Raw genomic sequence first — 57,671 nt, forward strand, 5'->3', positions numbered from 1 at the left:
AAACTGATCCCAGCGGGTGGCTGATCTTAATTTTTGCCCAGAGTGGTGCAGTTTAGCCAGACGTTCAAAATCTTGTCTTAGAATGGGTTTGAGTAATTGATGAAATACGGTATTCTGATGTGACAAAACCTGAGTCCTTTATAGTTAAAGTGTTTGTTTGCACTCATATTTTAACTATTTAGACTCAGGTTTTTTTATTTAAAGCAAACTATGGGACAGTAGTGGCTTAAATAGCTCTCTTTTTGTAATCTACAAAACCAATTAAATTAACTTCAAGTCATCTTGTAGATGGCAAGCTTGGATGATCTTTAACATCTTTTCAGAAACATTTTTAAAATGTAATCCTTTACTCTCTGGAGTTTGACGTAACCATTGCACCAAAACAGCCAAAGATAAAGTATTACCATTTTCAAGCTGAGCAAGGTCAACAACTAAAGGAAAACTTTGATGTTGCTGAATATATGCTAAACCTGATTGATAAACTTGCTCTGCATTTTCAAAATCAATCGTCTTAGGAACGACGAGTTGTTGGTCGATATATTGAATCACCCGTCACCTACTTATTTTTTATTTACAGCTGCATCAGCATCTGGTTTAAAGGTCGCAATCGCTTTATCAATATTTCCACCATTGCGCTGAACTGTAGCAGCAAACTGGTTACGGAATTGTAAGCCTAGATCAATACCAGAAACATTGATATTACGCACTTTCCATTGATCTCCTTTGTCCGTTAATTGGAATGACACAGGGATCTTCTCACCATTATGCATAAAGTCTAAAGTCACCACAGGATTTTTGCTGTTAGTCGACTTAAACGGACGCATTGTATAACTTTCATTAGTATATTTCGCGAAAGCACCACCATAGTTTTCGATAATCACTTCACGGAAGTTTTTCTCAAATTGAGCACGTTGTGCAGCATTCGTGTATTGGTTATTTGCATAAGTACCCAATACGATACGAGTAAATGCTTGCGAATCTACATATGGATCAAGATTTTGACGGATAATCGTTCTGACCAAAGCTGGATTGTTTTGCAACTTCGGTTTATCAGCTTTCAAACGAGTAATTAAACCATCTGCAACACGTTTTACGAAATCAGGTGGGGTCTCTTTTGGCGCTGCAAAAGCGGCACTCGCAAGCATTGTCGATAATACGCTTGCTGTCAGTGTCTGTTTCAATAATGTATTCACTTCAATCTCCTAACCTGAATTACTCAACAAACGAAGGTTCTGCATCATCCGTAGCAGGTTGAGAAGCTGAACTTTCTGTTGATGAGCTTGATGTGGATTTACCCGCACCACCAGTAATAAATTTACTGATTAAATCTTCTAAATCCATTGTGCCTTGAGTGTTTGAAACGACGTCACCACGTTTCAAGTAGTTGACACCACCACCTGGTACGACTTTCAAATATTTTTCACCCAATAAGCCATTGGTTGCTACCATTATATAAGCATCTTCGTCCAGACTCGTGATGGAGGTCATGTTACCGATCAGTTGCTGTTCCATTTCTTTTTGTTTCGCAGCATCAGCTTGTTGATAATCAGAGCTATAGCGTAATTCCTCAAGTGCATTCTTCTGAACTTCTTTTAACTGCTCAGCATTAAAGCTCGTTAACTTACCATCTAATTCGAATTTCACAGTCGCTAAACGTGTGATTGGATCTAATGTAATAGATTCAACACGACCAATCGTTACACCACTCATCGTAACTTTTGCACGTGGTTTTAAACCATTCACATTGTCAAACTGCGCTGTCATGCTGTAGCTATCACGTAAATTTGTGCCAACTAAACCACTGACTTTCATTGCAAGAAAAAATAGAGCGATACCGAAGATAATGACAAAAATACCTACGGCCAGCTCACTAGTACGTGATTTCATTAAATCCCTCCGAACATGACCGCAGTCAACACGAAATCAAAACCTAATACACAAAGTGAAGAATACACGACCGTTCTCGTCATCGACGTCGCAATACCTTCTGGAGTTGGATCGCAGGCATAACCTTGATATACCGCTACCCATGTACAAATCAATGCGAACACTACGCTTTTGATAATGCCATTAACAACATCATGTCCAAATTGCACACTACTTTGCATTCCACCCCAAAATGAACCTTCGTCCACTCCGAGGAAATCAACACCAACTAATTTTCCACCGACAATACCAATTGCAGCAAAAATGACAGTCAGCATCGGTAAACTTACAATACCTGCCCATAAACGTGGTGAAACGATTTGCTTTAACGGATCAACACCAATCATTTCCATACTGGCAAGCTGTTCGCTCTGTTTCATCGAACCGATTTCAGCAGTAAGCGCCGAACCAGCACGTCCTGCAAATAATAATGCAGCGACTACAGGTGCAAGCTCACGAAGTAATGTCAAAGACACCATCGTCCCTAACATTGCTTCACTACCGACATTCACCAAGATCGAATAACCTTGTAAACCCAGTACCAAACCAATGAATAAACCTGAGACAGAGATAATCAATAATGACATCACTCCGACACGGTACATTTGGTAGATAAAACGCTGAAATCCGCCTTTGGATGGCATTGAAAATAAAATCTGAATCAACATTAGTGACGCTGCACCAATGCCTTTCACCCGCTCAATAACGAGTCTACCTAACCAGGCAATCGTATTCATGGACGAACCTCGTTATCTAAATAAGCTTGATGAGTAAATTGATATTCGACAGGTCCTTCAGCTGATCCTGTTAAAAATTGGCGCACAAATGGTGAAGCATGATTTTCTAATTGTTCAGGTGTACCTTCACCCTGAATTTTACCTTCAGCAACAACATAAATATAATCAGCAATCGATAAGGTCTCTGCCACATCGTGCGATACGATAATCGTTGTTAAATCTAATGCTTCACGTAAAGAACGAATTAATCGAGTTAAAACACCTTTCACAATCGGGTCTTGCCCAGCAAAAGGTTCATCATACATAATCAATTCTGGATCAAGTGCAATCGCACGTGCTAAAGCAACACGACGATTCATACCTCCAGAAAGTTCTGATGGCATTAATTGTTCTGCACCGCGTAAACCAACAGATTCAAGCTTTAAGGCAACAAGCTCTGCAATGATATGTTCAGGTAACTTCGTATGAGCTCGTATCGGAAATGCAACATTTTCATATACCGACATATCAGTAAACAGCGCACCACTTTGAAATAACATTCCCATACGCGCACGAGCTGTAAATAGCTCAGGACGAGACATTGCTGCTATATTTTTACCATCGATTAAAACCTCACCCCGATCAGGAGTTAATTGTCCACCAATGAGTCTTAATAATGTTGTCTTACCTGTACCTGACGGCCCCATGATTGCAGTAATCTGACCACGTCGAATTTTGAGACAAACATCATCATAAATGACACGTTCCCCTCGATTAAAGCTCAAGTGTTTAACTTCAATTAAGGCTTCAGTATCGCGAGGAGTTTTATTATTCATAAGGGCATTCATTCCTGCACTTTTTATGCACGCATACTATACACTGAAAGATTAAGCACTTGTTTTTATTTTGATAAGGGATGTATCAAGATTATTTAATTTATGTAGTTATTCTTAGACGCGGATTCACTCGCAACATGCATCGTATTATTGGCATTAAAACTGTCAGAATTGTTTTCATCAAACAATGCATATGCAAAGAATAATCCATTACATAACATGAGAATGACAAATAGACACGGTAGCCCTTCATTGCAAACGAAAGACCATGCTTGAGCAACAAAACTGTTATTTTGCTTAATATTATTCATTTTTTATATAAAATTTGAACTAGAACACATTTTTACCGATTCTACATGAATATCAAGTAATAAAAAAGCCAGTTTTTCAACTGGCTTCTTCATTTTATCGTTTTTTAACGATTAGAAGTCGTTTTTACGACGACGGTCGCCACCGAAAGTTTCTTCACGTGTACCGCGTACTGGACGATCTTCACCAAATTTACGCTTAGGACGGTCTTCACCACCGAATGTACGTTTTGGACGATCTTCACCACCAAAGCTACGCTTTGGACGGTCACCGAAGCCACCTTCACGTTGAGGTGCTGGACGATCACCAAAATCACGTTTTGGACGATCACCGAAGCTACCTTCACGACGTGGTTTATAATCTACACGATTACCACGGTTGTCATCATTCGAGTCAAAACGTGGTTTATCGTTGTAGCCACCTTCACGACGTGGACGATCAGAATTGAATTCACGACGTGGGCGATCTTCACCACCAAATGTACGCTTTGGACGATCATCAAAACCACCTTCGCGGCGTGGACGATCAGAATTGAATTCGCGACGTGGACGATCTTCACCACCAAACGATGGACGTTCACCACGTGGTTTATCATCAAAGTTACGACGTGGACGGTCTTCAAAACCACCTTCACGACGTGGACGATCAGAATTGAATTCGCGACGTGGACGATCTTCACCACCAAATGATGGACGTTCACCACGTGGTTTATCATCGAAGCTACGACGTGGACGATCATCACCACCTTCACGACGTTTGAAATTGCTTTCGCCTTCAAAACGACGACCGCCACCAAAACCACCACGACCACGACCGCCGCCATCACGACCACCGCGACCACGACCGCCGCCATCACGACCTGAACGTGCAGGAGGTGGAGATGGCTCTAAACCTTCAATTTCAGACACATTTAAACGTGCATCTAAATAATCTTCTAAAGCACGGATTTTGCCACGCTCACGATAAGTCGCAAGTGTAATCGCTTGACCTGTACGACCCGCACGACCTGTACGACCAATACGGTGTACATAGTCTTCATTTTTCATCGGTAAACCGAAGTTAATTACGTGAGAAATGGTTGGTACGTCTAAACCACGTGCTGCAACATCAGTTGCAACTAAGATTTTTGCACGACCTTCACGAATACTACGTAAACGACGGTTACGAACTGTTTGTGGCATAGCACCATGCAATGCAACAACTGAGTGGCCTGCTTCAGCCAATTCTTCAGCAAGCATGTCTGTATCTTCTTGCGTGCTTGCAAATACAACAGCTTGATCTACTGACTCGTCAGATAACCAGTGTGTAAGTAATTTTTTCTTATGCTCAAAGCCATCAGTCCAATGTAATGTTTGAGTTACATCAGTATTAGTACTGTGGCCTGTTTCGATTGCGATACGTTGTGGATCATTCATCATACGTTCAGCAAGACGAATAATACGATCAGCAAAAGTAGCAGAGAACATTAATGTTTGATTACGGTTTGCAGCTAACTCACCAATTGCTTCTAGATCTTCAGAGAAACCTAGATCAAGCATACGGTCAGCTTCATCGACGATTAAAGATTCAACTTTATCAAGTTTCAATTGACGACGATTAACCAAGTCAAGTAAACGACCTGGAGTAGCAACAATAACTTGCGCGCCTTTAAGCTGTTGAATTTGCTTACCAAAAGGCATACCACCCATAATTGCAGCAATACGAACACCTTTCATATGACGTACAAATGCAATCGCATCTTGGCTTACTTGTTGAGCCAATTCACGCGTTGGGCATAAAACTAAAATACTTGGTTGGGTAATCGCTTTCATGCGCTCTTTAAATGGCACGAAAGTTTCTTGACCAGTTAAAGCGTTTAATGTTGGGAGTAAAAATGCTGCTGTCTTACCAGAACCAGTCTGGCTAGAAACTAATAGATCTTTTCCTTCTAACGCAGCTGGAATCGCTTGTTCTTGCACAGGAGTTGGACTAGTAAAACCTAAACCTTCTAGGGCTTGTTGTAAGGTTTCGTGCAAAGAAAATTCGGCAAAAGTTTTGCTCATAGAGAGTTTCACCCTAATGGGTGCTCCATTTTAATAAATACAAAAAATAGACATCGGCAAAAAGCGGCAAAGCGACTCAAGCTGAAAATATATGAAATTCAGCGGCAATCCGAATAACGACGATGTGGACTAACGCACGCTTGATTACTGCCTCAACCTGAAGAATCGCTAAGCGATTTGGGCGCAAGATGTGGTCCTCTCTATGGACAGCGTGCGCATAATATGAATAGAACTGAATGTTCAGGTAATGAACTGGAATTTAAGTGCGTGGGCGGATTATAGCAGAATAATTTTAAAAGTCACCCTTTTTAATAGGTTTTTCTACTGGATCACCTTTATTATTTGTATCTGACCGATTAAAGAAGATGAAATTATAAAAATAACTCCTTCATTATTATCAGATCATAATAAAAAACCCTCAAATTATTGAGGGTTTTTTAATCTAAAATTTATTTTGCAGCTTCGCTCCATGCTGGAACTACTGCTTGCATTAGTGGTTTTAACATTTTCATTGAGCAAGCAATGACTTGACCATTTTCCATTGAATCATTACCACCACGAGCATCCACAACCACACCGCCCGCTTCTTTAACAATTAATTCGCCTGCAGCGATATCCCATGGTTTTAAACCTAATTCAAAGAAACCATCAAAACGACCCGCAGCAACATATGCCAAATCTAAAGCTGCTGAACCTGCACGACGAATTTGAGCGCCAGATTTTGTGACTGCCAATAACGAAGCAAAGTGTTGCTCTGCATAAGAAACAATTTCACCATTACGCTTCGCGCGATAAGGATGACCGACTGCTAGGAATGTTTTATCTAAAGTATCTTTGACATTCGCACGAATACGACGTTGATTCATCACTGCGCCACGACCACGACTAGCTGAAAATAACTCATCACGTACTGGATCATAGATCACACCGTGTTGTGTCACGCCTTTGTGTTGTACAGCGATAGAAATACAAAAGTGAGGGAAACCATTGATAAAGTTTTGAGTACCATCTAAAGGATCAATCACCCAACACCAATCAGCGTCGTGACCTTTACCTTCTTGCATACCAAACTCTTCACCTAGGAAACTATGATTTTTATAGCTTTTGCGAAGTGTATCTATTGTAAGTTGTTCCAAATAACGATCAACACGTGTTACTGGACCATCAATGCCTTTTTCTTCAACTTGTAAATCGAGTTTATGACGATTTTGATGTGCCTTTAAAAGCTCTTGACCAACTGTTTGAGCCGCACGCGCAGCCATAACCACCATAGGTTCCATTGAACACCCACTACAAATTTGAAGATTTTGACAAAGAATAATGCATAAAAGCCCTTACATTCTATCAAATATAAGGGCTTTTAGGGGAAAAATGTTTACGAAAAATTATTTCCGTTTTTTATCTAAAACCAAGCACGTTCAATTGAAGCTAAAATCCCATGCGCATCCAAACCACAATCGGCGAGCATTTGTTGATGTGTAGCTTGATGTAAAAACTCATCTGGCAAACCCAAATTCAGGATTGGCTTTACAATTTTTGCTTGTGCGAGGAATTCATTTACTGCACTTCCCGCACCTGCCATCACGGCATGTTCTTCAACAGTTACGAAAAGCTGAGTTCGTTCAGCAAGTGTTCGTATCATTTGTTCATCCAATGGCTTCACAAAACGCATATTTACCACACGCACACCTATTGCATGCTTATTCGCAAATTGTTGCGCTGCTTCGACTGAAGCTGCCACTCGACTCCCGAAAGCCAAAATACTGATCTGCTGATCTGCATCCAAATTAAATTCTGCAACGATTTCAGCTTTACCAATTTCTAAAGCAGCCATTTGTTGTTGAATTTCTACACCTGTTCCAGCACCACGTGGGTAACGAACTGCTGTTGGACCTTTATAATGATATGCAGTGTGTAGCATTTGACGACATTCATTTTCGTCTTTTGGCGCCATAATCACCATATTAGGTACAGTACGCATATAGGCATAATCGTATGCACCTGCATGCGTTGGACCATCTTCGCCAACCAAACCAGCACGATCAATACCAAAGGTGACATCTAAATTTTGCAATGCCACATCATGAATCAACTGATCGTAGCCACGTTGCAAGAAGGTTGAATAAATCGCGACAACAGGCTTTAAACCTTCACACGCCATACCCGCTGCTAAAGTGACTGCATGCTGTTCAGCAATCGCAACATCAAAAAAGCGTTCAGGGTATTGCTGTGCAAACTTCACCATGCCAGAACCTTCACACATTGCAGGTGTGATCGCTAATAAACGTGCATCTTGTGCAGCTTCGTCACATAACCACTGTCCAAATACATCTGAATATTTAGGTGGTGATTTTTTAACTGGTGCCGAAGCAGTAGGTGTAATCTTAGTAATGGCATGATAGGTAATCGGATCTGCTTCTGCTGGAGCGAAACCTTTACCTTTTTTAGTGTAAACGTGAACTAATCGCGGACCTTTGCGTTTTTTTAATGCGTGGAAGACTTGAGCAAGTTGTTCAACATTGTGCCCATCAAAAGGTCCGAAATAGTCAAAACCAATCGCTTTAAATAAGTTATCAGCTGCATCTGTTGCAGATTGATGCAAACGCGAATTGTATGTCCATTTTGGATGTGGCTGAACATAAGCTTCGCCCTGTTCATTTACATTGACCAATTGACCAGTTTCCCAGATCGCAGCGAGATGTTTTGCAAAACCACCCGTGCTGCATGAGATCGACATATCATTATCGTTCAATACCACGATTAGATCAGCATTATGTGCAACAGCATCATTCATGGCTTCAAAAGCCATCCCTGCTGTCATTGCACCATCACCGATAATCGCAACAACTTCGCAAGGCTTTTGCTGATAACGGCGAGCGAGTGCCATCCCTAATCCAGCAGAAATTGCTGTTGAAGAATGTCCTACACCGAAAGTATCAAAATTAGATTCATCACGTGCTGGAAATGCAGCTAAACCACCTTTACTACGAATTGTGGTAATACGTTCTCGACGCCCAGTCAGGACTTTGTGTGGATATGCTTGATGCCCTACATCCCAAACTAAACGATCATCTGGTGTATTGAAACAGTAGTGCAAAGCAACTGTCAGTTCAATCACACCTAAATTTGCGCCAAAGTGACCACCACTTTGTCCTGCTGCATACAAAATATATTGACGCAACTCATCTGCCACTTGAGGGAGTTGGCTTTGCTCGAGCTGACGTAATTGCTCAGGATGATCGATTTCATCCAACAATGGCGTAACAGGGCGTTGAGTTGGAATTTCGGTATACAACATAATGTGGCAAAGCCTTTTTAAGCCTGGCAAATCCGAAGCTGGGTTAAATGGGGGTGATCATACAATTAAACATGATGCACCTTCAATCAGCCACATGTGCGAATGATGTAGTGCTGAACATTCTCTTGCATACATTTACAGTATAGCCATCAGATTATCCTGAATTATGTCACTGTTTATCAACTATTATTATGTGCTTTGTATGAAAAAGAAAAACTTGTGTGAAAAATCAGACATTCTAATTCACGCAATCTTCACACATTAGGCTATACTTTGACAGTTTTTCTGATAATGGTGAATAAATCTGTGCCGATTGAATTTATTGCAACATCAAAGCTACCAACTGCTTTCGGTGACTTCAATATTTCCGTGTTTCAAGACCCAAAGACGGGTGAAGAACATGTGGCGCTTTCTAAAGGTTTAGAAACTCCACCAAATACTCCTGTTTTAGTTCGTATTCACTCAGAGTGTCTTACGGGCGACGCTTTTGCCTCACTGAAATGTGACTGTGGTCCTCAACTGCAAGCAACCCAACATTTGATCAATGAAGCAGGTCAAGGTGTCATCCTTTATTTACGTCAAGAAGGTCGTGGCATTGGATTGACCAATAAAATCCGAGCTTATGCACTTCAAGATCAAGGGCATGATACTGTTGATGCTAATCTTCTGTTGAATCTTCCTGCTGATGCACGTCGTTATGATATGTGCAGTATTATGCTCGATCATCTCCAAGTCAAAGAGGTTAAGTTGATTACTAACAATCCTCTAAAACTTAAAGCACTCACCGATCTTGGTATTAATGTTGTTGAACGTGTACCACTTACTGTTGGAAAAAATCCGTTCAATGAGCAATATTTAAAGACCAAACGTGAGCGTATGGATCATCTCTATCAAAATGATGACTTCTGATTCACGTTCTTAAACGTTTAAAAATAAAGCAATCAAGGGATTTTTAATCAGAATGATTAAAAATCCCTTATTTTTTTTATGGTTTTATGTTTTGATGTTACTAATATATAGATCACCTCAAGAGGATCATCATGCAGCATCCAACTTCAGCTGATATTCAACGTGTTCGTGAATTTTTACTTGATCTACAAGCACGAATTTGCGCAGGTTTAGAACAACAGGAACGTGCAGGCGGTGGAACCGCTGAGTTTATCATTGATGATTGGGAGAGAACCGAAGGCGGTGGTGGTCGCTCTCGAGTTCTACAAAATGGTGAAGTAATCGAAAAAGGTGGGGTGATGTTTTCCCACATTAACATCAGCAAACTACCTGCTTCAGCGACAGAACGCCATCCACAGATTGCTGGTGCAAAAGCACAAGCCTTGGGCGTTTCATTAGTCATTCATCCTAAAAATCCTAATATTCCAACCTCACATGCCAATGTTCGTTTATTTGTAGCCGAACCTGAAGGTCAAGATCCTGTTTGGTGGTTTGGTGGTGGCTTCGATCTGACACCTTTTTACCCAGATGATCAAGATATTCAAAATTGGCATCAAACCGCTTATGACTTATGCAAGCCTTTTGGTGAAAATGTTTATGCAGAACATAAACAATGGTGTGATGATTATTTTTATTTAAAGCATCGAGACGAACAACGTGGCGTAGGTGGGCTGTTCTTTGATGATCTCAATCAGTGGGATTTCGAAACTTGTTTTAAATATATGCAAGCCGTTGGAAATGGGTACTTAGAGGCGATCTTACCTATTTTTGAAAAGCATCGTGAGCAACCCTATACAGAAGCGCAACGTGAGTTCCAACTTTATCGTCGTGGGCGTTATGTAGAATATAATTTGGTTTATGACCGTGGCACTTTGTTCGGCTTACAAACAGGTGGGCGTATTGAGTCAATTCTAGTGAGTTTACCGAATCTAGCAGGTTGGTCGTATCGTCCAGAATGGGACGCTGACTCGTCAGAGAAACGACTTACAGATTATTATTTAAAACCAAGAGATTGGTTAGGTTTAACAAAATAATCCCTACTTTACATCCCTGTTTTTATAAATCAGGGATGTATTTTATTTGTACATTCATTTAAGTTCTAAATATAAAGATCTCAGTGTTCTTGATAGGGTTATGAATTAAATCTGATCTAAAATTTTGCATTAAAGACTTACTCAAACTTTGAGGCTGTTTGATCAAAGTAATCAATAACTGTAAAAACTGTCCGTGTGACAATCACTACGATGATTAATATTTGCAATGCTTTCGGCATGTCTAATAAGAAAGATACTCATAACATAATTTGTATAAATCTCAGCAAAATTCAGTCTTATCTGAACATGTTCTGAAAATTAAATCAGCCTGTCATATGGTGCGAGATGTAAATCAATATTGCGGCACACCATGTATCTTTAATAAACTTTGACCACCGCAATCAAGCTGATGACTCATGACGAAACAATTTGCTGTTATTGGAAATCCAATTGAACAATCCCGCTCACCAGAATTGCATCATGCTTTTGCAGCAAAAACAGGCGTTGATTTAAATTATAAAAAAATTCTTGCTCCGCTAGATGGTTTCGAGTCCGCAGTTAAAGCGTTCTTCGATCAAAACGGTGTTGGCATGAATGTCACTGTTCCATTTAAAGAGCAGGCTTTTGCGTTATGTGACCAACTCACTGAACGTGCCAAGATTGCCAAAGCAGTCAATACTTTATGGATGCAAGACGGTCAACTATATGGTGATAATACCGATGGGCAAGGTTTAGTTGCGGCGATACAAGCTTTGAATTGGAACTTAGCAAATAGCCGTATTTTGATTTTGGGTGCGGGTGGCGCAACACGCGGTGTGATTTATCCTCTGGTTCAAGCTGGTGCAAAACAAATTATGATTGCCAACCGTACATTAGCCCGTGCAGAACAATTAGTTGAAGATTTAAAAACGGCTGTGCCCGATACTGAGCTACATGCAATCAGCCTAGATCAACTGACAGGTGAGTTTGACCTCGTCATTAATGCGACTTCGGCAAGTTTAACGGGTGAAGCTTTGCAATTACCCCAAACACTTATTTTTCATCACGCCTACGAAATGGCATACGGAAAACCATCAAGTTTCCTTGATCAAGCCCTTATGAGACAAGTGCCTTCTAAAGATGGATTCGGCATGCTAGTGGGTCAAGCCATTGAAGCTTTCTCTATTTGGAATGGCGTGAAACCTGAATTAAAAGATTTCTTATAAATCAAACCATAAAAAGAACCTGCATGATGCAGGTTCTTTTTAACTGAATTATTTTGTGCTTATCATTTTCTGATAAACATCTTTGAAGATTTCATAATCAATAAATTCATTATGTTCAATTTTCAATGCCTTCAATGATTTATCAGAAAGCTGATTTTTACGTGCATCTATATATACTTGCCCCAGCACATTCGCTGTTTGCTCCAACAAGCTCTTTTCTTCGCTCGAAATACCATTGGTTTGTTCAAACTGGATTTGATATTGTTTCGCAAACAATTGCTGTGGTTGCTTATATTGAGCTTTTAGCTTTTTCCATTGCTGACGATCTTGGTCACCACGCATTGCATCCGTCACTAAACGATTTACGGCTTGACCCAACTTATCATCAAACTGATCTTCTTGCTCCAAATGGTGTTTTTTCTGTAAGCTTTCGATCTGTTTCAGAGCCTTACCTTCAGGACTATATACCTCTTCATCTGAGAACCAATAAGCATAGACACTTGCGACTTCTTGTAGCTCTTGAGAAGTGTAACGTTTCGCAAGACTTGGATTACTCTCAACCAATTTAGCAATGAACACCGCTTTGTAGGTTTGTTCATATGACTGTGTAGCATCGTAACGCTGCTCAGCAATTACTTTGAGCTGATCATCCAAAGATAATGTATAAGGCTGTGCTGAGCGCTCTTGAATGCCTGTTTGACCTAATTTTTCAGAGAAACTGCCGATCGCTTGTTCAAGGATAGAACCCTTACTCGCTTCCGCCCATGTTTTAGCTTGCTTTAACTGAGCTTGATCAATCGGGGTTGCTTTACCGTAATTTGTCACCAGCATATCTGCTTTGATATTAAAACTCGACTTCAGCTCAGGCAGTGCATAATTCAAGTCATAATCAAGTTTGACTGCACGTCCTTGTGCATCCAAGCCAACATCCATCACGAAAGGATTACGCTTTTCAACGGGTGGTAATGCTTTTTGAATGTCTGCTTGATGCTTCAGCCAAAGTGCTTTAAAGCCCTGATCATCAATAAATTGATTTTGATCGTATTGAACAAACTCTTTTTCAACTGCGACCAATTTTTCAATATAAGACAAGAAACCCGATGGCGTTTTCTGCTCACCCAAAACATCGACATCGTACATGGTTTGACAATACTGAATATCACCAAAATTTGTTTTGGCAGCATTTTGTAATGCTGTACATTGCTCGCCTGTTAGCACATGTTCTGTCGCGGTGGCAGACTCTGCAACGGCATCAGCCTCTTCTGAAATATCTTCAGCTTCTTGAGCCACATCCTCTGCTGCGACTTTGGTTGCATCTGCCTCTTCAGTATATTCATCCTCTGGCTCTTGTACTCCAAAGTGTTGATTCACTAAACGATACAACTCTTGGCTCACCACACTCGCATCATCAGCTGCTGTCTTTGAATTTAATAAAGTGCCACTTTGTTTAGCCTTTGAAGCAGTGTCTGTTTTGTCTTGTTCTGAAATCAATTTTTCAAGATTTTGCTCATCAAATTTCAAAATACTTTGCATTAAGTATTTTTCATTCACTTTGCTATATAGATTCGCTTGCAGAACCAGCTCTTCAATTGTGGTTTTTAAACGAATTTTCTCTACCACACCCGCAGCTTGATCAGCAGAACTCACCGACAAAGCTTGAATACTGTTTGGATCAGCTAAACGATAGTAAATAGCACTCGATGCTTTGATGTATTCTGCAAATTTCTTGTAATCGACTTGTTTAAACAAGCCTTGGTATTTTGAAAAATCTAAATACGCTAAATTGTTCTGATTTTCTTTATTCACCAAGTATGGCATCAATGCAAAATAATTGATGTAGAACTTGTAGTTATTTAAATCCAAAACCATCGGAACTTTTGCTTGAACCAATAAGGTTGGCTTTTCATAACGAGCAGTGAGGTTAAACGAGCCTATCTTTTGGCGATAATGCACAGATCCATCATACTCAAATTGCATATCATTTAAGATATTAGCCATTACTCGAGCAAATTTATCAAACTTGCTATTGCCCAAACCTTTCGGTTGCTCTGCCAAAGCTTTATATAGTGCTTGTTTTTGTTTTGCATCCAAATTGACTTTTTGCTCGCGCAGATATTGATCAACCTTTTGTTTCAAAGCAGCATCTAAAACATCTTTCTGTTGATCTGCTTCAGCTTTATGCTGATCAAGGTCAACATGAATATTAAATTTCCCCCGATAGTCGTAGCTCGGATATTCGTACATCGCATTGATGCTATTTATTGCTTTTTGCTCTAAACTAGAAGAGCTTGAATTGGTTTTAATGACATGCTGAGAACAACCTGAAATACTAAGACCAAACAAACATAATGTTAAATATTTTAAACGCATAGCTTTATCAAACACCTTTATATCGTTATATTTTCAATTACTAAATGGATCATTTTCATATTCAAAACGAGTCTAAAACTTTAGCAGAAAATTGAATTTTCAACTAAGTGTTTTTAGCCTTAATTAGCTTTTCTGACAGTCTTTTCCACAGTGTTTATCAATGTATTTTTATCACCACTGTGAATAATCAAAGTACTGATACAGATAATCCACAACGATTCAAATACAGGATTAAGATTATGCCAGCTTATAAAGCCCCGCTCCGTGATATTCGCTTCTTAATGAATGAAGTGTTCGATTATCCAGCACATTACCAAACTTTGACAAGTGGTCAAAATGCTGATGCTGATACAGTTGACATGATTCTTGAAGGTGCGGCTGATTACTGCGAAAACGTACTTTCTCCAATCAACCAGTCTGGCGACGAAGAAGGTTGTACTTTTAACAACGGCGAAGTAACTACTCCTAAAGGCTTCAAAGAAGCATACGACCAATTTGTAATGGGTGGTTGGCAAGGTCTTTCTTATCCAGAAGAGTTTGGTGGCCAAGGCTTACCAATGTCTTTAAACCTTATCAAATCAGAAATGATGGGTACTGCGAACTGGTCGTTCACGATGTATCCTGGTTTAAGTACAGGTTGTATGAACACCATCATGCAATTCGGTACTGATGAGCAAAAAAATACATATATGCCTAAACTCGTTGAAGGTACTTGGTCTGGCACAATGTGCTTAACTGAGCCTCAATGTGGTACTGACTTAGGTCAAGTAAAAACTAAAGCAGAAGCTGCTGCTGACGGTACTTACAAAATCTCTGGTACAAAAATCTTCATCTCTGCAGGTGAGCATGATTTAACAGAGAATATCATCCACATCGTACTTGCACGTCTTCCAGATTCACCTGCTGGTACTCGTGGTATTTCGTTATTCATCGTACCTAAGTTCATCCCAACTGCTGATGGTGGTGTAGGTGAGCGTAACACGGTTTCTTGTGGTTCGATCGAACACAAAATGGGTATCCGTGCTTCAGCAACTGCTGTATTGAACTTTGATAACGCAACTGGTTACTTAATCGGCGAAATCAACAAAGGTTTACATGCCATGTTTACCTTCATGAACACTGCACGTATTGGTACAGCTGTTCAAGGTATCGCACACGCTGAACTTTCTTTCCAAGGTGCTTTACCTTATGCGAAAGACCGTATGTCTATGCGTGCACTTTCTGGTAAAAAAGAGCCAGAGCGTGTTGCTGATGCGATCATTCACCACGCAGACGTTCGCCGCATGCTTTTAACTCAAAAAGCTGTAGCTGAAGGTGGTCGTGCAATGATTTATCACGCTGCCAAACTTGCAGATAAAATGGCTGATGCGCTGGCAAGTGGTGATCAAGCTGCTTATGAAGCTGCCGATGACAAACTTGGTTTCTATACTCCAATTCTTAAAGGTTTCTTGACTGAATTAGGTTTGGAAGCTGCAAACCATGGTATCCAAGTATATGGCGGTCATGGTTTCATCAAAGAATGGGGCATGGAACAAATCGCACGTGATGCACGTATCTCAACATTGTATGAAGGTACAACGGGTGTCCAAGCACTTGACTTATTAGGTCGTAAAGTGCTTTTAAGCTCAAAAGGTAAAGTTGTTCGTGACTATACTGCTGAAATCTTAAAATTCTGTGCTGCACATGCTCGCAACAAGTATTTACGTCGCTTCGCTTGGGACTTAACTAAGCTTTGCGCTCAATGGAATACATTAACTGTTCGCATCATGCTTGCAGCGCGTAAAGACCGTGACATCGTATCTTCTGCTTCTAATGATTTCTTGATGTTCTCTGGTTATGTAATGATGGCTTACTTCTGGGCTCAACAAGCTGTAATCGCTTCTGAAAAATTAGAAGCTGGTAACGGTGCTGAAACTCCAGAATTCTATAAAGCAAAAATCAAAGTTGCAGATTTCTACTTTGACCGTTTATTGCCACGTGCCCAAGGTCATGCAGAATCAATGGTATCGACTTCTCGTACATTGACTTCTCTTGCACCAGAACACTTCAGCTTCGATTACTAATCGGAACTGCATAAAAAAAGAGCGCTTAAGCGCTCTTTTTTATATTTAAATTCATCATGATTTTACTTTTTCAAAAACATAGGCTTTCTTAGGAAACGGATATTCGTTAAAAAACTTCCGATTTTGTCCGTGATCACCATTCCAAATCTTGTCTAAATTCATTACCAAATCTTGATTCGCATTAATCTGATAGTACAAATTCACATCCGCTGCATCACAACGAATCATGATTTCATTTTGATCTTTATGAACATGCCAATGAACCTGCTTACAGGTCTGTTCAATTTTGGCAATATTCTGTGATGAATCAGTGCCCAAACGTCCAAAGCTGGTATTGGTCCAAAATACAGATCCATCATCTAGTAAATTAATAATATATTCGGCTTCGTTTTCATTGTTCACACATCCAGCAAAAGGATCAGAACATGGAATACGCGCATGATAACGCCCGGCATAGATCAAATCTTGCGGTGATGGTTTTTCTATATGTTTCGATGCAACATGAGGAATGGTTGCCTGACCTGCTACTTTAGTTAAAGCAACACCTTCACTGAAAACTGCTTGATCATCTACAAGCACAGTCGATACAGCCGCCTCAACAGGTTTAGGCTGGGTTTGACTGTGTGATATCGCTGGTTCAGGATGATGACCATCACATGCTGTCAAACCTAAAACCAATAGAGTTCCTACACTGAGGGGCTGTAAGAATAACCGAAACTGCATATTCATCATTCTCTAACATCAACATCGTTCATTTTATTCAAGACCTCTCCACCCCGTGTAAATCATAAAGAACAGGATATACATTTACACATCTACAGAAGGAATAGAAATAAAGTAACGATGAGTCTGAAATCGCAGGTTGCTATCACAAGATGCGTTAAGTCGGTGCATTTTAGGCGATAGTGTCGGTTTTTCCATCAATTCTTTACATACCGTAACTATTCTCTCGCTTACAGAAACTTTAAAAAAATGAATTTGACCCTATCTCTAATATAACAACAGCACATTATCTCAATTTTTTGATTTTTCCCTGTTGTTTCATTTATTTAAGGAGAAAAACTCGATGGCCAATTCTGGTTTATATCGCTCAAACCAACAAAGCATGATCGCTGGTGTAATGGGCGGTATTGCGGAACGTTTTGGTTGGAATGCGAATTTACTACGTTTAATCTTTGTGATTATTTCAATTATGAGCGCCGCTTTCCCAGGTATTTTGGTGTATTTAATCATGTGGTTAGTCATTCCAAAAAGACAGGCGAATCGAGTTGAGCACGTGCAAGGTTACAACCAACCTGTTAAAACAGTGTATGAAGATCAAGGAATCAAACGTTAATCTTATTTTTTAGTTTGGTCGCTACGGTTGGATTTACCCCTATACAACCGTAGCTTTTTTTTGCTCAAAATACTGAAGATTGTTGTTTGATTTGCTGATGCAAGACCGCAATCATATCAGCCCGACTAATAATTCCAATTAAACGCAGCTCTTCGACCACAGGAATATAATTAAAAGATTTTTCAACAAAATAAGGTACAAGATCTTGAATCGGTTGTAATGGATCAACTTTCACAACTCGACGACTCATGATCTGTTTCACATAATGTTGCCAAGAATTTCGCGGATCAGTGGCTCCTTTGAACCACTCAACAACTTCGTACAATGCCAGAGTTCCAACCAATTGCTCTTGATCATTCACAACAGGCAGACTCATTAAATTAACCGATTTAAACTTGTCCAAAGCCTGATGAATATCGTCATTCTCATATAATTTAATTACATCTCGACTCATAATGTCCTGACATACGAACGAATGATTTAATCGCTCATTCGCATGTTCTTGTGCTTCTAAAATGATTTTCTCTAAATCGTATTGGCTGATATCTAATAGTTCAGTGTGTTGCTCTAAGGCATATTCGATATCTTTGGGTTGAATCGATACTTTTTGAGTAGGTGTTGGGTCTTTGGAGCGTTCATTGAGATGAGGCATAGTCGGATAATTTCGCCCAATCAGTCGATTAAAAAACACTGCAAAAACAAGTAATAAAAGTGAGTTGAGCAATACAGGGTAAAGGATAAAATGAAAGCCGAGCTTATGTACAGCTTCTCCACCCAAAACCGCAGTAATAGCTACAGCACCACTTGGTGGATGTAATGAATCTGTGGTCATCATCATAAAGATAGCCAATCCAACAGCAACACTAAATGCTGTGGTTAAATCAGGTAAAAGCTGGGTACATGCCACCCCAATAAATCCCGCTAAAGTATTACCAACCACCACATTCCAAGGCTGTGCTAATGGACTATTTGGAACTGCAAACAATAAAACGGAAGATGCACCCATCGGCGCGATATACCAGGCATTCATCCCGCCCAATACATACCAACTAATCAAAGAAGAAATCGCCAAACCACACAGTGCGCCAAAGCCTGAGAACACACGTTCTTTCACTGGAAGAACTTTATAATTAGGTTTTAGTAAATTTATCCAGTCTAGTTGGGTCAAGTTCACAATGCACCTTGCTGGTTGGATGTTTTGATTTTCGAACGAAGCAAGTATACGCGCAAAGCCAAATAAGGTGTATTCAAGTTACATCTTAAAGATATGAGATAATCTATTATTCAAGCAATTTTTACCAAATATTATAAATTAACCAATACCGATGATTGATCAATTCACTACTGTGCTAGAGAACTGTTTTGTATAAAACTGAGTTTTTAACACTGCTGCTGTGTGCATTAGCAGCATTACTACATGGTCTGAGTGGTTTCGGATTTCCGATGATCAGTACAGCAGCATTGTCTCTGTTTTACCCTCTACAGACTGCCATCGCGATGGTACTTATTCCATGTATTATCATGAATCTAAGTGTGTTAGGGACGCATGAAAAAGCCTCGATCTCCCTATTATATTATGTAAAAAATTACTGGAGTCTTATCGGCAGTAGCCTGATTGGAAGTCTGTTTGGCGTCATGCTACTGCTTTATATTGATGAAAGTTATCTCAAGCTGTTGTTAGGGATGGTCATTTGGCTCTATGTATTAGATCAATTTAGATCGGAACCTTTGCACCTAGATCGCTCAATTAAAAACATGCTCATATTTGGGTTGCTTGCAGGTGTGATTGGAGGCGCAACCAATGCGATGGCTCCATTTTTGATGATGTATTTGTTAAGTACACAGCACAGTAAAAATGACATCGTGATGATTACCAACATTAGCTTTCTTGCCAGCAAATTAATCCAGTTCTCGATACTCTACCCAACGCTTTTGACCTTTGATCAGGCACAGATATATCTATTGTGTGCAATTACGTTTTTTTCATTATTTTTTATTTATCTTGGTTCTAAGATCAGAATTCATATTTCCCAACAAAAATTCAAACGCCTTATTTTAGTCATTTTGACTGTACTCGGTACCAATGCACTGTGGCAGGGAATCAACATGATTTAAAAAGATTTTACATAGATGGCAGAACTTAATATTTACTTCTAGTTCTTTGAGACTTTATGGTTATTCAGTTGTATACGCTATCGCAACTAGAACAACTCAAATAAGGATATTTTATGAATGTTCCTCACCTCGAAACACCCACCAATGCCATGCCCAAAGGCTTAATCCGTGGCTGGGTGATTATTGCAATTGCAGCACTGCTGTCTTTCGGTTTATATGAAATTTTGCCTTATGACCAAAATGCCAATAAAGGTCTAAGTCTGTTGTTATTTATCGGTATTTTGTGGCTGACTGAAGCTATTCACATCACCATCACGGCATTGCTAGTCCCTGTGCTCGCGGTTCTCGTCGGTATGCCGAGTGTGGGAGGAGATGGTGAGATTGAAGCAATTTCTACCACTAAAGCACTGAGTACTTTTGCTGATCCAACGATTTTTCTATTTTTTGGTGGTTTTGCCTTGGCAACTGCATTGCATGTGCAAAAACTTGATCGAAAAATTGCCATGTGGATTATTGCAATGTCTAGAGGGCATCTGGGAGTAGCTGTTTTAGCCATCTGTTTGGTCACAGCCGTTTTGTCGATGTGGATTTCAAATACTGCTACCGCGGCTATGATGCTTCCACTTGCATTGGGTTTGCTTTCACATTTTGATGCGCAAAAAGAACGTAAAACTTTCGTATTCATTCTCTTAGGTATTGCTTATTCAGCAAGTATTGGCGGCTTAGGTACTTTAGTTGGCTCACCACCCAATGCGATTGCAGCGAAAGCATTAGGCTATGATTTTGCAGACTGGATGAAAGTCGGTTTGCCTATGATGCTCATCATTTTCCCTGCGATGTTATTTAGTTTGTATATCGTGCTCAGACCTAAACTTAATCATCGTGTGGAATTCAGAACAGAAACTATCCCTTGGAACCGTGATCGTATTCTAACCATGTTAGTTTTCGCTATCACTGCATTGGCATGGATTTTTGGTAAAAGCGTCAGCGAACAGTTTGGAATTACTCAACCTGATACATGGATTGCAGTACTCGCAGCCTGTATGGTCGTGATCTTAGGAATCGCCACTTGGAAAGATATTGCAGACAATACGGACTGGGGCGTATTAATGCTATTTGGTGGTGGCTTAACTTTAAGTGCCGTTTTAAAAGACTCTGGTTCTTCTTTGGTACTTGGGCAAACTCTGGCAAATGCATTTGGTGATGCCTCACCATTCCTAGTCATCGTGATTGTAGCTGCATTTATTATTTTCTTAACTGAATTTACCAGTAATACAGCCTCAGCTGCTCTGCTGGTTGCAGTATTTGCAGCAATCGCTGATCAAATGGGAATTCCAAAAGAAATTCTTGTGGTTGTCATCGGAATCGGGGCTTCATGTGCGTTTATGCTCCCTGTCGCAACACCACCGAATGCGATTGTATTTGGTACAGGGCATATTCAACAAAGTGAAATGATGCGAATTGGCTTTATCCTCAATATTTTATGTATCGCACTGGTTTCAATATTTGTTTACTGGTTTTTCCTCTAAATATAAAAAAGCGCTTCGGCGCTTTTTTTATCGCTTTAAATAAGAGAGAAGATCAAACGTATTTTTCATTCAAATAACGCCAATAGCGTTTAGGCAAATATTGCACATGCAATTTCACATTCTGACGCTCTTTAATATTGATACTATTGAAATAATCTTTCCAAAGCTGATCATATAATTCTTCTTGTTCATCTAATTCTAATTGAAAGTTTTGACTGGCCCCATTTTCAATATTACGGTCAATCTGATGAGCATCTAAAGACACCTCATGAATCTCGTGTAAGTCATAATACAATCCATATTTGCGTTGTTCGTCATAAATCAACCAACGTTGATCTTGATAACGACGCTTAAAATGCGGCTGTATCAAAGGTAATACATTAAAATCAGGTCGAACTAAACTTAAAAATAAACCATCTGTGGTTTTCTTAAACCGCACAAAAGCTTCCATACGATGCTTTTCTCGCCCGACCTTTTTCGTCCATTGCGATATCGCTAAAACACTAGGATGCGAATAATTCTTCTCAACTGAATGTTGATGTCGAAAGACATAGATACAGTAATTAAATAAATGCTGATAGGCATCCAAAGATTCAGATAAATAGGCAAAATAAAATTGTCTCAAAGATGAATGCGACAATTTCTGCTTTAAGGCTGACCAAACACGTGCTGCATGTTGCTCGTGATTTGGAATTTCAACTACCGTGGCAAATAAACCATGCTGTGCGCCTTGGTTTAAACACAATTGCACGTGGAATTCTTTAAATTGAAAAGCACGAAATACGCAGTTGAGTAAACCGACCATAGAGCCATCAAAATAGTAATAAACCACACCATCACTGAGCATGTTTAGAATCCTAAACTCAACTGAGGTGACAGTTGTTTGACGTACTTGGATGAACCCTGCGTTAATATTTGCTGACGAATATCAGTCGTAGAAAGTTCCTTTTGAAACCTTGGACTGTCTTCACAACGAATAAAAAACTGGGCACGTGAATATGCCACACCGAGTTGTTTCAATAAATCAGTATGTATCTTGCCAAAACGACGCGCTTGCACGATTTTCTTAGCTGACTTCACTCCGATGCCTGGTACACGAAGGATCATGCGATAGTCAGCACGATTTAAATCCACTGGAAACTGCTCAGGATGACGCAACGCCCAACTCAGTTTGGGGTCTACATCTAAATCAAGATGTGGGTATTTTTCATTGACGATTTCATTGACTTCAAAACCATAAAAACGCATCAACCAATCACTTTGATAAAGACGATTTTCACGCAACAAAGGTGGTGCTGAACCGACAGCAGGAAGATAATTATTTTCTGTGTTGATTGGAATATAACCTGAGAAATACACCCGTTTCAGTTTAAACTCCTTGTAATGTCGATCTGCCATTACCAACACATCTTGATCGGTTTCTTGATGCGCACCAACCACCATTTGCGTGGTCTGCCCTGCGGGTACATATTTTGGAACATGCTTAATAATTTGACGTTCATCTTTGAGTTGAATTAGTCGATCACGCACTAAGCCTAAGTCTTTTTGTACTTCTTGATGGGATTTTTCAGGAGCAAACGCTTTTAATCCGATCTCAGTTGGCATTTCTAAATTGATGCTCATACGGTCAGCATAAAGTCCTGCTTCATGAATCAGCTCAGGCGATGCTCCAGGAATAGTTTTGAGATGAATATAGCCATTAAAATTTTCCTCTAGACGTAGTTTTTTCACCACTTGAAGCATCCGCTCCATCGTATAGTCTGCGGATTTAAAAATACCTGAGCTAAGGAATAATCCCTCTATATAATTACGACGATAAAAATTAATGGTCAGATCAACCACTTCTTGTACGGTAAATGCAGCACGTTTGACATCATTAGAACGGCGTGACACACAATAAGCACAATCAAAAATACAGACATTACTGAACAAGATTTTCAGCAATGAAACACAGCGCCCATCTTCGGTATAGCTATGGCAAATCCCTGCCCGACTGGCATCACCTAAACCTTTGTCTTTATTTTTACGGTCACTACCACTAGAGGAACAGGACACATCATATTTAGCTGCGTCCGCAAGAATTTGTAATTTTTCACGAATGCGATCAGACATAGCAAACACCTCAGTGACAACATCATTTCAAAGCTAACATTTCATGATTTGAAAATTAAGATTGGTAAAGATGTTATGCGTCATGAGGTGACGTTTATGTGAATGGTCTTCCATTCAGAACTTTGCCAACTGGGAAAATATGTCGGCTATTGGGTCCGTTTTGAATTAACTCGAAAATTAAACAAAAGCGTTTAAATAATTTATTATCAGAACTTGTCGCTGAAACGCTTGAATCCTTTGCACTGCACCCGAAAATCCTTATACTTAACCACAATTTTTGTTTGATTCCAGTGGATGCACCATGAGTCGTGCTATATCGCATATTGATACATTTCAGGGCTTAATTCTTGCCCTACAAAACTATTGGGCGGAGCAAGGCTGCGTCGTATTACAACCATATGATATGGAAATGGGTGCAGGGACATTCCACACTGCAACTTTCTTACGCGCATTAGGTCCAGAAACTTGGAACGCGGCTTATGTTCAACCTTCACGCCGCCCGAAAGATGGTCGTTATGGTGAGAACCCAAACCGCTTACAACACTATTATCAGTTCCAAGTGGTACTTAAGCCAAACCCAGACAATATCCAACAGCTTTATCTTGATTCGTTAAAAGCGATCGGCATCGATACACTGACCCACGATATTCGCTTCGTAGAAGACAACTGGGAATCTCCAACACTAGGCGCTTGGGGCTTAGGTTGGGAAGTTTGGTTAAATGGTATGGAAGTGACTCAGTTCACTTACTTCCAGCAAGTCGGTGGTGTTGAATGCTACCCTGTTACTGGTGAAATCACATACGGTTTAGAACGTCTTGCAATGTACCTTCAAGGTGTAGACTCAGTTTACGATCTTGTTTGGACCAAAGGTCAATTCGGTACAGTCACTTACGGTGATGTATTCCATCAAAATGAAGTGGAACAATCGACCTATAACTTCGAATATGCGCCAGTCGATAAATTATTTGAATTATTCGATTTCTATGAAGCTGAAGCAGCTCGTTTAATGGATGCTGAACTTCCACTTCCTGCTTATGAGCAAGTGATTAAAGCATCGCATAGCTTTAACTTATTAGATGCGCGTGGTGCGATTTCCGTGACTGAGCGTCAACGTTATATTTTACGTGTTCGTACCTTAGCGCGTTCAATCGCTCAAAGTTATGTGGCTGCGCGCGCGAAACTCGGTTTCCCAATGGCAGAACCACATTTACGTGATGAAGTATTAGCACAGTTAAAAGCACAAGTTGAAGCAGAAGCAGCCCAAGCTGAAAAAGCGAAGGAGAATAAATAATGACAAAGCATACTGTTTTATTCGAACTTGGCTGTGAAGAACTTCCACCAAAAAGCTTAAAAACTTTACGTGATGCCTTAAAAGCTGAAACGGAAAAAGGCTTAAAAGATGCAGGCTTAAATTTTGCTGCGATCGAAGCTTATGCTGCACCACGTCGTTTAGCGCTCAAAATTGTTGATATTGATGCTGCTCAAGCAGACACACAAAAACGTTTTGACGGCCCTGCTGTTCAAGCCGCTTATGATGCAGAAGGCAAACCAACTAAAGCACTTGAAGGCTTTATGCGTGGTCAAGGCATCACGGTTGATCAGCTTTCGACGTTCCAAGCAGGCAAAGTTGAAAAAGTTTGCTTTTTGAAAGATGTGAAAGGTCAAAGCCTTGATGCTTTACTGCCACAAATTTTACAAACTGCATTAGACAACTTACCAATCGCAAAACGTATGCGTTCTGCTGCAAGTCGTACTGAATTCGTGCGTCCAGTAAAATGGGTGGTATTGCTGAAAGATGATCAAGTGGTTGAAGCAACCATTCAAGATCATAAAGCAGGTAATGTGACTTATGGTCACCGTTTCCATGCACCTGAAGCCGTGACTTTGGCGCATGCAAATGACTACCTTGCTGCTTTAGAAAAAGCTTACGTTGTTGCGAACTTTGAAAAGCGTCAAGCAACCATTCAAGATCAAGTGAAAAAGTTAGCTGATGAAGTTAATGCAACTGCGATTGTCCCAGCAGACTTACTTGATGAAGTCACCAGCTTGGTTGAATGGCCTGTTGCATTACGTGCAACTTTTGAAGAGCGTTATTTAGCTGTTCCTCAAGAAGCATTGATTACAACCATGCAGGACAACCAAAAGTATTTCTGTTTGATCAATGCTGAAGGTAAATTACAGCCTTACTTCATTACTATTTCAAATATTGAGTCGAAAGATCCGATTCAAATTATTGAAGGCAATGAAAAAGTTGTACGCCCTCGTTTGTCGGATGCAGAATTCTTCTTCCTACAAGATCAAAAGCAACCGCTTGCATCTCGTAAAGAAAAACTCGCAAATATGGTATTCCAAGCACAATTGGGTACGCTTTGGAATAAATCAGAACGTATTGCTAAATTAGCTGTAGCATTGTCACCAATTACAGGTGCAAATGCAGCCGATGCTGAAAAAGCAGCTTTACTGGCTAAATGTGATTTGACCTCTGAACTTGTGGGCGAATTCCCTGAACTTCAAGGGATTGCAGGAACTTATTATGCTCGCCTTGAGGGTGAGAATCATGAAGTTGCTGAAGCTTTAGGTGAGCAATACTTACCTAAGTTTGCGGGTGACGTATTACCACAAACCAAGACAGGCACAACGATTGCGCTTGCAGATCGTTTAGATACGCTGGTTGGTATTTTTGGTATTGGTCAAGCGCCAACAGGTTCTAAAGACCCATTTGCATTACGTCGTTCTGCAATCGGTATCTTACGTTTGATCATTGAAAATGAACTTGATGTGACGATTGAAGAACTGGTTAATTTTGCGCTTCAAGGTTATGGCGATATAGTTAAAGATCATGACAAGACACGTGCGGATGCCGTTGCATTCCTTGAAGGTCGTTACCGTGCCAAATATGAAGACCAAGGCGTTGCAGTTGATGTGATTCAAGCGGTTCAAGCACTTGCTCCAAAATCTCCTCTTGATTTTGACAAGCGTGTGACTGCGGTGAATCACTTCCGTACATTGCCAGAAGCGGCTGCATTGGCTGCGGCAAATAAACGTGTTGCCAATATTCTTGCAAAAGAAGCAACACCTGAAGGAAGCGTCGTTGAAGCGAACTTGGTTGAAGCTGCTGAGAAAGCACTTTTTGCAGAGTTATCAGCTTTAACACCAGTAGTTCAGCCTTTACTTGCTGCGCGTAATTATACCGAAGCATTGTCTAAGCTTGCTGCGCTTCGTGCGCCAATTGATGCCTTCTTTGAAGGCGTGATGGTCATGGCTGATGATGCAGAGTTGAAAGCAAACCGTTTACGTTTATTGGCTCAGTTACGTAACTTGTTTACTGCTGTGGCTGATGTGAGTGTGTTGCAGGGTTGATTATCTAGCTTCTTTAAATATCTTATTAACCCTGCTTTTAATTAGCAGGGTTTTCTTATATGATCATCAAGCATTTTGGCCATATATCTTTTGATATCATCTGTATGCAAATATAGGTGCTACTGATTTAGAGTAGCTTTTCGCTACTAGGCTTTTGCCTGATCCTTCAAATAAGGATAATACTCTGTTACTTTTTGATGGCCTAAATGCACCATATATAATAAAATCAAGGCAAAATAGCATGCAAATCAACGATAAAATTTGGTGGACAAAAAAATCTAAAATATTTCACGAGAAAAGATTATTAGCTTATAACTTTCATTCACAATTATTACTAATCTGGTATTCATTATTTACAGTAGCAGCATCAACCTTAAATGCAAAATCATTATATCTACTAGGAATAAAACAAAATCAGCTCGACCCCAATATTCTTATAATATTCTCTGTTTTAACTCTTACTATGTCCTGCTTTGTTTCATCATTAAATTTCAAGGCCAGATCTCTTAGCATAAAGCAATGTTATGAAAATTTAGCTTTACTAGAACCTAAAAATGACATAGCAACTAATGAAAAATACCAAAAACTATTAGATAGTTGTGAAAACCATGAAGATATTGATTATATTTCTGCAAAAGTAGAGATATACTATTCAACCCCAGAAGAAGATAGAGTAAATATAAATCCAAAACCAACATATTTTGAAAAATTTAAATATGCTTATAGAAAAATAACTAATATTATAATTTTAGTTATTCTTTATATGCTACCAATTTGCACAATTATATTTACAGAATATAATTGGCAGCAACAGCAACATGTCTAATACTAAAATATTTAAATCAAGAATTTCTATTGAAAATCTGCATGAAACATATAATCAACATGTATATTATAGCTACGCCATTGGCATAGATAATATAAGTCACACCCAATTTAACAAGGATTTAAACAATGAGTTAACTCTCATAAATCGAAAGATATCTAAAAATAAGTATAAATTTAGTCGATATAAATTAAAATTATTAAGTAAAGGAAAGGGAAAGCCACCAAGAGAAATTTACATACCAACTATCAGAGATAGAGTGTTGTTGAAAGTCATTCAAAAATTCCTTAAGGAAGTTTTTAAAAATGAAGTCACACAAGATTTACCTCAAAATATTATTAGAGAGTTAAAACTGGATCTCGCTTCAAAAAGATATGATACATATATAAAGGTTGATATAAAAGATTTTTACCCTTCAATTGACAAAGATATTTTATTAAAAAAAATTAGATTTAGAGTTAGGAGTAGTGAGTTCACCCATCTATTAAGAGACTCATTAAATCCATCAAAAAAGGAAAATATATCTGGCGTTCCTCAAGGGCTATCTATATCCAATATTCTAGCCCACATATATCTTCTTTCATTAGACAAAAAATTAAATAGCCAATCAAACATTAAATACTTTAGGTTTGTTGATGATATTTTTATTTTGCTAGAAGCATCAAACCAAGACAAAATAATCAATTTAATCCAATCCGAGTTTTCAAAACTAAAGTTAAAAATCCACCCTATAACAGAAAAAAATAGCAAATCAAAAATTTCGCTCATAAGAAATGGATTTGATTATTTAGGATATACTTATTACTCTAACCAATTTTCTGTTCGAGAAGGCTCTATAAATAATTTAAGAAACTCTATTGTTGAATGTTTCACCTCATACAGATATGCACCATCGTCCAAAAAAAATGTCAATTTCCTTATTTGGCGTTTAAATTTAAAAATCACGGGATGCATTGATGAAGGAAAAGCAAAGGGATGGTTATTCTTCTTCTCTCAGATCTCTAATCAAAATATTCTGCATGAGCTCGATCATTTTATACAAAAAATAGCAAAACAATTCAAAATACCTTCAACAGATAGACAAAAAATTAAGAAATTCTCTCGCACATATTTCGAAATTACTCATAATCTTTATTCATCAAATTACATTCCCAATTTTGATCAACTTGATATAAATAAGAAAAAAAGTATCTTAACCGATGTATTTAATACTGATTTAAAAGGGCGCTCGGATGAAGAAATAGATGATATATTTAAATTTAAGACTAGGAAGCACATTAACAAGCTTCTCATTGATCTTAGAAATTTTTCTTAGTTATATTAACTATTAATAACGTAACTATATCACTACCACTCTTTTCTTGAACTTGACGATAAGCTATAAAACTTGAATTGCAACGTTATTGCCAAAAGGATAGAAAGATGATGAAAAAAGTACCTGCTCTGTGTTTAACGACTGCACTGATCGCATCGTCTTCTCTCTGGGCAGCCGAAACAAATACAACTACGACGAATACAAACACTGCAACGGCAGAAAAAACACTCCCATATGGTGACAACCCTAGTCTCGGTCGGGTATTGCTGTATAAAACAGGAAAAGGACTACAAAACTTAGGTGATTCAATTCAAGGAGCATCTGAAAACACCTCACAAAAAATGAGTGAGAGATGGAAAAACACCAAAGAATATACCGCTGAACAATCCGTCATTGTTCAGGAACAAACACAAAAAGCCAAACAATACACTGCTAAAAAATGGCAAGACACCAAAGATGCTGTAGTAGGTACAAATAATGGAAATGTGCCAATCGAACGAGCTGAACTTAGTCAACCCTCATCAAATTAATACGATTGAACAAAATTTATAGGAATGAATGAAACAATGACAGTTATGCCTTTTAAAACCATTTTGCTTTTTTTAGTCAGTAGTATTGGCTTTACCGCGTGTTCAACGCTCTCTTCTCAAACCGAGCAGCCTTTACAGCAACTGCAAGTGGTTCAGAACATTGATGCCCTACCCGATACCAAGACCAATGCCGCATCCTTAAATAAATACAAGAATCATTGCATGATCCAGTTTACAGGTTATTTTGATGGTGGGCGGAGTACGGAATCATGGGAATTTAAAGGCAATCAGTTGAGTCGGGCTTTTTCTGAGACCTATCAATATGTGCCGAATCGTTTATTCAATGCGGCCACTGAAAAACCTGTATTAGATCAGAAAACGCGAAAAACCACAGTATTTGACATTCAGAAACCTGAGGTAAAACATAACTTTGACAAGTTAAAAAGCTACTTTAACCAAACCGTTTTGGACCAATGTGGCTAAGTTTGCCATCTCCACAATTTCTATCCAAAGTGTTTTTAAGCTGTAATCTAGTTGTAAAGTTTTGCTGAAATCCATAGCTTTCTCTCATTTGCTCGATATGATTCATTTGCGTTCATGAAGTGCCCCAACATGGCACATCTTTAAAGGAAACCGCAATGAAGAAAATGATCAAAACAGCTATCGTGACAACAACTATTCTCGCTTCTGCTTCTGTTTTTGCACAAAATGTAGGGGTAAATGCGAATGGATCTGCTCAAGTTAATGTTCAATCTGGTGGATTGGTAAAAGGCATTACAGGTGCAGTTGCTAACACAGCACAAGGCGTTGGTCATGCAGCACAACATGTTGGTCATGCGGCCGTCAACACAGGTGTGAATGCATCTCAGAAAACAGTGGGTACTGCTGCAAATATAGGATCAAAAGTGATTCATACCACGGGTACTACCGTGAAAAATACGAAAGATTATGCTGTAGAGAAAGCCGTAGATGGTCGAACATTTGCTGCTGACAAAACGGCGGATGTGAAAAAACGTATTGCGGACAAGCAAGCAGCATCTAAGGCGCTAAGCTTAGAAGCTCAAACCAATGCAAAAGCGCAGCTGAATAATAAAACAGCAGCGGTAGATGCCAAAACAGGCTTAAATGCAGATAAGAAAAATCTGCAAGCAGGCACTAACGTGGGTGTAAAAGTTTTAGGTGTAAATGCCAATGTAAACAGCAATGCTAAAGTCGGTATTAATTAATTACTTAATATCCATCTCATAAATAAAAAGCCCTTAGCAATGTAAGGGCTTTTTTTGTTTAACAGAGTTGTAATCGACTTTGCTCAGCAGAATGACTCTCAATAAAATGCGTCAGACCATCATCTTCACAACTTAAAGTCAGTTGCTTATAACTAAGATTATAAAAATCTGGATATTGTTTAAATATCAGTGGTGATTGATCTAGAGGTAAAGCACCACCAAACTTGATCAGTTTATGAATCCCCCGATCATTCATGGTCAAGAAATAATATTCATCGTTTAAATTTAACTCAACTAGTGCATTCGGCTTTAAGTGCAAAGGCACAAGGTATTGTGAATTTTCCTGAATATGTTCTGCACTATAGCTTTCAAGTTTTAAACTAACCAAGTTAAAAACCAAGAATTGGTTTTGTGGGGTACAGACGTTGGCAGCTGCTGTTTGAATTTGTTGAACAAAATGTGCATGCGCACCTAATTTATGTAAATTCTGCTCAGTTCCCTGTCGCAATTTAAACAACTGTTGAACGAGTTTTTGTTTCATTACAGCATCAAAATATCGTTCATCAAGTGCAAAGTCATTGTTTTCTAAAATCTTTAACAATGCTTGTTGATGCTTCGATAAGGCAGCATCCAAAACATGACGATAGTAGAACTTACTTTGTTTTTTCACTTCACGCACACGGCGATAAAAATACGTCAGCTCAAACGGCTTTTCTACAAAATCATGTAACAGTTGCGAGCTTGCCAATACCGAAAGTGCTTCATGTGCTGTAAAGGGCAAATGAATAACATCCATCTGTGGCAACAAAGGTTTTAATTTTAAGAAATGCTCTTTATCTTCAGCAAAATAGGGATCATAGACAAGAATATACTCCCGAGATGCGTCGACCTCATCCGCCTGAATCTGCATATTTTGATGAATAGATGCATCAAAAAATTCTGCATAACGACGATCTTCAACAACTTCTGGGTCAATCGAAAATTGTGGAACAAATGCCACAATTTTTTGCATATTCAACAAGTTTGAGTATTTTATTGCGGCATAGCCACCCATTGAACCGCCATAGCCCACTCGCTTTTCAAACTGTTCAAGAATTGGCTGAATCTGTTGTTGCATCTGCAACATGCTGGCCTTAGGAAACCATGTTTTTAATTTCGGCATTATACCGATGACATTGTATTCATATTTAATTAATGATTTTTCAGCATTGATGGACATTCCTTTGGCTCGACTAATCAAATCGCCAAAAGAAACCACTAATGTGTCGCTTGAACCTTTCAAAAAAATAACGCGAATATGTTCATCTTCAAATATTATTTGCTTATCCATGCTCACACTGAAAAGTTGATCCTAGGTTGGTATCAAAAAGTCACCAAATCATGACTTTGCCAAACCCAAATTGCGGAGTATCTTATTTTATAGAGATAGAACAGATTAAAAAGCGCAAAAAATGACACAATCCCTGCATCCTTCGGCGCAAAAAGGCTTCAGTTTAGGTGCTGAACTTTACCAACAGGTTCGTCCCAATTATCCACAAGAAATAGTGGTTTGGCTGCAAGATCGTCTCAAAATAGGTGAAAGTTCAACTGTTATAGACCTAGGTTCTGGGACTGGCAAATTCTTACCTTACCTGATTCAAACAGGTGCCAAAGTGCTGGCTGTTGAGCCTGTAAATGAGATGTTAAAGCAGCTCCAACAAAGCTACCCAGATACAGAGAGCTTTCAATCATCAGCAGATTCACTCCCCTTCAAAAATGCTTCTATTGATCTTGTTATTTGTGCGCAATCATTTCATTGGTTTGCAAATCAACTCAGCCTTTCTGATATCCATCGAGTCCTCAAACCATCAGGTCTTCTAGGATTAATTTGGAATCAAAGAGACATCAATGTTGATTGGGTTCAAGCTTTAGCAGATGAAATAGCGCCTTTTGAAGGAGATACTCCACGTTATCATAGTGGTCGCTGGAAAGAAGTTTTCGATGATCAGGATTTATTTAATTTAAATAGTTTGCAGACCTTTCAACTGATACATTCTGGTACGGTAGAACAGGTAGTCAGCAAACGCTTATTGTCCACCAGTTTTATTGCAGCGATGCCCTATCCTGAACAACAACAGTTCAAAGCGAAATTTGAACAAATTGTATTTGATTTTACGGGACGATCTCCGCAAGATCAGATAGATTTCCCTTATATCACCTATGCCTATCACTTTCAGAAAATATCAAATTAATCAGGGATGAATATGTCCATGCCAACCGTTAAAACCACTTATGTCCTTGCAGCATTGTTTAGTTCAGTCCTTTTTCTCACAGGCTGTAACAAAGACAAAGAACCTACAGCAACAATTGAAAATCAAACCAGCTCTAGTCAAGATGCGATTGGTCAATTGAATCAAACACCGATCAAGCAATTTCCTGCAACTGCAGATGATGCGCATGATATTGCTGTGTTGGATGACTATGATCGTCGCTTTACTGAGATGACTGATAGCATGGAAATCGAACTTGCCAAAATGAAGCAAGAAAATACGCTGACACCAGAGTTTGAAGCACAACGCCAAAAAGACAATGTGAACTCTGCACTCACAATGCTTAAAGATTTAGATCTAAAAACTGAACAAGGACGCTATATTCAAGGTTTGTTATATGATTATTGGGAAAGCCAAGCAAAGGCGCTACAAAATACGACAGACACCAATCAGCAAGTTAATCAGTTAAATGAATATTTACATGCACAAAGTCAACTCCATCATTGGCGAAGTGCTCAAGCTACAGAAAATAAAAGCAATTAAATAAAAAAACGAGGGTTATTCCCCTCGTTTTCTTGGATTAATTTGAATTAGATTTTCTGCTTTTCAATCCATTGAATCGAATTCACTCGAAATAACTCACATGCCCCATCGCCGATATCTGTAGGTGATAGCGAAGACTTCCATACTAAGTCTTTATCACGAACTTCAACCAGTTCACCTTTTAACTGGACCAAATCACCACGTTTCACTTGTTTAATCTGTTTGGCAATTTCAGGATTGGCAGGAATGATGTGCATGTTCGATACCATTTGCATGGCTTGATCCGCAGGCACAGGAAGTTTATCCATTTTCCAATTCAAATAGCGGTCATATTGACTGACTGAAATATTACGTGCGATTTCAGGATGCGCGAACAATCCCCAACTGACAGCATAATCAATCGGTGAAAACTTGGCTTGCTCATCATCTTGATAAACTTTAGATCCTAAAATACGAAAATTACCGTAGAAAGGCTGCAATACGGAAATCGATTGGTCTTTCACTTGAGGGGATAAACCTTTCGCAATATTGTATTCCACTCCACTGGCAGAAGCATGTGCCTGACCCAGTGCAGCCACCATGCATAAACTCATCCATAGACGCTTTTTCATGGCTTTTACTTCCTCAAAAATATGACTGATAGCAAATAAACTCGTTTGAGCTTTCATAGTATGCTTAGACCATGAGAAAAGTTGCTTTTTTTGGTAACAATCAAATAATCTTTAGTCATATTTTTGTGCAGTGTTTAGGGTCTGTTGACATTTCACATCTAGCTGCGACAGCCCCCCATTAAATCTACGAATGGATTCTCTATGATTTATCAATTTTATCAACGCCGAATCTTTCCGCATTTACTCAATCAAGTCATGCAAACGGGCAGTTTGATGGATAAACGACGCGAATTACTCATTCCGATCGAAGGTGAAATTCTCGAAATTGGGTTTGGTACAGGTCTCAACATTCCATTTTATGGCAATGTAGATACCCTGTATGCGCTTGAGCCAAATCCAGATATTTATCATTTGGCGATTGAGCGTGTTCAGAATGCACCTTTCCACGTGAAACACGTCCAATCCAGTGCTGAAAAATTACCATTTGCTGATGCATCGCTAGACCATATTATTTCGACATGGACGCTGTGTAGTATCCCAAAACTGGAACAGGCATTAGCTGAAATCTATCGTGTGCTTAAACCTACAGGAACATTTCATCTCGTTGAGCATGTCAAACATCCAGAATCGGTAAAAATGCAATCTTTACAAACCTTACTGACTCCGATTCAGAAGCGCATTGGAGATGGTTGCCATTTAAATCGGGATATCGAACGGAGCCTAGCGCAAGCAAAATTCAAATTTATTGAAAAGCAATATTTTGATGCTGAGGGGATTCCTGCGATCGCACAAAAGATGCTACTTGCACGAGTGCAAAAGATTTTGTTGAATCCTTGAACTAATCATCAAAGTCGATCCGTAAAGTTTCGAAACGAACTCGACCTTCTCGAACAGCTTGAGCAATCGCCTGTTGTCCTTTGCTCAAGCGCGCACCACCACTTTTGATATCTAATAAAATCACTTCAATATCTTCTGCATCACCATCACCGTCACGAAAATCGGTATAGCCATCAAACACCACATAATCGACAGGATCACCAAGAAATTTGGCATCACTAGGTAAATATTGAAACTCAGGTAAGATCGGGGCAAATTGCTCAGCCATTTTTCCTTTTAAGACCGCACGACTGGTATTCACACTACGCTTTTGAGCATCTAATAATGCCTGTTTATGCTCTAGTTCCAATTCAGCAATATATTTCTCATATTCAGCTTGAATACGACCATTGCGGCTATTTGATAAAATGAGAGTGGTAATCACAACCCCTATACAGCCACCAATCAACATCGCAAGCCAAACCGACATAAGTCTTTCCTTTTTCAATAACGCTGCTATTTAACTGCAACATTAAACTTTTGTCATGTGTAGCACACTCTGTTCAAAAAGATGCTAAGGTATAGTGGAATACAAAACACACGTTAAAAAATCTAATTTCATGAAGACAATATTAATCGCAAATCAAAAAGGCGGCTGTGGTAAAACAATGACGGCGATTACGCTCGCCACTGCGCTCTCACAAAAAGGTTATAAAGTCGCTCTCGCAGATGCAGATAATCAAAAATCATCCTTACAATGGCTGAAACAACGCCCCGACTCTGTCACTAATATTCAAAGTCTCGATTGGCGACATGAGAAATCAATCGGCGAAGCTCCCAAAAATCTCGATTATTTAATTATTGATGCGCCTGGCGCTTTATCTGGTGAACATGCTGAACAATTGGTGAGCGAAGCACATGCGATTGTGACACCATTACAACCTTCATTTTTCGATATTGATAGTACACGCCGTTTTCTCAAGCATCTTCACGAGATTAAACGTATTCGAAAGGGAAAAGTACAAATCTTATTGGTCGCAAATCGAGTCAAACCGAATAGCGCAAGCTCTAAAGATATCCAAGATTTCTTTAACAAGATTGAACAAGAACCTGTGGCATGGATATCAGAAAGAAGTGCCTATGGAACATTAGCCATGCAGGGTTTAAGTGTTTTTGATAAGCCACAAAAAAACTTTGTCAGCATCCAACATCAATGGCAACCTGTTTTAAACCAATTGGTCGATGACCCGAGCGAATGGTTCTAAGCACTGTATCTAAGGCTAATCTTTTGATCTTTAATGCTGAAATCCTATAGTGAAAATTTCACTCAGGGTGTTTTTCAGTTAATATGGTTTCAATTATCTTTTGGCACTAGAGAAAACCATGGTGCAACAATACGCTCCAACACTACAACGCGTTTTGCTGTTTGGATTGTTTTTTGTTTTATTGTTTTTGGGCTTTAGTATTCTTAAATACTTTATTGTCCCTGTTCTTTGGGCGGCTATTATCGCCTATATGACATGGCCCGTTTATTTATGGGTACAACGTCGTTTTTTTGGTGAGAACCGCCCTACACTGAACGCTACTATTATGATTACACTTGTAATTTTAGTGATTGGTATCCCATTTATTTTTGCGATTTTCATGCTGCAACTCGAAGGTCGCAATTTATATTTTAATCTACAAAAACAATTATTTTCAGGACACATTCAAGTCCCAGATTTTATTCGAAACCTCCCTATCATTGGCAAAGACATCAGTCGTACAGTCAATGAATTAAGTGCTGATCCGAATAGTATTACCAAAAATGTCGCTGAATGGATTCAAGGTCATCTCAGCTACGGTCGTTTTGTCTTGAGCGAGATTAGTCGTAACCTCGTCAAACTTACGTTTGCCATTATGACCTTGTTCTTCTTTTATCGGGATGGTCAGCTGATTCTGTCACAAGTGAGTCGTGCACTTGAAATGGTGATTGGTCCTCGTGTGCATCATTATCTTGAAACGATTTCTGAAACAACACGTGCAGTCGTTTACGGTGTAGGTTTAACCGCTGTAGCTCAAGCAATTTTGGCAGGTTTAAGCTATTTTGTAGCTGATGTACCCAATCCAATGTTGTTGACTATGGTGACATTTATCTTGGCATTGATTCCTTTTGGAACTCCAATTTCATATCTCAGCGTCGGTTTATGGTTATTTGCTCAAGGTCAAACAGTTGAAGCAATTGGGGTTGTGGTGTGGGGCTTATTAGTCGTCAGCAGCTCAGATAATGTGATTCGACCACTCGTGATTTCAGGAGCAACAAAAATCCCATTCATCTTAATCATGTTTGGTGTATTGGGTGGTATTGCCAGCTTTGGATTGGTCGGCTTATTTATTGGTCCAGTGATTTTGGCAATCTTATTAGCGATTTGGCGCGAATGGCTACATGAAAATGTTCAAGAACCTATTGCTGCGATCGAAGCGCCACCAGAAACTAAATCCTAAATGCGATTTTGACCATTTATCTTGTCATACAGAATCTAGCTTGCGCGTTATCCCAGACTTTGTTTGAATCAATCAAATAAAGACAAAATAGATAAGGATAATTCGCAATGCTTTCAACCTTAAAACGGTATACAGTTTTTAGTGCAATCATGATGAGTATCAGCGCATGCTCATCAATTCCCTTAGACAATAATGCCGCAAAAATTCAGAAACAGCCCACTAGCTACGACCATAAATATTTAATCCCAATCCATCAGGTAAGCGCCGATGGTATAGGTGCTTCGATTGGCACAGTATCCTTCCAAGAAAGTCCAAGTGGTCTGATCATCACCCCTGCATTGTGGAAACTTCCATCGGGTGAACATGGTTTTCATATTCACGAGAAACCGTCATGTGAAGCTGCAATGAAAGATGGAAAAATGGGTGCAGCACTGGCAGCGGGCGGTCATTACAATCCTGACAATATTGCCCACCACGGCACACCAGAAAATGGTCATTTAGGTGATCTACCTGCACTCACTGTCAATGAAAAAGGCTTTGCAACCCAAGCCGTTATCGCTCCTCGATTAAAGCTCTCCGATATTCAGGGACGTGCGATTATGATTCATGCAGGTGGGGATAATTATTCTGACACACCTAAACCCCTTGGTGGAGGTGGTGAAAGAATTGCTTGTGGTGTGATCAAATAAAGATTGTGGGTATCTCAAAAGATATCCACAATTTAGGATTTTATTCACTTAATTTATCTATAAAGATGACTATAAATAAAAGATGAGCACGAATTTTGCTTAGTTTTATTAAATGAAAAATCAACAAAAATAGGTTGAAAAATTGACTCAATATCTTGATCAGCACATCATTTTAGCTACGCAATATGGCTATATGATAATGAATCAACACATAGCAGAATATAGTCGTGAATAGTCTTTATCATCTTTTTAATCGATTCCGATCAAACTCGATTCTACTGTATTGCCTACAAATTTTGATTGTGTTGACAGGCACTACATTGGTGTTGCACGGATTGGGACTAGGTCAATTCATTGTTCCTGTTACATTAGGCGCAATTGCGGCTGCCCTCACAGACTTCGATGATCGTCTGAGTATTCGGCTACGCAATTTGGTCTATGTCTGTGTACTGTTCTTTAGTGTTAGCACCATTTTAGAATTTCTAGTACCTTATAAATTTTGGTTTATCGTTTACCTTAGCCTGTCCAGTGCAGCACTGATTCTCATGGGGGCTTTAGGTCAACGTTATGCGACGATTTCATTTGGTACGATTCTCCTTTCGATTTACACCATGTTTGGTCTAGGAGAATATGCAAATTGGTATCAACAACCGAGTTATTTTGTCATCGGTGCTGTGTGGTACGGATTGACCTCGATCTTATTTTTTATGATTCGACCAACCCTACCCTTACAGGAGAAGATTTCAACGATTTTCAAAGAAATGGGTGAGCTGCTACAGAGCAAAGCCAAGTTGTTTGATCCAGATAATGTCGATAATGTTGAAACACTGTTATTTGAACTCTCACAAAAAAATGCACAGGTGGTGAATAGTCTAAATCAAGCGAAGCAATCCTTACTTTCTCGACTTAAATCCTCACGCATCAATAACAGCAGTATCTATTGGCTAAACTTATATTATTTTGCGCAAGATATTCATGAGCAAGTCACCTCTAATTATTTGCACTATGAAAAAATTCATCAGAACTTTAGCCGTAGCGATTTAATTTTTCGTATCCAAAAAAATATGTTTCTACAAGCAACTGCCTGCAAAAAACTGAGTCAGGCTTTGCTACATAAAAGTACTTATCAAAATACCCCACTCGCTGATGCTGCGCTTGCCCAATTAGAAGCATCCATGCAAGACTGGATTGCTCAACATCCAAATAATCTTGAAGTTAAAAACCTAGAACTGATTCTGAATAACTTAAAAAGTATTCATGAACAATTTGCTCAACTGCAATTTCCACAAAACATCGAAATACGATCAACACAGCATCAACAAGCTCATCTCAACTTACTGGATGAGGATATTCAAGGCTTTCAGGATTTATTGTTAAAACTAAAACAGCATCTAAGTCCTCAGTCTGCATTATTTCGTCACGCAATTCGCTTAGCCATTGTCTTTGCTGTAGGTTATGCCGTGTCCTTGATGCCTTTTGCAAAAAATGGCTATTGGATTTTATTGACCAGTTTATTCGTTTGTCAGATCACTTACTTTGCCACCAAAAGTCGCTTAAAACTTAGAACGATTGGCACGTTGTTGGGTGTGCTTTTAGGTGTGCCCGTTCTTTATTTTGTACCTAGCATCGAAGGTCAATTGGTTATTACTGTAATTTGCGGAGTATATTTTTTCTATTTGCGTCAGAAAAAATATGCACTCGCAACAGTGATGGCAACGCTAATGGTGTTGTTAATTTTCAATTTAAAAGGCGCAGGTTTCAGCATTATTTTGCCGCGTATCATTGACACGTTGATCGGCTGTGCAATCGCATGGCTAGCGGTTAACTTCATATGGCCAGATTGGAATTTCCGAAATATTCCTGAAAATATCCGCAAAAGCAGTCAAGCAACGCTCAATTATTTGCATGCAGTCGTCCAGCAATATCATCAAGGTCGCTCCAACGATCTTGAGTATCGAAAAGCTCGTCGTGCCGCCCATAATGCTCAGATTGAATTATCTAATATGATTTCTAGTCTGAGTACAGAACCTGAACCAAACCAAGAACTCATTCACTATGCATTTCGCTATTTGGTCTATAGCCATAGTCAGTTGAGTTATATATCCGCACTGGGTCATCAACGTGAGCAAATTCAAGATCAAGATATTTTGAAATTATTAGACCAGAGTGAAATATTACTCAATCAAACATTGATCGAAAGACAAGCACTTCCAGAAAAGCACATCGAAGAGATGTTTAGTGAAATTGATCGTTTAAATTCAATGGCTCAAGTCTCAGAACAACAGCAACTATTGTTAAAACAAATGACGCTATTGCTTGAGACTCTGCCTGAATTGGTGATGTTAAAAAATAGATTACTTGAACTAGAAATTAAGTAGCGCGTTTAGCTCAACGCTATTTAATGAATGCCTTGTTGCAGCCTTGTTTGCATATATTGTTTAAGTACCATTCGAGGTATGCCAAACCAAAAAGTTATCAAGGCAAAACTCGTCAATACAAATGCCCAAATATGAAAATAGGTATATAGCAGACGAACCACTTCAATAATTGAGAAGAAACTCACCATCATCAATATTGAAACCGCAGCCGCGACCGTTCCTTTCGATACGTCAGAGGACATCAATGCAAAACGATAAATCACTGAAAAGCTAATCCCTTCACCAAAACTAATTAAGGTCATACCGATCAGCAAACAAGGCACTAAATAGGTTTGCCAAATCACACCGAGCATCAAAAATAAAGTACCTACTAGCATAATCGGCAAACCCATTAAAATGGTTTTACCAAGTGCGTAACGATCCATAATTTTGATCAGAACGATATTGCCTGCAATCAAACCAAAAAACACAGGAAACTGCGCCAAGCCATATTGCACACTACTCAGCTTTAATTCATCTACAAGAATAATCGGTGACAAAGCAATCCATAACATCAGTGGCATTCCTACAATCGGTAATGCAACACTTAAACCTAAAAACTGGCGATTACTAAATACTTGTTTGAAATCATCCCAAATATAACGAAAGGGTTGTTTCGCTTGTTTACGACTTTCTTTCGAGGCTGGCATAAATTTATTTAAGCCGAACCAACTGAGAAAAGAAATAAAAGCAATCGCCACAAAGCCCCAGTGCCATGACACATAATCAATCAGGAACGCGCCCAACACAGGTCCAAGCAAAGGCGCAAGCAAGGAGATATTTGCCATCAATGCCATGACTTTAATGGCATCACGCTCTTCAAAAGTTTCTTGAATTGCCGCATATCCAACTGCTGATATCACACTTAAACCAATACCCTGCAAGAAGCGCAAGGTCAGGAATTGTTGAATATTATGGGTCAATAAAATCAACAAACAGCAAATCGTAAAAAAAGCTACACCGGCCAATAGGACTTTCTTACGTCCAAGCCGATCTGAAAGTGGTCCCAGTAACCAAGCGACACTAGCACCACCCAATAAGTAAAATGACATTGAAGATGGTGCCCAAGTTGCGCTAACTGCAAATTGCTCCGTGATCGCCAACATCGCTGGCTGAATCAAGTCATTACCGATATAAACTGAAAACTCAAATAGCACTAAAGCCAATGGAAACATGAGCGTTATACGGTTTAACGTCATGCTTTGATTATTCGTCATCATGTCTTATTCACAAAAATAACCAATTCGTGTGCCGTCCATTTCTCTGAAAAAAAGAAAATAGATTCCGCACCACATCATTTTATGGTTTTGATTTAAATTAAATTTTGATTTCCATGCAGTGAGAGCGCATGTAAAAGTGTGAAAACACCGTATTCACAAGGTGTATTAAGAAAACAATTTATTTACGTGAGATTGGTAAAAAGTTTTACCTATTGGAAAAATTACCAAGCGCAACTTTAGCACTTTTTAAAAATGACCGCAATTTAAGCAAAGCAAATCAATTGTGTGGATATGTGAATAACCAAAAAGTTATCCACAATTCTGCTCAACTTTCACACGACCTTAAAAGATAACTCACTATTTAAGGACATAGCTCAAACTGGAAAGTCTTGGTATTGCCTCCTCGAGCACATTGATAGCTTTGTTTTTTATTCACCACTTTCCAAGTCTCTTGATCACGTTTTAACTGATATTCAGTGCGAATAGCCGCTACCGAATCATCTAACTGCGCTTGCTCTACGATAATCTCAGCATCTGTAGGATTTTCAGCACGATTAAATTGCTGATCAATTTTGAGATTAGTTTCATCATGAAACAAATTGGGTTGGTCAAGTAGTACTGCATGCATCGCTGTACTTTTTTGCACAGCAGCTTGTTGTTGCGACTGAGCAATCGGTTGATTACATGCAGTCAAAAAAATTCCACATCCTAAAATGATCCAAAGTTTATGCATTTTGTAGTCTTCCGATTTGCATTATTCTTTTATGCTACTATGCAAAAATGAACTGTCGAATAACAAAATGTATGCGACATATGAGAGATTTGTTGTATTTATCAATGCTTTGATAACAATTGTGATCCTCAAAATAAAACAAACCCATAATATCAATATCAGAAATTTTTAGGCATACACATGTCAGATTTAGCAAAAAAGTTAACTCTAATTTTAATCATAAGCAGTTCAGTAATTGCTTGTTCAAAAAAGGAAGAAGCGCCTGCAGGTGAAGCTGCAATGGCCACTGAAAGTGTTGCCGCAGCGCAAGATACATCTCAAAGTCAGACTGCAAAAAATCCTGAGCAATTACTCAGCGATCAACAAAGCACCCTAGAACAAAGCCGACAATTAGTAAAAACAGCTCAACTGCAATTTGAAGTCAAAGATGTTCAAAAAACGACGGCTATACTTGAACAGCAACTCCTCAAACAAAATGGCTATATCGAAGAAAAACAAGTGAATTATCAGGTTAGTGATAGTTCGCAGCGCGAACGTCTCGATGGTCATATAGATGTTTATGAAAAAATCATCCCTACCGTACAACTTACGATTCGTGTTCCAAATGAACAAGTTACTGCCTTTTTGAATAGCCTGTTGCCTTTGATGTTGAACTTTAATAATCAAAGCTATGAAGCTAAGCGATATGAACTGAAACTGTTAGAAGAAAAACTTAATACTGCAAATCAAAGCCCTAGCACATCGAATACTGTCAATAATCAACTTCAACAATTGACTCAACTTGAGGTTAAAGATCGATTGACTTACAGCACAATACGCATCGAATATTTTCAACAAGCACAGGTTCGCAAAACTCAAGATTTAAACATTCATCGTATTGCGCATCTCGATAGCGAACCTTTAATGACTCGGATAGCCAATGCATTCAAAATTGGGCTTTCTTATTTTAAAGAAACTATTTTGTGGTTGATCCAATTCTGGGCATTTTTCCTTGTAATCGTTGCAGTTTGGTTTATTCGTAAATCCTATAAAGCTAGAAAACAAAACAGCTAATTATTGATTTTTGATCAATAGTATTTTGCTTATTTACGCATTTTTGCTCATGAATAGATTCTCTAAAATGCACTCAAGTTTTAGAAATCAATTTTTGAGTTTAATTTTATGAGCAATATTTTAATTATTAATGGCGCGAAACAATTCGCTCACTCAAATGGTGAATTGAATGACACCCTGACTGACTTTTCAGAATCATATTTAAAAGCTTTAGGTCATACACTACAAGTGACTCGTACCGACAGTGACTATGACATCCAAGCAGAAATTGAAAAATATTTATGGGCAGATGTGGTGATCTATCAAATGCCAGGTTGGTGGATGGGTGCACCATGGACAATGAAAAAATATATTGATGATGTTTTTACGATTGGTCATGGTTCCCTCTATGCAAGCGATGGACGTAGCCGTTCTGATGCTTCTAAAAAGTATGGTTCAGGTGGCTTGATTCAAGGTAAAAAATACATGTTGTCGTTGACATGGAACGCACCAATGGAAGCGCTCACTGATCCTGACCAATTCTTTCACGGTGTGGGTGTAGATGGCGTGTATTTACCTTTTCATAAAGCCAATCAATTCTTGGGTATGGAATCATTACCTACATTTATCGTGAATGATGTAATCAAAATGCCTGATGTCCCAAGCTACGTCGAAGCTTATAAAGCACATTTAGATCAGCTTTTTGCGACTGCCCATTAAGAGAGAAATGCTATGTTGACAATTATTGCAGAAATTCAGACACATGCAGGTGCAGGACACCGCCAAGCAGTACTAGATGCTTTCCAAAAAATCATTCCAACTGTATTGGCAGAAGATGGTTGTCATGGTTATGCGCCATTGATTGATCATTTACCTGCAATTGAAATGCAAACACAAGATGAAAATAGCATTGTGATGTTAGAACAATGGGAAAGTACCGCTCACCTTGAAGCACATATGCAAACGGCACATATGCTGAAGCATTTTGAAGCGACCAAAGCGCATGTGGCTGATGTGAAAGTGCGTATTTTGGAAAATGGGATTTAGAACAAAGATTGGTTATTTATCAAATCCTCATAAAATATATGATACTCGGTAATGTCATCTGCAACCTGCGTGATTTCAAGAAGATACTGTTTCTGCGATAAATTTTAATTAATACAAGAAGTGAACAGGTTTTGCAGATGACAATGCCTTTGGTTACTTTGGGCAAAACCAAAGTAACTCCAGCCGAAGGCTAATCTTGAATATGAATGAGAACACAATACGACTCCGTCAAGACAAAGAAAAATATAAGCAAATGATTTTACTGATAATAATACTGCTTCAAATGTCGGCTATATTCTGTTAAATAACATTCTAAGCCCTCTCGACGATCAGCTTTTTGCATCTCTTTAGCAGCCAACTGCTCAATCTTAGTTTCAAGTAAATTCAGAATAGCGGCTTGTTCCGCTTCAGGAAGTTGGGCTTTTTCTTTCTTCTGTTTTTTAATTTCCAAATAATCTTCTGCCCAATGACGTAATGGATCATGCTCAGAGACTTGTGCAAATAAATCGGTAATCAATAATTCAGGCATGACTTCTTGAGTTGCTAACTCTGCCGACATCAAACCACGAATCGAATAAAATACTTTCTTATAAGTAAAATTATCCGCAGTTTGCATCACTTTCATACCGCCTTTCGCCAGCGATAAGTAGTGGTGATATAGCGCACTATAGTCGATTCGCTCAAGCAATCCATCGCGAAAGCTTTGCCATTCTGGAAAAGCATTAAAATAAACAACATGCGCTCTGACCCATTCCAAAACCGTTGGGTTACTTTTTGCCAATAAGCCAAACATTTTGTCGAGATCATAAGAAACGAAATCAAAATCACCGTCCATGATTTCGATTAGATCACGGTACTTTTTATAATCAAAATATTGCTCTTTACTCGGTAAATGAAAACCGCGTACATCATAGTCACTGTCAGGACTTGCCATGCCCCATAAACGGCTGCCACTTTCGATATAAAATAATGGAATGTCTTGGCGCTGTTGAAAGAGTTTTTCAATTTCGTGATGGATGTTCATTGTTAGAGTTTCTTTTAATTTTAGCATTAGATCTTTCATGTTTTGATATTGAAATATATCATAAAAAATATAAAAAAAGAGAGCCATAGAAGCTCTCTTAAAATATATCTGTTATATAAACTAAGCACACTGCCCTGCTTTAGTGTTACTCTTTTCTCGCTTACTTTCTGAAAGAAAAAAGCCCGCCAAGAAACTGACATGCTTATGACCTTTCGCTACTTTAGAAGAAGTTTCACTTGAATTCGATGGTACTGTTGAAACAATAACTCTCATTTTCTTAGGTTCCATAAATTTCCCCTTTCAACTGTTTTTGTGCTGTTTCATAGCTAGTAAATACAGTTCTAACTCCACTCTATCACCAATTTCATCCAATAATGTTGCAAATTCGTTTGCCTCATTTTGATCGTTTGGTGAGCAAAAATAGGTTCCGTATGATACTAAAGTAAAAACATATTTGTAAGTTTTTCCCTGAATTTTTATTGTAACAGGCTTACAATAGATTGAGCCTACATTATTGACACTATCAGATCTAACTGATGTTGAAAAGATATTTTGACGAATCCCTTCATTTAAATCACTCAGAAAAATACTTTCACCTTTATCTAAAGCAACTCTAGCTAAAGATGTAGAACTCATAATTATATTTGCATCTGTATAGTTTTTTTGTCTATCTAACTCAACTTCATATTTCCAGTTATTACAATCATTTGCCCCTATTATAGTCATTTCAATGTTTGATCTTGGCACACCATAAAACTTCATAAAATGGACAACTTGATCCATGATATATCTTAATTGATCTTTTGGATGAGTGATTTCATCAAAAAAATTAATTTTTTTATTGAGTTGGAGTCTAGTGACGCGATCATAAAAACGGGTTCTCTTCGCATGAACAACATTTTTAATAAAAGATAAAAATTCTTTCAATAACATTTCACGATCTTGTTTTATCGCCTCTAATCTTGCTTCTTCTTTATCATCAATATACTCAAGGCAGCATTTAGCAATAACACAAACTATAGTTAAAAACATTAAAATAGAATAAATACAAGCATGTATATTAGAATGTTCCGAGATCCATTTCCAATCATCCCCCCAAATATCTAGCGTCCCATAATACAGACCTGTCAATATAACTGCTGTAGAACTAAGCCATGGCGTTTTTAGTATTTTTTTTAAATTCATAAAAAAGCATCCTCTTCGGATGCTTTTTACGACAATAATTTCTAAATTTCAAGCATTAAAGATCAAATAATTTCCCTGGGTTCATAATCCCATTCGGATCAAATGCCAATTTTAATGCTTTCATATATTCAATTTCTTCAGGTGAACGTGAATATTCTAAATATGGCTTTTTAGTCATTCCCACACCATGTTCGGCAGAGATCGAACCATCATATTTTTTCACAGTCTCAAACACATATTTATTCACCACCTGACACTTCGCAAAGAATTCGTCTTTAGTTAAGTTTTCAGGTTTTAAAATATTTAAGTGCAAGTTACCGTCACCAATATGACCGAACCAGCAGATTTCAAAGTCTGGATAGTTTTGTGAAACGATCGCATCAATTTCTGAGATAAACGCAGGGACATGCGAAATTAACACTGAAATATCATTCTTATAAGGAATATACGGTGCAATCGATTCCGAAATATCTTCACGTAAACGCCATAAACTCTGTGCTTGTTCTAAGCTTTGGCTCATTACGCCATCAATCACCCAACCTTGTTCCATACAATGCTCAAAAATCTGCATTGCTTTGTCCATAATCGGCTCATACGGCGCTTCAAATTCAAGTAATACATAGAATGGGCAAGTTGTTTCAAATGGACGTTGTACATGACCACGATCCAACACTTTTTGCATTGCCACTTCACCAAAGAACTCGAATGCGGTTAAGTCGATTTCTTTTTGGAAAGCATGTAATACAGGCATCACCGCTTCAAAGTCAGGCGTACCCAATACCATGACTTGTAGGTTTTGTGGTTGACGCTCAAGTTTAATCTCAGCCTCTGTCACCAAACCTAATGTGCCTTCTCCACCGATAAACAAATGCTGCAACGCATAACCCGTCGCATTTTTAATCATGCCTTTGTTCAAACGTAAAATGTCACCTTTACCCGTAACAACCGTTAAACCAAGCACCCAGTTACGTGTCATGCCGTATTTGATAACTTTAATACCGCCTGCATTGGTTCCGATATTTCCACCAATTTGACTAGAACCTGTCGATGCAAAATCAACTGGGTAATACATGCCTTGTTGTTCGGCATAATTTTGCAACTGCTCAGTCACAACACCTGCTTGAACACGAACCATACGATCCGCTGGCAAGAATTCCAAGATTTGATTCATCTTGTCAAAGCTAATCACGATCTCGCCATTGTTCGCTACCGCACCAGCAGATAAACCTGTGCGACCACCTGATGGCGTGATTGCCACTTTAAAACGGTTCGCCAGTTTTACAATCTCTTGAACTTGTTCAGTGCTTGATGGAAAAACGATGACTGATGGGTTCGGATCAAAGTGCTTAGTATGATCTCGTCCCCAATTTTCCAAGCTATCGGCATCAGTTTTAATACGGTTTTCACCCACGATTGCCTTTAAGAGGGTCAATAACTCGGGTGTTAAAGCGACTGGAGCATTCATCGTTTTCAGGCCTAGTAAGAAAGAGATATAGGACTTCTGGATGATCCTGAATGTATTTCAAGGGCTTGAAAACAAAGGATTCAAAACATCCAAAATATAGAAACGCTAGCGAACTATCAAACTGTCTACACAACGAGTTCGAGCTTCGTATTCCTTTATTTTACATGTAAGCAAGCGAGGGATAAAGCACAGGATAAACATCTCGTCATAACAAAATGTGTATATGAACTAAAATTCATTCGAAACTGAAAAAATCTCAACAATTATGCTGAGCTAATTTTAAACGAAATATCTATAACACAAAGCTCTATGCTATGATACCGCAACTAAATTTTGGCCTTTGTAGCGGAGCCGTAATGAGCCAACATCTATCACTACCTAAAGACAAAATCCGTTTCCTTTTGCTTGAAGGTGTGCATCAAAATGCCATCGATACATTAAACGCTGCGGGTTATACCAACATCGATTACCACAAAACTGCGCTTGAAGGCGAAGCTTTGAAAGAAGCGATCAAAGATGCGCACTTTATTGGTATTCGTTCGCGTACTCAATTGACTGAAGAAATCTTTGAAGCAGCGAATAAATTGATTGCGGTAGGTTGTTTCTGTATTGGTACAAACCAAGTTGATTTAAAAGCAGCAATGTCTCGTGGTATTCCTGTTTTCAACGCACCGTATTCGAATACGCGTTCTGTAGCAGAATTGGTTCTTGCTGAAGCAATTTTATTACTTCGTCGTGTACCTGAAAAATCAAAAGATACGCACGCAGGTGGTTGGAACAAGTCGGCTGTTGGTTCATACGAAACTCGTGGTAAAACATTAGGTATCGTAGGTTACGGTTCTATCGGCTCTCAACTTTCAGTTTTAGCTGAAAGCTTAGGTATGAAAGTTTGCTATTATGATGCGGTAACTAAATTACCGTTAGGTAATGCACGCCAAGTCGGTTCTTTGGATGAGCTTTTAGAAACTGCTGATGTGGTTTCTTTACACGTTCCTGATGTTCCTTCTACGCGTAACTTCTTCAAGAAAGAACAGTTTGCGAAAATGAAGCCTGGTTCAATCTTCATCAATGCTGCACGTGGTACATGTGTAATTATCGAAGATTTAGCTGATGCGATTAAATCTGGTCACATCGCTGGTGCTGCAGTAGACGTATTCCCGAAAGAGCCAAAAGCAAATGGTGAAGAATTCCAGTCTCCACTTCGTGGCTTAGACAACGTGATTTTAACACCGCACGTGGGTGGTTCTACGATGGAAGCGCAAGCAAACATCGGTTTAGAAGTTGCTGAAAAATTCGTTGCATATTCAGATAAAGGTATGACACTTTCTGCGGTGAACTTCCCAGAAATCGCATTACCACTTTCTGATGGTCAACATCGTTTACTTCACATCCACAAAAACGTTCCTGGTGTATTGTCTAAGATCAATACATTGTTCGCTGAACAAGGAATCAATATCTCTGGTCAATCTTTAATGACTAAAGGTGATATCGGTTACTTGGTAATGGATGTTGATGCTTCTGCTTCTCAAGAAGCTTTGGATACTCTACATAATGTAGAAGGTACAATCCGAGTACGTGTATTGTTCTAATTTAGACAATTCACTCAAAAGCCACGGCACTTGCTGTGGCTTTTTTATTGGTGATTGAATTATTATGTGAATATTAAACCAATTGTTCTAATAATAAGTGTCCCAATGCTAAAAACACCTGTGCACGCTCTCCTCCTCTTAATGATCGCCATGTTATGTGTACAAGGTAGCGGTTCTTTAGCCAAAATTTTATTTCAAAGTTTTCCAGTATTGACCGTATCCGCAATGCGCCTATGTTTTGGTGCGATCATTTTGGCAATTATTTTTAAAATTTGGACCATCAATTTTAAAGCTGTTCGTTGGAAAGCCATTCTCAGCTACGGTATGGCACTAGCAGGAATGAACGCCCTCTTTTATTTATCACTGGAGCGCTTACCTCTAGGCTTGGCTGTTGCTTTTGAATTTATTGGACCTTTGAGTGTAGCACTTTATCATGCTCGCCAAAAATACGATTTCATTTGGGTGGGATGTGCCATTTTAGGCTTGATTCTACTTTTCCCACTACAACAAGCCCAGCAAGGATTGGATCTAGTCGGTGTCTTTTTTGCTGTCAGTGCGGGTGCCTGTTGGGCACTTTATATTATTGCGGGACAGAAGCCTTCTGGCATTTCAGGCAATCATACTGTCTGTTTGGGAATGAGTATCGGCATGCTATGTTTATTACCTTTCGCCATCTTTTCAGGGGCGCTTGATCGTGTCATTGAATTGCCAAATATCTACTATTTTATTGGACTTGCAATCTTAGCAAGTGCATTGCCCTTTACTTTAGAAATGATCGCATTAAGAAGCCTAACTCCTTTAAGTTTTGGAACACTCATGAGTCTTGAACCTGCCGTAGCTGCATTATCAGGATTTATTTTTCTGGGTGAGACTTTATTGTGGAATCAATGGCTTGCGCTTGGCACGATTATCATCGCATCGATCGGTTGTACATTTACCACTCAACATGCTCGACAGCAAAAAGTGAATAAATAAAATGAAAGCGTTCCATCACGATGTACTGTCTTCATCTTATAATCAAACCACCTATCTTGTAGGTATTTTTACTTTGCTTTTGTAGATCTTCCATGAAAAATATCCAGTTGGTCGCGGTGCTGTACATGGTTCTTTCCATGGTGTCTTATCAAATCAGCGCTTCATTTGCCAAACAACTTATTGCAACACTTGATCCACTGACTGTCACGATTCTACGACTCTGTTTTGCAACGATTTTGGTTGCGATCATGTTCCGCTCATGGAAAGTATTATCTAAGCTAAAGTATTTAAAATGGCGTGATTTATTACTTTATAGTGCATCCTTAGGTTGTATGAATATTTTGTTCTATACATCTTTAGGCAAACTGCCTCAAGGGATTGCTGTAGGCCTAGAATTCATCGGTCCTTTAGGATTAGCATTACTATCAATCAAACAGCGCAGTGATTATATTTGGGTGGTTTTTGCTATCTTAGGAATCGCATTAATGGTTCCTTGGCACGATGCGAACTTGGAAAATTTCTCCTATTTTGGAGCTGCTTGCGCTTTAAGTGCTGGACTCTTTTGGGCCTTGTATATTTATTTTGGGCATCGCGTGGTACAACAAAATATTGGGATGCATGCGCTTACTATTGCGATTGGTTTGTCTGCACTGACCTTATTACCCTTCGGACTTTGGAACAACACGCCTGCCTTAATCGATACGCAATATTGGGGCAAAGCCCTAGTGATTGCAGTATTAGCCACCGCCATTCCCTATGCGCTTGATTTGATGGCATTGAAACGCTTAAGCAAACTCAGTTATGGAACACTGACGAGTCTTGCACCTGCTTTAGCAGCATTAGCAGGACTCTTCATACTGCATGAGCAAATTAGTTTGATTCAATGGATCGCTCTTCTTTGTATCATGATCGCATCAATTGGAGTGACCTTACGTGGTGAAAAATCACAACCACAGTAAGATCACTTCTTATACTTTAAATAGAGAAAAATTAGGCATCTGAACGTTTATATTTTTTATATTCAGCTAGATATTTCTTACCTAATTTTTCCTTCTCACTATCTGCCAAAATTTTTCCTGCTTGTTGGAAAAACTTATGTTCCTCTTCTTTTAAATGATGATGCACCTTTTCACTTAATTGTTTTGCTGTCGCTAACCAACTTGGATTACTCATATCGGTTTCTTCTAATTTTTCTACCAATTCATCCATTTCATGATGTTCAGCCAATGCATGCCGAGTAATATCTAAACCCACATCATCAAACATCAATGGAATATACAAATAACGATCTTCAGCAACTGAGTGAGCATATAATTCATTTTTGAGCAAATCAAAAAGTTCTTTACGCTCATCACTCGATCCACTGGTAGTAATTAATTGATTCGCTAAACTACGTTGTTGTTCATGGCTTTCTCGAAGTGCTTCAAATATATTCATTTTTACCTCTAAGATTGGCGAACAACCACAGTACGAGATCGTGAGCATCTTGTTACTGCGGTTTTTGGCTAAACATCCATCTTAGAAAGTGTTGATTTTTTAGACAGCATTATTTAGGTATGTTTTTGTTGTGAAACTTTATCTTCTGGTTCAAATATTAACTATCATTTGATATCCCAATCGACAAATCAAAATACTCACCAAAATTAAAAACAATATTCGAATAAATCCGCTTCCATATTTTAAAGCAAGGCGTACACCCAACAATGAACCAGCAATATTTGCTAGTGCCATCATTAAACCCAATGCAAATAACACATGACCTGTTGGTATAAAGAAGCTTAATGCCGCCAGATTCGTCATGAAATTGCCAATTTTGGATAGTGCAGAAGCATGCAAGAAATCAACTTGCAAAAAACGAATGAAAAAGAAAATAAAGAAGCTGCCTGTTCCAGGTCCAAAGATTCCATCATAAAAACCAATTGCTAAACTACCGACCGCAGCAAAGATCAACAGTTTAGGAGTAATGCGTTGATCCACATGAACTTGCCCAAACTGCTTTTTCATAAAAGTATAAATCGCAATCACGACCAGCATGACCAATACAAAAGGTCTTAGAATATGAGTGGGGATCATGGAGACACAAGCAGCTCCAGCGAAAGAACTTATGAATGCAAAGATGGCAATCACAAGTAAAAGTTTCCAGTTTAATTTGACCCGCCTAGCAAAAGAAAATGCCGTCGATGCTGTACCACAAATTGAAGCAAGCTTATTGGTACCAAATATTGTTGCAGGTGAGGTATTTGGTAGTGCCCCCATTAGGGCAGGGATTTGTATGAGTCCACCGCCACCTACTGCTGCATCAATTGTTCCTGCACAAAAAGCAAAAAAGATTAAACTCAGAATGAGTTCCCACTCCATGAGTTATATCCTTATAAATTCAATAAACGTTTTGGCACTAATCGTTTTTTATCTGTAATTTCAGCTAAGCCCAAACAACGATCACCATTAAACACTAACACTTCCGCTGCTGCTTCGTGATCAATATTGCTTTCTTGCCCATTACCAAAATATTTTTCGCGTCCCTCAGGGAGCTGTACACGAGGGAAATGCTCAACGGGTGCATAGACAGGTAGCAATAAAGCATCCCGTTGTTCAAGTGACAAACTTTCCAAATATTCAATGGTATAGTTTGGATTAATCTCAAAATGCCCTGTTTGAACACGGTGTAATTTTGTCAAATGTCCGCCACAGCCCAAAGCCTCACCAATATCCTCCCCCAACACACGGATATAAGTTCCTTTAGAACACGTCACGTCTAAGGTCAAACTGTCTTCTGTAAAACTTAAAAGCTTGAGTTCATAAATAGTGACTGGACGCGCTTCACGCTCAATCTCAATTCCTTGGCGCGCTAACTCATACAAAGGGCGACCTTCTCGCTTTAGCGCTGAATACATCGGTGGCACTTGCTTGATATCACCACGAAACTGTTCTAAAACCTGTTCAATATTAGCTTCAGTTAATGCGAGCACATCTCTTTGTTGAAGAATTTCCCCTTCAACATCACCCGTAGCAGTTGTTTGTCCAAGTTTTACTGTTGTTTGATAACGCTTGGTAGAATCCAATAAATAATGCGAAAACTTGGTTGCCTCCCCTAAGCAAATCGGTAATAAACCTGTTGCAAGCGGATCTAAAGCACCTGTATGTCCTGCTTTCTGTGCATTAAAAAGTCGACGTACTTTTTGCAATGCGGAATTGGAACTTAAACCCAAGGGCTTATTAAGCAAAAAAACACCACTCAGATGGCGATAAGAACTTTTTTTCATAAATGAAAAGTCAAAGTATAAAACGGTATTTTATCAAAACTATTCATCGGATTTTTAAAAATTAAACGCTCAAAAAAACAACATTTATGATAAATTTATATTCGTTTCCGAAATTAAAAGCAAATGGATTATGCTTAATGAATAAAAATGGAAAAAAAATAGCATTATTATGTAGCTTATTGATCATTTCAGCAGTCACGCTGAGTGTATTGTATTGGTTATATCCTCAAGATCAGCAGTCACGGTTCAAATCAACTGCTCAATCCAGCGGCACCTCCAATTCAGCAGAACATTCTGAAAATTTAGGGCAGGCACAAGCACTTGATGCAACATTCAACAGCACAAGCCAGCTCGATACTGAAATCAACTGCAAACTACAGTTTAATGCATCACAAAAATTAGTGGTGAATGAGCTGACCCGAAACTGCTTTGAATATTTCATTTCCCAATATGGCGAACGGAATATTGATGAAATCCGTCAGAGTTTTCAGCGCTATATTGCCAAGGGTTTTCAGGCATCGGAGCAACAGCAGATTTTAGCCTTGTGGTCACGCTATGTAGATTATCGCAAAGAGCTGAGTAAATTACAGGTGCAACAGCCTGCTCAGGAAAGCTATCAATATTTCCAGACTGTTTTTAATGCCATGCATGATTTAAAACAACGTTTCTTTTCAAAGCCTGAAATAGAAGGCTTATTTGGCGCTGAGGATATTTATCAGCAATATACGCTCGACCGTATGCAAATTTTAGAAAATAATGCACTGGATGCTGGAGCAAAAGCGAAACAATTACAACAACGCTTTGAACAACTTCCTCAGGATTGGCAAGACAATCTTAAGGATTTATCCAAACTTGATGATTTGCGCTCCTTAACTGCACAAATCAAGGCCAGAAATGGTTCAGCGCAGGAACTTCGGGATATGCGGGTCAATCTGGTTGGAGAGGCAGCCACCCAACGTTTAGAGCAACTCGATCAACAACGATCTGATTGGAAACAGCGAGTTCAAGCCTATCTTGATGAGCGTAAAACAATTGTAGATAGCAATATGAGCACTTCAGCCAAGGATCAAGCCATTCAACAGCTCAAACAACAACAGTTCCAGTCTCCACAGGAACAGCAACGTCTACAAACATTTGAAACGGTTCATGACCAAGGAGGCATCTTACCTTTTAGCAACTAGAAACACGTAATACAAGACATTGAAATAATGCGATTTAGCAAGGATGCAATGTCAGTTCGCAAGAACATCAAGACCCTGATGAAAACAAAAATTGAGAGAAATATCATGCAAAAACTTATTCGCTATCTTGCCGTATCCATTATGGCAATCAGTGCATCAGCCAGCTACGCTTCCAACGCCACCCAGGTCAAGGAAAGCTTTGTGCTCTCCAGCTATGCCAAAACCAAGTATCCCATTGTTTTTGTACATGGGGTGGCAGGTTTTTCACGCGTTGGAAGTGACCCACTAGGCGTTGATTATTGGCATCAAATCCTACCTAACCTTGCTCGTAATGGTGCAAATGTCTGGGCGACACGACTTTCACCTTTTAACTCAAATGAAATTCGTGGTGAACAACTCGCGCAACAAGTTGAAGAAATCATTGCAATCACTGGACAACCTAAAGTTAATTTAATCGGTCATAGCCAAGGCGGTCCAACGATCCGTTACGTGGCTGGCATTATGCCAAATAAAGTTGCATCATTAACCAGTGTAAGTGGCACTCATAAGGGTTCACCTGTCGCTAGTTTAATTATGAATGTAGATGGTACTATCTTAGGTACAGCTGGCTCTGCCGTCGTGAACTTTTTCTCAGGAGCGATTACATGGTCACAAGGACTTGATCCAAAAAGCTATCCTCACGATGCTTTAGCCGCTGGACGTAGTATTTCGGTAGAAGGTTCAACCCAATTCAATACACGATTCCCAATGGGCGTACCAACCACAACATGTGGCGAAGGTAACTATCAAGAGAAAGGAATATATATGTATTCATTCTCAGGGACTCAAGCAGTCACAAACATTCTTGACCCACTTGATCCTCTATTTGCAGGTACGAGCCTAATTGTCGATATTAAAGGAGATAATGACGGTATGGTAAGCCGTTGTAGCGCTAAGTTTGGACGTACAATTAGAGATAATCTCCCTTGGAATCATGCAGATGAAGTGAATCAGGTTTTAGGTTTGAAATCACTGTTTGCACCTGATCCAATTGATATTTATCGTCAACATGCCAATCGACTAAAATTACAAGGACTATAGAATAGCCAAAAAAAATGCGCCAAAGGCGCATTTTTTTGCTTTACAACAAAGTTAAAATTAACCTTGTTTACGAGCTGGTAACTTTTCACGAATACGTGCAGCTTTACCAGACAACTCGCGTAGGTAGTAAAGTTTAGCACGACGAACGTCACCACGACGTTTCACTTCGATTTTAGCAACGATTGGAGAGTGAGTTTGGAAAACACGCTCAACACCAACACCGCTAGAAATTTTACGAACTGTGAAAGCAGAGTTCAAACCACGATTTTTCTTCGCGATTACAACACCTTCAAATGCTTGAAGACGCTCACGGTCACCCTCTTTTACTTTTACTTGAACGATAACAGTGTCACCAGGAGCAAAAGCAGGGATATCAGTTTTTAACTGTGCATTTTCAACAGCTTGAACTAAAGGATGTTTACCACTCATTGTGGAATCTCCAATATGTGCGGGAGAGAAGAGGTCTCTTACACCGCTGAGGATAGAGGCTAAAGCGCATATCTCTCGTTTAACTTTCCCTTTAAAGCAAAATTGCCCTAAAGAGCCTATTTTTCAACTTAAACTAAGTTTAAGTAGCAACTCGAAGCAATGCTTCTCGTCTGGAACAAAGATAAATCATACTTATGAGCCACATATCTAAAACATATTTAGATTTGCATTTATCCTTGTGAATTTTTTAACCATTTTATTTGCTGCTTAGTCAATTCTACTTTTTCAACCAACTCTGGTCGTCGATCTAAAGTACGCTGATAACGCTGCAAAAAACGCCATTTTTCGATATTGGCATGATGTCCTGATTTAAGTACCTCAGGCACATCCAACCCTTCAAAATGGTCAGGTTTTGTATATTGCGGACAGTCTAATAAACCATCCACAAAAGAATCTTGGATCGCTGATTGCTCGTCAGACATAACATTCGGCAAACGGCGAATAATACTATCAAGCAACACCATCGCAGGTAGTTCACCACCA

The 57,671-nt window shown here is 39.0% G+C and carries 57 protein-coding genes and 1 pseudogene (1 of these 58 only partly in view); 29 read left to right on the forward strand and 29 right to left on the reverse strand.

The window, feature by feature from the left end:
• The 9 genes from F948_RS16175 to dxs form a co-directional block, all read right to left on the reverse strand.
• On the reverse strand, nucleotides 1–126 hold a 126-nt coding region (locus F948_RS16175; protein WP_004908418.1), incomplete at its 3' end, for a DUF4372 domain-containing protein.
• A gap of 135 nt (nucleotides 127–261) precedes the next feature.
• Complete coding sequence (locus F948_RS12575) at nucleotides 262–549, reverse strand: STAS domain-containing protein (protein WP_004964385.1); 288 nt, start codon at nucleotides 547–549, stop codon at nucleotides 262–264.
• Between the two features lie 11 nt (nucleotides 550–560).
• Nucleotides 561–1,193 carry an MlaC/ttg2D family ABC transporter substrate-binding protein gene (locus F948_RS12580; protein ID WP_004909421.1) on the reverse strand — a complete coding sequence of 211 codons (633 nt, stop codon included), beginning with the start codon at nucleotides 1,191–1,193 and terminating at the stop codon, nucleotides 561–563.
• A gap of 19 nt (nucleotides 1,194–1,212) precedes the next feature.
• Nucleotides 1,213–1,887 carry an outer membrane lipid asymmetry maintenance protein MlaD gene (mlaD, locus tag F948_RS12585; RefSeq protein WP_004909422.1) on the reverse strand — a complete coding sequence of 225 codons (675 nt, stop codon included), beginning with the start codon at nucleotides 1,885–1,887 and terminating at the stop codon, nucleotides 1,213–1,215.
• Nucleotides 1,887–2,663: a lipid asymmetry maintenance ABC transporter permease subunit MlaE gene (mlaE, locus tag F948_RS12590; protein ID WP_004909424.1), complete on the reverse strand. Its 777-nt coding sequence runs from the start codon at nucleotides 2,661–2,663 to the stop codon at nucleotides 1,887–1,889. Before mlaE ends, mlaD begins: the two co-directional genes overlap by 1 nt.
• Nucleotides 2,660–3,478 carry an ABC transporter ATP-binding protein gene (locus F948_RS12595; RefSeq protein ID WP_004909426.1) on the reverse strand — a complete coding sequence of 273 codons (819 nt, stop codon included), beginning with the start codon at nucleotides 3,476–3,478 and terminating at the stop codon, nucleotides 2,660–2,662. Before F948_RS12595 ends, mlaE begins: the two co-directional genes overlap by 4 nt.
• 422 nt (nucleotides 3,479–3,900) lie before the next feature.
• Nucleotides 3,901–5,829, reverse strand: a complete 1,929-nt coding sequence (locus F948_RS12600) for a DEAD/DEAH box helicase (RefSeq protein WP_004964392.1) — start codon at nucleotides 5,827–5,829, stop codon at nucleotides 3,901–3,903.
• Nucleotides 5,830–6,278: 449 nt separating this feature from the next.
• Nucleotides 6,279–7,109: an inositol monophosphatase family protein gene (locus F948_RS12605; RefSeq protein WP_004951734.1), complete on the reverse strand. Its 831-nt coding sequence runs from the start codon at nucleotides 7,107–7,109 to the stop codon at nucleotides 6,279–6,281.
• A 122-nt stretch (nucleotides 7,110–7,231) separates the two neighbouring features.
• The gene (gene dxs / locus F948_RS12610) at nucleotides 7,232–9,127 is read right to left on the reverse strand and encodes a 1-deoxy-D-xylulose-5-phosphate synthase (RefSeq protein WP_004964394.1); all 1,896 of its coding nucleotides are present in this window, start codon (nucleotides 9,125–9,127) and stop codon (nucleotides 7,232–7,234) included.
• Nucleotides 9,128–9,433: 306 nt separating this feature from the next.
• Between dxs and ribA the strand changes: the two genes are divergently transcribed.
• Nucleotides 9,434–10,036 carry a GTP cyclohydrolase II gene (ribA, locus tag F948_RS12615; RefSeq protein WP_026057390.1) on the forward strand — a complete coding sequence of 201 codons (603 nt, stop codon included), beginning with the start codon at nucleotides 9,434–9,436 and terminating at the stop codon, nucleotides 10,034–10,036.
• Nucleotides 10,037–10,167: 131 nt separating this feature from the next.
• Nucleotides 10,168–11,109: an oxygen-dependent coproporphyrinogen oxidase gene (hemF, locus tag F948_RS12620; RefSeq protein WP_004951723.1), complete on the forward strand. Its 942-nt coding sequence runs from the start codon at nucleotides 10,168–10,170 to the stop codon at nucleotides 11,107–11,109.
• Nucleotides 11,110–11,167: 58 nt separating this feature from the next.
• Here hemF and F948_RS16740 read toward each other — a convergent pair.
• Nucleotides 11,168–11,308 (reverse strand): annotated as a pseudogene (locus tag F948_RS16740) (histidine phosphatase family protein); the annotation flags it as partial.
• Nucleotides 11,309–11,525: 217 nt separating this feature from the next.
• Between F948_RS16740 and aroE the strand changes: the two are divergent.
• On the forward strand, nucleotides 11,526–12,314 hold the full coding sequence (gene aroE / locus F948_RS12625) for a shikimate dehydrogenase (protein WP_004964402.1): 789 nt from the start codon (nucleotides 11,526–11,528) through the stop codon (nucleotides 12,312–12,314).
• 48 nt (nucleotides 12,315–12,362) lie between these two features.
• Here the strand turns inward: aroE and F948_RS12630 are convergent, their stop codons facing one another.
• Nucleotides 12,363–14,684, reverse strand: coding sequence for a hypothetical protein (locus tag F948_RS12630; RefSeq protein ID WP_004964405.1), 2,322 nt, complete (start codon nucleotides 14,682–14,684; stop codon nucleotides 12,363–12,365).
• A gap of 239 nt (nucleotides 14,685–14,923) precedes the next feature.
• Between F948_RS12630 and F948_RS12635 the strand changes: the two genes are divergently transcribed.
• Nucleotides 14,924–16,747 carry an acyl-CoA dehydrogenase C-terminal domain-containing protein gene (locus F948_RS12635; protein WP_004909455.1) on the forward strand — a complete coding sequence of 608 codons (1,824 nt, stop codon included), beginning with the start codon at nucleotides 14,924–14,926 and terminating at the stop codon, nucleotides 16,745–16,747.
• A 54-nt stretch (nucleotides 16,748–16,801) separates the two neighbouring features.
• Here F948_RS12635 and F948_RS12640 read toward each other — a convergent pair whose 3' ends face one another.
• Entirely contained in the window at nucleotides 16,802–17,470 is a 669-nt protein-coding gene (locus F948_RS12640; protein ID WP_004964407.1) for a hypothetical protein, read from the reverse strand.
• Between the two features lie 343 nt (nucleotides 17,471–17,813).
• On the opposite strand from F948_RS12640, the gene F948_RS12645 reads away from it, so the two are divergent.
• A complete protein-coding gene (locus F948_RS12645) occupies nucleotides 17,814–18,083 on the forward strand; it encodes a PspC domain-containing protein (protein WP_004760601.1) in 270 nt (89 codons plus the stop codon).
• 64 nt (nucleotides 18,084–18,147) lie between these two features.
• On the opposite strand, the gene F948_RS12650 is transcribed toward F948_RS12645, so the two are convergent.
• On the reverse strand, nucleotides 18,148–19,257 hold the full coding sequence (locus F948_RS12650) for an HPP family protein (RefSeq protein WP_004964412.1): 1,110 nt from the start codon (nucleotides 19,255–19,257) through the stop codon (nucleotides 18,148–18,150).
• A 188-nt stretch (nucleotides 19,258–19,445) separates the two neighbouring features.
• Here F948_RS12650 and F948_RS12655 point away from each other — a divergent pair, with 188 nt between their 5' ends.
• Together F948_RS12655 and F948_RS12660 are read left to right on the forward strand one after the other, a co-directional pair.
• Nucleotides 19,446–20,198 (forward strand): sulfite exporter TauE/SafE family protein, encoded by a 753-nt coding sequence (locus F948_RS12655; protein ID WP_004964417.1) that lies wholly within the window; start codon nucleotides 19,446–19,448, stop codon nucleotides 20,196–20,198.
• A 113-nt stretch (nucleotides 20,199–20,311) separates the two neighbouring features.
• A complete protein-coding gene (locus F948_RS12660) occupies nucleotides 20,312–21,727 on the forward strand; it encodes an SLC13 family permease (protein WP_004964419.1) in 1,416 nt (471 codons plus the stop codon).
• A 52-nt stretch (nucleotides 21,728–21,779) separates the two neighbouring features.
• Here the strand turns inward: F948_RS12660 and F948_RS12665 are convergent, their stop codons facing one another.
• Both F948_RS12665 and F948_RS12670 read right to left on the reverse strand, forming a co-directional pair.
• Nucleotides 21,780–22,574, reverse strand: a complete 795-nt coding sequence (locus F948_RS12665; RefSeq protein WP_004964421.1) for a TIGR03915 family putative DNA repair protein — start codon at nucleotides 22,572–22,574, stop codon at nucleotides 21,780–21,782.
• A 2-nt stretch (nucleotides 22,575–22,576) separates the two neighbouring features.
• A complete protein-coding gene (locus F948_RS12670) occupies nucleotides 22,577–23,839 on the reverse strand; it encodes a putative DNA modification/repair radical SAM protein (protein WP_004964424.1) in 1,263 nt (420 codons plus the stop codon).
• Nucleotides 23,840–24,140: 301 nt separating this feature from the next.
• Here F948_RS12670 and glyQ point away from each other — a divergent pair, with 301 nt between their 5' ends.
• From glyQ to F948_RS12705, 7 genes are all read left to right on the forward strand, one after another.
• Entirely contained in the window at nucleotides 24,141–25,130 is a 990-nt protein-coding gene (gene glyQ, locus F948_RS12675) for a glycine--tRNA ligase subunit alpha (RefSeq protein WP_004964427.1), read from the forward strand.
• Nucleotides 25,130–27,199, forward strand: a complete 2,070-nt coding sequence (gene glyS, locus F948_RS12680; RefSeq protein WP_004964431.1) for a glycine--tRNA ligase subunit beta — start codon at nucleotides 25,130–25,132, stop codon at nucleotides 27,197–27,199. The genes glyQ and glyS overlap by 1 nt, the downstream gene beginning before the upstream one ends.
• A gap of 241 nt (nucleotides 27,200–27,440) precedes the next feature.
• Complete coding sequence (locus tag F948_RS12685) at nucleotides 27,441–28,025, forward strand: SLATT domain-containing protein (protein WP_004964434.1); 585 nt, start codon at nucleotides 27,441–27,443, stop codon at nucleotides 28,023–28,025.
• Nucleotides 28,018–29,340, forward strand: coding sequence for a reverse transcriptase domain-containing protein (locus tag F948_RS12690; RefSeq protein WP_004964435.1), 1,323 nt, complete (start codon nucleotides 28,018–28,020; stop codon nucleotides 29,338–29,340). Before F948_RS12685 ends, F948_RS12690 begins: the two co-directional genes overlap by 8 nt.
• Nucleotides 29,341–29,450: 110 nt before the next feature.
• Nucleotides 29,451–29,870 carry a hypothetical protein gene (locus tag F948_RS12695; RefSeq protein WP_004964439.1) on the forward strand — a complete coding sequence of 140 codons (420 nt, stop codon included), beginning with the start codon at nucleotides 29,451–29,453 and terminating at the stop codon, nucleotides 29,868–29,870.
• Nucleotides 29,871–29,906: 36 nt separating this feature from the next.
• Complete coding sequence (locus F948_RS12700) at nucleotides 29,907–30,353, forward strand: hypothetical protein (RefSeq protein WP_004964442.1); 447 nt, start codon at nucleotides 29,907–29,909, stop codon at nucleotides 30,351–30,353.
• 155 nt (nucleotides 30,354–30,508) lie between these two features.
• Complete coding sequence (locus F948_RS12705) at nucleotides 30,509–31,096, forward strand: hypothetical protein (protein WP_004964445.1); 588 nt, start codon at nucleotides 30,509–30,511, stop codon at nucleotides 31,094–31,096.
• 58 nt (nucleotides 31,097–31,154) lie between these two features.
• Here F948_RS12705 and F948_RS12710 read toward each other — a convergent pair whose 3' ends face one another.
• Nucleotides 31,155–32,426, reverse strand: coding sequence for a hypothetical protein (locus F948_RS12710; RefSeq protein WP_004964448.1), 1,272 nt, complete (start codon nucleotides 32,424–32,426; stop codon nucleotides 31,155–31,157).
• A gap of 121 nt (nucleotides 32,427–32,547) precedes the next feature.
• Here F948_RS12710 and F948_RS12715 point away from each other — a divergent pair, with 121 nt between their 5' ends.
• Together F948_RS12715 and F948_RS12720 are read left to right on the forward strand one after the other, a co-directional pair.
• Nucleotides 32,548–33,327, forward strand: a complete 780-nt coding sequence (locus F948_RS12715) for a class I SAM-dependent methyltransferase (RefSeq protein ID WP_004964451.1) — start codon at nucleotides 32,548–32,550, stop codon at nucleotides 33,325–33,327.
• Between the two features lie 18 nt (nucleotides 33,328–33,345).
• The gene (locus tag F948_RS12720) at nucleotides 33,346–33,888 is read left to right on the forward strand and encodes a hypothetical protein (RefSeq protein ID WP_005403287.1); all 543 of its coding nucleotides are present in this window, start codon (nucleotides 33,346–33,348) and stop codon (nucleotides 33,886–33,888) included.
• 47 nt (nucleotides 33,889–33,935) lie between these two features.
• Here F948_RS12720 and F948_RS12725 read toward each other — a convergent pair whose 3' ends face one another.
• Nucleotides 33,936–34,499, reverse strand: coding sequence for a hypothetical protein (locus F948_RS12725; RefSeq protein ID WP_026057391.1), 564 nt, complete (start codon nucleotides 34,497–34,499; stop codon nucleotides 33,936–33,938).
• Nucleotides 34,500–34,700: 201 nt separating this feature from the next.
• Between F948_RS12725 and F948_RS12730 the strand changes: the two genes are divergently transcribed.
• On the forward strand, nucleotides 34,701–35,336 hold the full coding sequence (locus F948_RS12730) for a class I SAM-dependent methyltransferase (RefSeq protein ID WP_004951672.1): 636 nt from the start codon (nucleotides 34,701–34,703) through the stop codon (nucleotides 35,334–35,336).
• A gap of 1 nt (nucleotide 35,337) precedes the next feature.
• Here the strand turns inward: F948_RS12730 and F948_RS12735 are convergent, their stop codons facing one another.
• Nucleotides 35,338–35,805 (reverse strand): Holliday junction resolvase-like protein, encoded by a 468-nt coding sequence (locus F948_RS12735; protein ID WP_004909502.1) that lies wholly within the window; start codon nucleotides 35,803–35,805, stop codon nucleotides 35,338–35,340.
• 130 nt (nucleotides 35,806–35,935) lie between these two features.
• Here F948_RS12735 and F948_RS12740 point away from each other — a divergent pair, with 130 nt between their 5' ends.
• From F948_RS12740 to yccS, 4 genes are all read left to right on the forward strand, one after another.
• Nucleotides 35,936–36,580 carry a ParA family protein gene (locus F948_RS12740; protein WP_004909505.1) on the forward strand — a complete coding sequence of 215 codons (645 nt, stop codon included), beginning with the start codon at nucleotides 35,936–35,938 and terminating at the stop codon, nucleotides 36,578–36,580.
• Nucleotides 36,581–36,701: 121 nt separating this feature from the next.
• On the forward strand, nucleotides 36,702–37,799 hold the full coding sequence (locus F948_RS12745) for an AI-2E family transporter (RefSeq protein ID WP_026057392.1): 1,098 nt from the start codon (nucleotides 36,702–36,704) through the stop codon (nucleotides 37,797–37,799).
• 107 nt (nucleotides 37,800–37,906) lie between these two features.
• Nucleotides 37,907–38,488: a superoxide dismutase family protein gene (gene sodC, locus F948_RS12750; protein ID WP_004964458.1), complete on the forward strand. Its 582-nt coding sequence runs from the start codon at nucleotides 37,907–37,909 to the stop codon at nucleotides 38,486–38,488.
• A gap of 227 nt (nucleotides 38,489–38,715) precedes the next feature.
• On the forward strand, nucleotides 38,716–40,866 hold the full coding sequence (yccS, locus tag F948_RS12755) for a YccS family putative transporter (protein ID WP_026057393.1): 2,151 nt from the start codon (nucleotides 38,716–38,718) through the stop codon (nucleotides 40,864–40,866).
• A gap of 20 nt (nucleotides 40,867–40,886) precedes the next feature.
• Here the strand turns inward: yccS and craA are convergent, their stop codons facing one another.
• Nucleotides 40,887–42,122 carry a chloramphenicol efflux MFS transporter CraA gene (gene craA, locus F948_RS12760; RefSeq protein ID WP_169040466.1) on the reverse strand — a complete coding sequence of 412 codons (1,236 nt, stop codon included), beginning with the start codon at nucleotides 42,120–42,122 and terminating at the stop codon, nucleotides 40,887–40,889.
• Nucleotides 42,123–42,486: 364 nt separating this feature from the next.
• The gene (locus F948_RS12765; RefSeq protein ID WP_004964471.1) at nucleotides 42,487–42,858 is read right to left on the reverse strand and encodes a hypothetical protein; all 372 of its coding nucleotides are present in this window, start codon (nucleotides 42,856–42,858) and stop codon (nucleotides 42,487–42,489) included.
• 180 nt (nucleotides 42,859–43,038) lie between these two features.
• Here F948_RS12765 and F948_RS12770 point away from each other — a divergent pair, with 180 nt between their 5' ends.
• The 3 genes from F948_RS12770 (at nucleotide 43,039) to F948_RS12780 (ending at nucleotide 44,937) form a co-directional block, all read left to right on the forward strand.
• Nucleotides 43,039–43,911, forward strand: a complete 873-nt coding sequence (locus F948_RS12770; RefSeq protein ID WP_004964474.1) for a DUF4349 domain-containing protein — start codon at nucleotides 43,039–43,041, stop codon at nucleotides 43,909–43,911.
• Between the two features lie 108 nt (nucleotides 43,912–44,019).
• The gene (locus F948_RS12775; protein ID WP_004964480.1) at nucleotides 44,020–44,610 is read left to right on the forward strand and encodes an NAD(P)H-dependent oxidoreductase; all 591 of its coding nucleotides are present in this window, start codon (nucleotides 44,020–44,022) and stop codon (nucleotides 44,608–44,610) included.
• Between the two features lie 12 nt (nucleotides 44,611–44,622).
• Nucleotides 44,623–44,937 (forward strand): putative quinol monooxygenase, encoded by a 315-nt coding sequence (locus F948_RS12780; protein ID WP_004964482.1) that lies wholly within the window; start codon nucleotides 44,623–44,625, stop codon nucleotides 44,935–44,937.
• 259 nt (nucleotides 44,938–45,196) lie between these two features.
• Here the strand turns inward: F948_RS12780 and F948_RS12785 are convergent, their stop codons facing one another.
• The 4 genes from F948_RS12785 to F948_RS12795 all read right to left on the reverse strand — a co-directional run bounded on the left by F948_RS12785 (nucleotide 45,197) and on the right by F948_RS12795 (nucleotide 48,611).
• The gene (locus tag F948_RS12785) at nucleotides 45,197–45,961 is read right to left on the reverse strand and encodes a nucleotidyltransferase domain-containing protein (protein ID WP_026057394.1); all 765 of its coding nucleotides are present in this window, start codon (nucleotides 45,959–45,961) and stop codon (nucleotides 45,197–45,199) included.
• Nucleotides 45,962–46,081: 120 nt separating this feature from the next.
• The gene (locus tag F948_RS16505; RefSeq protein WP_004964506.1) at nucleotides 46,082–46,249 is read right to left on the reverse strand and encodes a hypothetical protein; all 168 of its coding nucleotides are present in this window, start codon (nucleotides 46,247–46,249) and stop codon (nucleotides 46,082–46,084) included.
• A gap of 12 nt (nucleotides 46,250–46,261) precedes the next feature.
• Nucleotides 46,262–47,146: a hypothetical protein gene (locus F948_RS12790; RefSeq protein ID WP_004964514.1), complete on the reverse strand. Its 885-nt coding sequence runs from the start codon at nucleotides 47,144–47,146 to the stop codon at nucleotides 46,262–46,264.
• 55 nt (nucleotides 47,147–47,201) lie between these two features.
• Entirely contained in the window at nucleotides 47,202–48,611 is a 1,410-nt protein-coding gene (locus tag F948_RS12795) for an FAD-binding oxidoreductase (RefSeq protein WP_004964521.1), read from the reverse strand.
• 356 nt (nucleotides 48,612–48,967) lie between these two features.
• Here F948_RS12795 and serA point away from each other — a divergent pair, with 356 nt between their 5' ends.
• From serA to F948_RS12810, 3 genes are all read left to right on the forward strand, one after another.
• The gene (serA, locus tag F948_RS12800; protein WP_004909533.1) at nucleotides 48,968–50,200 is read left to right on the forward strand and encodes a phosphoglycerate dehydrogenase; all 1,233 of its coding nucleotides are present in this window, start codon (nucleotides 48,968–48,970) and stop codon (nucleotides 50,198–50,200) included.
• Between the two features lie 105 nt (nucleotides 50,201–50,305).
• Nucleotides 50,306–51,175: an EamA family transporter gene (locus tag F948_RS12805; protein ID WP_004964525.1), complete on the forward strand. Its 870-nt coding sequence runs from the start codon at nucleotides 50,306–50,308 to the stop codon at nucleotides 51,173–51,175.
• Nucleotides 51,176–51,267: 92 nt separating this feature from the next.
• The gene (locus tag F948_RS12810; RefSeq protein ID WP_004964529.1) at nucleotides 51,268–52,134 is read left to right on the forward strand and encodes an EamA family transporter; all 867 of its coding nucleotides are present in this window, start codon (nucleotides 51,268–51,270) and stop codon (nucleotides 52,132–52,134) included.
• Between the two features lie 31 nt (nucleotides 52,135–52,165).
• On the opposite strand, the gene F948_RS12815 is transcribed toward F948_RS12810, so the two are convergent.
• The 3 genes from F948_RS12815 to truB all read right to left on the reverse strand — a co-directional run bounded on the left by F948_RS12815 (nucleotide 52,166) and on the right by truB (nucleotide 54,438).
• On the reverse strand, nucleotides 52,166–52,612 hold the full coding sequence (locus F948_RS12815; protein ID WP_004909538.1) for a hemerythrin domain-containing protein: 447 nt from the start codon (nucleotides 52,610–52,612) through the stop codon (nucleotides 52,166–52,168).
• A gap of 150 nt (nucleotides 52,613–52,762) precedes the next feature.
• On the reverse strand, nucleotides 52,763–53,533 hold the full coding sequence (locus F948_RS12820) for a sulfite exporter TauE/SafE family protein (RefSeq protein ID WP_004964531.1): 771 nt from the start codon (nucleotides 53,531–53,533) through the stop codon (nucleotides 52,763–52,765).
• Nucleotides 53,534–53,544: 11 nt separating this feature from the next.
• Complete coding sequence (truB, locus tag F948_RS12825) at nucleotides 53,545–54,438, reverse strand: tRNA pseudouridine(55) synthase TruB (RefSeq protein WP_004964534.1); 894 nt, start codon at nucleotides 54,436–54,438, stop codon at nucleotides 53,545–53,547.
• Between the two features lie 137 nt (nucleotides 54,439–54,575).
• Between truB and F948_RS12830 the strand changes: the two genes are divergently transcribed.
• Together F948_RS12830 and F948_RS12835 are read left to right on the forward strand one after the other, a co-directional pair.
• On the forward strand, nucleotides 54,576–55,619 hold the full coding sequence (locus F948_RS12830) for a lipase secretion chaperone (RefSeq protein WP_004964537.1): 1,044 nt from the start codon (nucleotides 54,576–54,578) through the stop codon (nucleotides 55,617–55,619).
• Nucleotides 55,620–55,724: 105 nt separating this feature from the next.
• Nucleotides 55,725–56,699 (forward strand): lipase family alpha/beta hydrolase, encoded by a 975-nt coding sequence (locus F948_RS12835; protein ID WP_035333945.1) that lies wholly within the window; start codon nucleotides 55,725–55,727, stop codon nucleotides 56,697–56,699.
• Between the two features lie 57 nt (nucleotides 56,700–56,756).
• Here F948_RS12835 and rplS read toward each other — a convergent pair whose 3' ends face one another.
• Together rplS and trmD are read right to left on the reverse strand one after the other, a co-directional pair.
• A complete protein-coding gene (rplS, locus tag F948_RS12840; RefSeq protein WP_004660214.1) occupies nucleotides 56,757–57,128 on the reverse strand; it encodes a 50S ribosomal protein L19 in 372 nt (123 codons plus the stop codon).
• 230 nt (nucleotides 57,129–57,358) lie between these two features.
• A protein-coding gene (trmD, locus tag F948_RS12845; protein ID WP_004909546.1) for a tRNA (guanosine(37)-N1)-methyltransferase TrmD crosses the window boundary here: on the reverse strand, nucleotides 57,359–57,671 show its final stretch. Its footprint extends 428 nt past the window's final position; the window shows 313 of its 741 coding nt (coding positions 429–741); the start codon falls outside the window, past its right edge — the gene reads right to left on this strand; the stop codon is at nucleotides 57,359–57,361.

Source organism: Acinetobacter junii CIP 64.5, assembly GCF_000368765.1.
In the GTDB taxonomy this organism is placed as follows: Bacteria; Pseudomonadota; Gammaproteobacteria; order Pseudomonadales; family Moraxellaceae; genus Acinetobacter; species Acinetobacter junii.

What these genes read in the sequence shown, in the direction of transcription:
- dxs (WP_004964394.1), bottom strand. Translation starts at nt 9,127, where the DNA reads ATGTTGTATACCGAAATTCCAACTCAACGCCCTGTTACGCCATTGTTG.
- serA (WP_004909533.1), top strand. Translation starts at nt 48,968, where the DNA reads ATGAGCCAACATCTATCACTACCTAAAGACAAAATCCGTTTCCTTTTG.
- truB (WP_004964534.1), bottom strand. Translation starts at nt 54,438, where the DNA reads ATGAAAAAAAGTTCTTATCGCCATCTGAGTGGTGTTTTTTTGCTTAAT.
- F948_RS12645 (WP_004760601.1), top strand. Translation starts at nt 17,814, where the DNA reads ATGGCCAATTCTGGTTTATATCGCTCAAACCAACAAAGCATGATCGCT.
- F948_RS12810 (WP_004964529.1), top strand. Translation starts at nt 51,268, where the DNA reads ATGAAAAATATCCAGTTGGTCGCGGTGCTGTACATGGTTCTTTCCATG.
- F948_RS16505 (WP_004964506.1), bottom strand. Translation starts at nt 46,249, where the DNA reads ATGGAACCTAAGAAAATGAGAGTTATTGTTTCAACAGTACCATCGAAT.
- F948_RS12660 (WP_004964419.1), top strand. Translation starts at nt 20,312, where the DNA reads ATGAATGTTCCTCACCTCGAAACACCCACCAATGCCATGCCCAAAGGC.
- F948_RS12700 (WP_004964442.1), top strand. Translation starts at nt 29,907, where the DNA reads ATGACAGTTATGCCTTTTAAAACCATTTTGCTTTTTTTAGTCAGTAGT.
- F948_RS12765 (WP_004964471.1), bottom strand. Translation starts at nt 42,858, where the DNA reads ATGCATAAACTTTGGATCATTTTAGGATGTGGAATTTTTTTGACTGCA.
- F948_RS12815 (WP_004909538.1), bottom strand. Translation starts at nt 52,612, where the DNA reads ATGAATATATTTGAAGCACTTCGAGAAAGCCATGAACAACAACGTAGT.
- F948_RS12720 (WP_005403287.1), top strand. Translation starts at nt 33,346, where the DNA reads ATGCCAACCGTTAAAACCACTTATGTCCTTGCAGCATTGTTTAGTTCA.
- F948_RS12630 (WP_004964405.1), bottom strand. Translation starts at nt 14,684, where the DNA reads ATGCGTTTAAAATATTTAACATTATGTTTGTTTGGTCTTAGTATTTCA.
- F948_RS12690 (WP_004964435.1), top strand. Translation starts at nt 28,018, where the DNA reads ATGTCTAATACTAAAATATTTAAATCAAGAATTTCTATTGAAAATCTG.
- craA (WP_169040466.1), bottom strand. Translation starts at nt 42,122, where the DNA reads ATGACGAATAATCAAAGCATGACGTTAAACCGTATAACGCTCATGTTT.
- F948_RS12715 (WP_004964451.1), top strand. Translation starts at nt 32,548, where the DNA reads ATGACACAATCCCTGCATCCTTCGGCGCAAAAAGGCTTCAGTTTAGGT.
- rplS (WP_004660214.1), bottom strand. Translation starts at nt 57,128, where the DNA reads ATGAGTGGTAAACATCCTTTAGTTCAAGCTGTTGAAAATGCACAGTTA.
- F948_RS12640 (WP_004964407.1), bottom strand. Translation starts at nt 17,470, where the DNA reads ATGCAGTTTCGGTTATTCTTACAGCCCCTCAGTGTAGGAACTCTATTG.
- F948_RS12805 (WP_004964525.1), top strand. Translation starts at nt 50,306, where the DNA reads ATGCTAAAAACACCTGTGCACGCTCTCCTCCTCTTAATGATCGCCATG.
- F948_RS12770 (WP_004964474.1), top strand. Translation starts at nt 43,039, where the DNA reads ATGTCAGATTTAGCAAAAAAGTTAACTCTAATTTTAATCATAAGCAGT.
- hemF (WP_004951723.1), top strand. Translation starts at nt 10,168, where the DNA reads ATGCAGCATCCAACTTCAGCTGATATTCAACGTGTTCGTGAATTTTTA.
- glyQ (WP_004964427.1), top strand. Translation starts at nt 24,141, where the DNA reads ATGAGTCGTGCTATATCGCATATTGATACATTTCAGGGCTTAATTCTT.
- F948_RS12735 (WP_004909502.1), bottom strand. Translation starts at nt 35,805, where the DNA reads ATGTCGGTTTGGCTTGCGATGTTGATTGGTGGCTGTATAGGGGTTGTG.
- sodC (WP_004964458.1), top strand. Translation starts at nt 37,907, where the DNA reads ATGCTTTCAACCTTAAAACGGTATACAGTTTTTAGTGCAATCATGATG.
- F948_RS12780 (WP_004964482.1), top strand. Translation starts at nt 44,623, where the DNA reads ATGTTGACAATTATTGCAGAAATTCAGACACATGCAGGTGCAGGACAC.
- F948_RS12835 (WP_035333945.1), top strand. Translation starts at nt 55,725, where the DNA reads ATGCAAAAACTTATTCGCTATCTTGCCGTATCCATTATGGCAATCAGT.
- F948_RS12730 (WP_004951672.1), top strand. Translation starts at nt 34,701, where the DNA reads ATGATTTATCAATTTTATCAACGCCGAATCTTTCCGCATTTACTCAAT.
- mlaE (WP_004909424.1), bottom strand. Translation starts at nt 2,663, where the DNA reads ATGAATACGATTGCCTGGTTAGGTAGACTCGTTATTGAGCGGGTGAAA.
- aroE (WP_004964402.1), top strand. Translation starts at nt 11,526, where the DNA reads ATGACGAAACAATTTGCTGTTATTGGAAATCCAATTGAACAATCCCGC.
- F948_RS12795 (WP_004964521.1), bottom strand. Translation starts at nt 48,611, where the DNA reads ATGAATGCTCCAGTCGCTTTAACACCCGAGTTATTGACCCTCTTAAAG.
- F948_RS12740 (WP_004909505.1), top strand. Translation starts at nt 35,936, where the DNA reads ATGAAGACAATATTAATCGCAAATCAAAAAGGCGGCTGTGGTAAAACA.
- F948_RS12665 (WP_004964421.1), bottom strand. Translation starts at nt 22,574, where the DNA reads ATGCTCAGTGATGGTGTGGTTTATTACTATTTTGATGGCTCTATGGTC.
- glyS (WP_004964431.1), top strand. Translation starts at nt 25,130, where the DNA reads ATGACAAAGCATACTGTTTTATTCGAACTTGGCTGTGAAGAACTTCCA.
- F948_RS12725 (WP_026057391.1), bottom strand. Translation starts at nt 34,499, where the DNA reads ATGAAAAAGCGTCTATGGATGAGTTTATGCATGGTGGCTGCACTGGGT.
- F948_RS12605 (WP_004951734.1), bottom strand. Translation starts at nt 7,109, where the DNA reads ATGGAACCTATGGTGGTTATGGCTGCGCGTGCGGCTCAAACAGTTGGT.
- F948_RS12635 (WP_004909455.1), top strand. Translation starts at nt 14,924, where the DNA reads ATGCCAGCTTATAAAGCCCCGCTCCGTGATATTCGCTTCTTAATGAAT.
- F948_RS12785 (WP_026057394.1), bottom strand. Translation starts at nt 45,961, where the DNA reads ATGAACATCCATCACGAAATTGAAAAACTCTTTCAACAGCGCCAAGAC.
- F948_RS12600 (WP_004964392.1), bottom strand. Translation starts at nt 5,829, where the DNA reads ATGAGCAAAACTTTTGCCGAATTTTCTTTGCACGAAACCTTACAACAA.
- F948_RS12685 (WP_004964434.1), top strand. Translation starts at nt 27,441, where the DNA reads ATGCAAATCAACGATAAAATTTGGTGGACAAAAAAATCTAAAATATTT.
- F948_RS12710 (WP_004964448.1), bottom strand. Translation starts at nt 32,426, where the DNA reads ATGGATAAGCAAATAATATTTGAAGATGAACATATTCGCGTTATTTTT.
- F948_RS12705 (WP_004964445.1), top strand. Translation starts at nt 30,509, where the DNA reads ATGAAGAAAATGATCAAAACAGCTATCGTGACAACAACTATTCTCGCT.
- F948_RS12830 (WP_004964537.1), top strand. Translation starts at nt 54,576, where the DNA reads ATGAATAAAAATGGAAAAAAAATAGCATTATTATGTAGCTTATTGATC.
- F948_RS12595 (WP_004909426.1), bottom strand. Translation starts at nt 3,478, where the DNA reads ATGAATAATAAAACTCCTCGCGATACTGAAGCCTTAATTGAAGTTAAA.
- F948_RS12820 (WP_004964531.1), bottom strand. Translation starts at nt 53,533, where the DNA reads ATGGAGTGGGAACTCATTCTGAGTTTAATCTTTTTTGCTTTTTGTGCA.
- F948_RS12775 (WP_004964480.1), top strand. Translation starts at nt 44,020, where the DNA reads ATGAGCAATATTTTAATTATTAATGGCGCGAAACAATTCGCTCACTCA.
- F948_RS12790 (WP_004964514.1), bottom strand. Translation starts at nt 47,146, where the DNA reads ATGAATTTAAAAAAAATACTAAAAACGCCATGGCTTAGTTCTACAGCA.
- F948_RS12670 (WP_004964424.1), bottom strand. Translation starts at nt 23,839, where the DNA reads ATGTCTGATCGCATTCGTGAAAAATTACAAATTCTTGCGGACGCAGCT.
- mlaD (WP_004909422.1), bottom strand. Translation starts at nt 1,887, where the DNA reads ATGAAATCACGTACTAGTGAGCTGGCCGTAGGTATTTTTGTCATTATC.
- F948_RS12695 (WP_004964439.1), top strand. Translation starts at nt 29,451, where the DNA reads ATGAAAAAAGTACCTGCTCTGTGTTTAACGACTGCACTGATCGCATCG.